The organism is Paenibacillus polymyxa, from assembly GCF_018614975.1.
In the GTDB taxonomy this organism is placed as follows: Bacteria; Bacillota; Bacilli; order Paenibacillales; family Paenibacillaceae; genus Paenibacillus; species Paenibacillus polymyxa_E.
In genome coordinates this window covers 115,344-173,014 of record NZ_JAGGNR010000008.1, presented here as the reverse complement: position 1 = coordinate 173,014, position 57,671 = coordinate 115,344, and the positions used below count along the sequence as shown (strand labels likewise).

At 44.7% G+C, this 57,671-nt stretch carries 39 protein-coding genes (1 of these 39 only partly in view); 26 read left to right on the top strand and 13 right to left on the bottom strand.

Annotation, left to right across the window (positions count from 1 at the left end; genetic code table 11):
- A protein-coding gene (locus J7E78_RS04185) for a polyprenyl synthetase family protein (protein ID WP_215075072.1) crosses the window boundary here: on the top strand, nucleotides 1-56 show its final stretch. The gene continues 2,326 nt to the left of window position 1, outside the view; 56 of the gene's 2,382 nt are visible here — the last part of the coding sequence; its start codon lies off the left edge, out of view; its stop codon occupies nucleotides 54-56.
- Nucleotides 57-325: 269 nt separating this feature from the next.
- Entirely contained in the window at nucleotides 326-2,953 is a 2,628-nt protein-coding gene (locus tag J7E78_RS04180) for a PAS domain S-box protein (protein ID WP_215075071.1), read from the top strand.
- A gap of 129 nt (nucleotides 2,954-3,082) precedes the next feature.
- On the opposite strand, the gene J7E78_RS04175 is transcribed toward J7E78_RS04180, so the two are convergent.
- On the bottom strand, nucleotides 3,083-4,849 hold the full coding sequence (locus tag J7E78_RS04175) for an ABC transporter substrate-binding protein (protein ID WP_215075070.1): 1,767 nt from the start codon (nucleotides 4,847-4,849) through the stop codon (nucleotides 3,083-3,085).
- Nucleotides 4,850-5,177: 328 nt separating this feature from the next.
- On the opposite strand from J7E78_RS04175, the gene J7E78_RS04170 reads away from it, so the two are divergent.
- The 3 genes from J7E78_RS04170 (at nucleotide 5,178) to J7E78_RS04160 (ending at nucleotide 10,542) form a co-directional block, all read left to right on the top strand.
- Nucleotides 5,178-6,413 carry an MDR family MFS transporter gene (locus J7E78_RS04170; RefSeq protein ID WP_215075069.1) on the top strand — a complete coding sequence of 412 codons (1,236 nt, stop codon included), beginning with the start codon at nucleotides 5,178-5,180 and terminating at the stop codon, nucleotides 6,411-6,413.
- 617 nt (nucleotides 6,414-7,030) lie between these two features.
- Nucleotides 7,031-8,776, top strand: a complete 1,746-nt coding sequence (locus J7E78_RS04165; RefSeq protein WP_215075068.1) for an ABC transporter ATP-binding protein — start codon at nucleotides 7,031-7,033, stop codon at nucleotides 8,774-8,776.
- On the top strand, nucleotides 8,773-10,542 hold the full coding sequence (locus J7E78_RS04160; RefSeq protein ID WP_215075067.1) for an ABC transporter ATP-binding protein: 1,770 nt from the start codon (nucleotides 8,773-8,775) through the stop codon (nucleotides 10,540-10,542). The genes J7E78_RS04165 and J7E78_RS04160 overlap by 4 nt, the downstream gene beginning before the upstream one ends.
- A gap of 116 nt (nucleotides 10,543-10,658) precedes the next feature.
- On the opposite strand, the gene cyoE is transcribed toward J7E78_RS04160, so the two are convergent.
- Entirely contained in the window at nucleotides 10,659-11,588 is a 930-nt protein-coding gene (gene cyoE, locus J7E78_RS04155; protein ID WP_215075066.1) for a heme o synthase, read from the bottom strand.
- A 460-nt stretch (nucleotides 11,589-12,048) separates the two neighbouring features.
- Between cyoE and J7E78_RS04150 the strand changes: the two genes are divergently transcribed.
- Together J7E78_RS04150 and J7E78_RS04145 are read left to right on the top strand one after the other, a co-directional pair.
- A complete protein-coding gene (locus J7E78_RS04150; RefSeq protein WP_215075537.1) occupies nucleotides 12,049-12,969 on the top strand; it encodes an NAD(P)/FAD-dependent oxidoreductase in 921 nt (306 codons plus the stop codon).
- A gap of 299 nt (nucleotides 12,970-13,268) precedes the next feature.
- Complete coding sequence (locus J7E78_RS04145) at nucleotides 13,269-16,508, top strand: bifunctional cytochrome P450/NADPH--P450 reductase (protein ID WP_215075065.1); 3,240 nt, start codon at nucleotides 13,269-13,271, stop codon at nucleotides 16,506-16,508.
- A 188-nt stretch (nucleotides 16,509-16,696) separates the two neighbouring features.
- Here the strand turns inward: J7E78_RS04145 and J7E78_RS04140 are convergent, their stop codons facing one another.
- The gene (locus J7E78_RS04140; protein ID WP_311516920.1) at nucleotides 16,697-18,148 is read right to left on the bottom strand and encodes a right-handed parallel beta-helix repeat-containing protein; all 1,452 of its coding nucleotides are present in this window, start codon (nucleotides 18,146-18,148) and stop codon (nucleotides 16,697-16,699) included.
- Between the two features lie 253 nt (nucleotides 18,149-18,401).
- Between J7E78_RS04140 and J7E78_RS04135 the strand changes: the two genes are divergently transcribed.
- From J7E78_RS04135 to J7E78_RS04120, 4 genes are all read left to right on the top strand, one after another.
- Nucleotides 18,402-18,989 (top strand): TetR/AcrR family transcriptional regulator, encoded by a 588-nt coding sequence (locus J7E78_RS04135; RefSeq protein WP_074094904.1) that lies wholly within the window; start codon nucleotides 18,402-18,404, stop codon nucleotides 18,987-18,989.
- A gap of 68 nt (nucleotides 18,990-19,057) precedes the next feature.
- Nucleotides 19,058-20,539 carry a DHA2 family efflux MFS transporter permease subunit gene (locus tag J7E78_RS04130; RefSeq protein WP_215075536.1) on the top strand — a complete coding sequence of 494 codons (1,482 nt, stop codon included), beginning with the start codon at nucleotides 19,058-19,060 and terminating at the stop codon, nucleotides 20,537-20,539.
- A 287-nt stretch (nucleotides 20,540-20,826) separates the two neighbouring features.
- Nucleotides 20,827-21,654: a lipase family protein gene (locus J7E78_RS04125; RefSeq protein WP_215075063.1), complete on the top strand. Its 828-nt coding sequence runs from the start codon at nucleotides 20,827-20,829 to the stop codon at nucleotides 21,652-21,654.
- Nucleotides 21,655-21,690: 36 nt separating this feature from the next.
- Nucleotides 21,691-22,536, top strand: coding sequence for a lipase family protein (locus J7E78_RS04120; protein WP_215075062.1), 846 nt, complete (start codon nucleotides 21,691-21,693; stop codon nucleotides 22,534-22,536).
- Between the two features lie 166 nt (nucleotides 22,537-22,702).
- Here the strand turns inward: J7E78_RS04120 and J7E78_RS04115 are convergent, their stop codons facing one another.
- Nucleotides 22,703-23,680, bottom strand: a complete 978-nt coding sequence (locus J7E78_RS04115; protein WP_215075061.1) for an alpha/beta fold hydrolase — start codon at nucleotides 23,678-23,680, stop codon at nucleotides 22,703-22,705.
- 199 nt (nucleotides 23,681-23,879) lie between these two features.
- Between J7E78_RS04115 and J7E78_RS04110 the strand changes: the two genes are divergently transcribed.
- The gene (locus J7E78_RS04110; RefSeq protein ID WP_215075060.1) at nucleotides 23,880-24,857 is read left to right on the top strand and encodes an MBL fold metallo-hydrolase; all 978 of its coding nucleotides are present in this window, start codon (nucleotides 23,880-23,882) and stop codon (nucleotides 24,855-24,857) included.
- Nucleotides 24,858-24,910: 53 nt separating this feature from the next.
- Here J7E78_RS04110 and J7E78_RS04105 read toward each other — a convergent pair whose 3' ends face one another.
- On the bottom strand, nucleotides 24,911-25,492 hold the full coding sequence (locus tag J7E78_RS04105; protein ID WP_215075059.1) for a LysE family transporter: 582 nt from the start codon (nucleotides 25,490-25,492) through the stop codon (nucleotides 24,911-24,913).
- Between the two features lie 129 nt (nucleotides 25,493-25,621).
- Here J7E78_RS04105 and J7E78_RS04100 point away from each other — a divergent pair, with 129 nt between their 5' ends.
- On the top strand, nucleotides 25,622-26,176 hold the full coding sequence (locus J7E78_RS04100; protein ID WP_215075058.1) for a helix-turn-helix domain-containing protein: 555 nt from the start codon (nucleotides 25,622-25,624) through the stop codon (nucleotides 26,174-26,176).
- A gap of 135 nt (nucleotides 26,177-26,311) precedes the next feature.
- On the opposite strand, the gene J7E78_RS04095 is transcribed toward J7E78_RS04100, so the two are convergent.
- On the bottom strand, nucleotides 26,312-28,729 hold the full coding sequence (locus tag J7E78_RS04095; RefSeq protein ID WP_215075057.1) for a family 43 glycosylhydrolase: 2,418 nt from the start codon (nucleotides 28,727-28,729) through the stop codon (nucleotides 26,312-26,314).
- A 385-nt stretch (nucleotides 28,730-29,114) separates the two neighbouring features.
- Here J7E78_RS04095 and J7E78_RS04090 point away from each other — a divergent pair, with 385 nt between their 5' ends.
- Nucleotides 29,115-32,852, top strand: coding sequence for an alpha-L-arabinofuranosidase C-terminal domain-containing protein (locus J7E78_RS04090; RefSeq protein ID WP_215075056.1), 3,738 nt, complete (start codon nucleotides 29,115-29,117; stop codon nucleotides 32,850-32,852).
- 77 nt (nucleotides 32,853-32,929) lie between these two features.
- On the opposite strand, the gene J7E78_RS04085 is transcribed toward J7E78_RS04090, so the two are convergent.
- From J7E78_RS04085 to J7E78_RS04070, 4 genes are all read right to left on the bottom strand, one after another.
- Entirely contained in the window at nucleotides 32,930-34,327 is a 1,398-nt protein-coding gene (locus J7E78_RS04085) for a TrkH family potassium uptake protein (RefSeq protein ID WP_215075535.1), read from the bottom strand.
- Nucleotides 34,311-34,973 carry a potassium channel family protein gene (locus tag J7E78_RS04080; protein WP_215075055.1) on the bottom strand — a complete coding sequence of 221 codons (663 nt, stop codon included), beginning with the start codon at nucleotides 34,971-34,973 and terminating at the stop codon, nucleotides 34,311-34,313. The genes J7E78_RS04085 and J7E78_RS04080 overlap by 17 nt, the downstream gene beginning before the upstream one ends.
- Nucleotides 34,974-35,259: 286 nt before the next feature.
- The gene (locus tag J7E78_RS04075; protein ID WP_215075054.1) at nucleotides 35,260-35,520 is read right to left on the bottom strand and encodes a hypothetical protein; all 261 of its coding nucleotides are present in this window, start codon (nucleotides 35,518-35,520) and stop codon (nucleotides 35,260-35,262) included.
- 96 nt (nucleotides 35,521-35,616) lie between these two features.
- Complete coding sequence (locus J7E78_RS04070; protein ID WP_215075053.1) at nucleotides 35,617-35,745, bottom strand: DUF4023 family protein; 129 nt, start codon at nucleotides 35,743-35,745, stop codon at nucleotides 35,617-35,619.
- Nucleotides 35,746-35,951: 206 nt separating this feature from the next.
- Between J7E78_RS04070 and J7E78_RS04065 the strand changes: the two genes are divergently transcribed.
- Together J7E78_RS04065 and J7E78_RS04060 are read left to right on the top strand one after the other, a co-directional pair.
- The gene (locus J7E78_RS04065) at nucleotides 35,952-36,704 is read left to right on the top strand and encodes a TrmB family transcriptional regulator (protein WP_215075052.1); all 753 of its coding nucleotides are present in this window, start codon (nucleotides 35,952-35,954) and stop codon (nucleotides 36,702-36,704) included.
- A gap of 126 nt (nucleotides 36,705-36,830) precedes the next feature.
- On the top strand, nucleotides 36,831-37,994 hold the full coding sequence (locus J7E78_RS04060; protein ID WP_215075051.1) for an MFS transporter: 1,164 nt from the start codon (nucleotides 36,831-36,833) through the stop codon (nucleotides 37,992-37,994).
- 208 nt (nucleotides 37,995-38,202) lie between these two features.
- Here J7E78_RS04060 and J7E78_RS04055 read toward each other — a convergent pair whose 3' ends face one another.
- Nucleotides 38,203-39,636, bottom strand: coding sequence for a glycoside hydrolase family 1 protein (locus tag J7E78_RS04055; protein ID WP_215075050.1), 1,434 nt, complete (start codon nucleotides 39,634-39,636; stop codon nucleotides 38,203-38,205).
- 161 nt (nucleotides 39,637-39,797) lie between these two features.
- Between J7E78_RS04055 and J7E78_RS04050 the strand changes: the two genes are divergently transcribed.
- From J7E78_RS04050 to J7E78_RS04015, 8 genes are all read left to right on the top strand, one after another.
- The gene (locus J7E78_RS04050; RefSeq protein WP_215075049.1) at nucleotides 39,798-40,766 is read left to right on the top strand and encodes a LacI family DNA-binding transcriptional regulator; all 969 of its coding nucleotides are present in this window, start codon (nucleotides 39,798-39,800) and stop codon (nucleotides 40,764-40,766) included.
- Between the two features lie 205 nt (nucleotides 40,767-40,971).
- Nucleotides 40,972-41,265: a DUF3817 domain-containing protein gene (locus tag J7E78_RS04045; RefSeq protein ID WP_036608336.1), complete on the top strand. Its 294-nt coding sequence runs from the start codon at nucleotides 40,972-40,974 to the stop codon at nucleotides 41,263-41,265.
- A gap of 77 nt (nucleotides 41,266-41,342) precedes the next feature.
- Complete coding sequence (locus J7E78_RS04040) at nucleotides 41,343-41,687, top strand: thioredoxin family protein (RefSeq protein WP_215075048.1); 345 nt, start codon at nucleotides 41,343-41,345, stop codon at nucleotides 41,685-41,687.
- A gap of 180 nt (nucleotides 41,688-41,867) precedes the next feature.
- A complete protein-coding gene (locus tag J7E78_RS04035) occupies nucleotides 41,868-42,890 on the top strand; it encodes a LacI family DNA-binding transcriptional regulator (RefSeq protein WP_215075047.1) in 1,023 nt (340 codons plus the stop codon).
- Nucleotides 42,891-43,007: 117 nt separating this feature from the next.
- On the top strand, nucleotides 43,008-43,997 hold the full coding sequence (locus J7E78_RS04030) for an ABC transporter permease (RefSeq protein WP_206099103.1): 990 nt from the start codon (nucleotides 43,008-43,010) through the stop codon (nucleotides 43,995-43,997).
- A 15-nt stretch (nucleotides 43,998-44,012) separates the two neighbouring features.
- Nucleotides 44,013-44,900 carry a carbohydrate ABC transporter permease gene (locus J7E78_RS04025; protein WP_017688674.1) on the top strand — a complete coding sequence of 296 codons (888 nt, stop codon included), beginning with the start codon at nucleotides 44,013-44,015 and terminating at the stop codon, nucleotides 44,898-44,900.
- 37 nt (nucleotides 44,901-44,937) lie between these two features.
- Nucleotides 44,938-46,581 carry a type 2 periplasmic-binding domain-containing protein gene (locus J7E78_RS04020; RefSeq protein WP_215075046.1) on the top strand — a complete coding sequence of 548 codons (1,644 nt, stop codon included), beginning with the start codon at nucleotides 44,938-44,940 and terminating at the stop codon, nucleotides 46,579-46,581.
- Between the two features lie 22 nt (nucleotides 46,582-46,603).
- Nucleotides 46,604-47,956: a glycoside hydrolase family 30 protein gene (locus J7E78_RS04015; protein ID WP_215075045.1), complete on the top strand. Its 1,353-nt coding sequence runs from the start codon at nucleotides 46,604-46,606 to the stop codon at nucleotides 47,954-47,956.
- Between the two features lie 30 nt (nucleotides 47,957-47,986).
- Here J7E78_RS04015 and J7E78_RS04010 read toward each other — a convergent pair whose 3' ends face one another.
- Nucleotides 47,987-48,820: an AraC family transcriptional regulator gene (locus J7E78_RS04010; protein WP_215075044.1), complete on the bottom strand. Its 834-nt coding sequence runs from the start codon at nucleotides 48,818-48,820 to the stop codon at nucleotides 47,987-47,989.
- Between the two features lie 122 nt (nucleotides 48,821-48,942).
- Here J7E78_RS04010 and J7E78_RS04005 point away from each other — a divergent pair, with 122 nt between their 5' ends.
- Nucleotides 48,943-50,403 carry an alpha-L-fucosidase gene (locus tag J7E78_RS04005; RefSeq protein WP_215075043.1) on the top strand — a complete coding sequence of 487 codons (1,461 nt, stop codon included), beginning with the start codon at nucleotides 48,943-48,945 and terminating at the stop codon, nucleotides 50,401-50,403.
- Nucleotides 50,404-50,552: 149 nt separating this feature from the next.
- On the opposite strand, the gene J7E78_RS04000 is transcribed toward J7E78_RS04005, so the two are convergent.
- Nucleotides 50,553-51,542, bottom strand: a complete 990-nt coding sequence (locus J7E78_RS04000) for a helveticin J family class III bacteriocin (RefSeq protein WP_215075042.1) — start codon at nucleotides 51,540-51,542, stop codon at nucleotides 50,553-50,555.
- A 718-nt stretch (nucleotides 51,543-52,260) separates the two neighbouring features.
- Here J7E78_RS04000 and J7E78_RS03995 point away from each other — a divergent pair.
- Nucleotides 52,261-57,507 carry a S8 family serine peptidase gene (locus J7E78_RS03995; protein WP_215075041.1) on the top strand — a complete coding sequence of 1,749 codons (5,247 nt, stop codon included), beginning with the start codon at nucleotides 52,261-52,263 and terminating at the stop codon, nucleotides 57,505-57,507.
- Nucleotides 57,508-57,671 lie beyond the last annotated feature (164 nt).

Here is a 57,671-nt window from a genome sequence, read left to right as displayed (position 1 = left end):
AACCTATTCCATTTTTGAGACATTTATTGGATTATCTTGTAGGTCGCGAGCGCTAACATATTTTTCTCGCGATTCCGCGCTGCATATGATTTATAATGATATATAGCAACAAAGGTCGGGTTTCCATATGAATGGATTCCAGGCCTAGTTTGGTTTCAAAGACATAAAACTTTTGAAAAGAACCGTTTCAATGGCTAAAATACTGGTTATTAAGCAGGTATTGTTGTTTCAAAACCGACTTGTCCTTGTAGAACAAACATATTTAGCAAAATTTAAATTTCGACAATCTATAACTTGAGTTTATATGCCAAAAGGAGAGCTTACAATGCAGGTTCAAAAGGTCGACCATCATGAATTGTTTGAGCAGATATATAACCAAGCGCCTATTGGAATTGCACTCGTTGCTCCGACAGGACAATGGATGAAAGTAAACCCTGCTTTTTGTTCTATGCTGGGTTTTACTAGTGAGGAATTAATGGAACTCACCTACCAGGATATTACGCATCCAGATGATTCACTACAAGATGTGATTTATAGTTCCGAGCTATTTGAAGGTAAATCAAAAGAGTATAAATATGAAAAGCGCTACATTAATAAAAATGGCGACATCTTATGGATTTCATTGCATATTTCCTTGGCTCGAAGCGAAATTACGGATGACCCGCTTTACTTCATTTGCCATATTGTTGATATTACTGATCGTAAACTGTCCGAACAAAAGCTCCTGCATAATGAAGAGATGTTCAAACTTATTACAGATCATGCTCAGGAGATCATCTATATTGCTGATCAGGAGGGCGTTTGTCGATTCTGCTCTCCCTCAGTCCAACTTTTATTGGGTTATTCGCCAGAAGAAGTGATTGGTCAAAATAATGATGCATATTTCCACCCACAAGATCTGGAACGGATCTCACAGATGGACTTGACGAAAGGTAATCTGTTGAATATCAGGGTCCGCCATAAAGACGGGGATTACCTTTGGTTTGAAACCACATACAAAGTCTTTGGTGATGCTGAGCATGGACAGCAGATTCTTTCGATTGGACGAGATGTATCCGAGTCAAAAAAACAAAAGGATATCAGTGCTGAGGCTGAACGTATTGCCTTAATTGGTAGTTGGGAATGGGATATGGTCAAAGACCACATTACATTTTCAGACCAGATCTTTGAGATTTTTGAACTTGAACGCACCTGCAAACCATATCGAGTAAGTGATGTTTTTGATGTTATGGGTTCCGAAGATATAGCCTCTTTACAAAAACATATTACAGGGGTAAAACAGGGTGAACCGCTCAATTTTGAATACAAACACATCAGCACTGATGGACATGAGAAGTATCTTCACTTGCGCGGATTGATTACGCTCGATGAGAATCGTCAGCCAATCCAGCTAAACGGAACACTACAGGATATTACTGAACGCAAACGCATCGAATTCAAATTGCAGGAATCTGTGGAGCGATACACCTCACTTAAAAAATATAATCATGACGCCATTATCTCGTTTAACATGGATGGTAATATTATGAATGCCAATCCGGTAGCGGTGAAAATGACGGGCTGTCCCGTGGTTGAAATGATGGGTACAAGCATAAGCAGATTTATCGGAGCCAGTAATCTGGGTCTGATCCTGGGCAGTAATTATGAGATGGCTGAAAAGGAAATCAATGCTGTTCGGCACACGGATGGATCTGAGACAGAAGTCTTGGCTACGCTTGCTCCGATCATTATTAATACATCCAATGTCGGGTTTTACCTGATTGCGAAGGATATTACGGAGCAGAAAAAACTGCTTGTGGCCAAAGAGACAGCGGAGAGAATGAATAAGGCTAAAAGTGAATTTTTGGCGATGATGAGTCATGAAATCCGCACACCTATGAACGGTGTAATTGGGATGACGGATTTGCTCTTGGATACCCCTGGTCTTAGTGGGGAACAAAAGGAATATATCGAAATCATCCAGAAGAGTGGAGATTCCTTACTGGCCATCATTAATGATATTCTTGATTTTTCCAAAATTGAGTCAGGCAAAACCGATCTGGTAGACGATCCTTTTGATCTCGCAGAAATCGTGGCAGAGACCGTGCAACTCGTAAAACCACTGGCTCGTGAAAAGAAGTTGGACGTTCGTATGTGCGTAGATGACGCCATTCCGACTCCGGTGTATGGTGATGCTTACCGTCTTAAACAGGTGCTTACCAATATCATCGGCAACGCGGTCAAATTCACTTCAGAAGGCGGCGTAGAAGTTAAAGTGGGAGTTACGGAGCAGTGCGACAATAACGTGCAGCTTTATTTTCAGGTAAAGGATTCGGGCATTGGCATTCCGGCTGAGAGGAAACAACAATTATTTGAACCATTCTACCAACTGGAAAATTTTATGACCCGCAAACCTCAAGGTACTGGTCTTGGCCTTGCCATTAGCAAGAAATTGGTGGAGCTTATGCATGGAGAGATCTGGATCGAGGAATCGGATGAACCGGGGACAATATTTATATTTACCGCCCAATTTAAATTAAATAACGGTGAAGAGAGCAACAGGTTAGATCAACAGCAAAAGAAAAGCAGAACATCAGCCTTGCGGATTTTAATTGCAGAAGACAATGAGGTGAATCAGCTCGTCCTTAGCAGAATCGTTGAGAAAAAAGGGCACTTCGTGGATCATGTGGCGGACGGTGTTGAGGCAGTCGAGGCGGTCAAACACAATTCATATGATATTGTCTTCATGGATGTGCATATGCCAAGGCTTAATGGATTCGAAGCGACAAAAGTGATCAAAAATTCTTTGCACCCCGAGAGTTGTCCATACATTATTGCGGTAACTGCAAATGCGTTAAGAGGAGATATGGATAAATGCTTGAAGGCAGGCATGGATGCGTATGTCAGCAAACCGATTAAAATCGAATCTATTATGCAAGCATTGGAGACCTATTACATCAAAAATAATCTTTGAGTGCGATAAAAATGGATTCATGAGCAAAAAAGCCGCTAGCTTATCGTAAATAGGCTAGCAGCTTTTTTTTGCTGTTCCATGATTTTGTCCTCCGCCCTGCATCCCACAGATGCGACTAAGGACAAATCCCTAAAGATTTTTGATCCACAATTTGGAGATGTCCAGATAACCGAATTCAGCTGTCTGCATGCCGAAGATGCTCTGATCCAGCTCAGCTTGCTTGTTCATGTGACAGCCATGCAAGATCCAGCAGTGATCACGTAGCATGGATTCGGCTTCATCCAGGAGGACTGTACGCTCTGCCCGATGAAGCTTTGCGAAATGATCCAGTTTGTCATCCAGCAGGGACTGGAAAGCAGGAGACATACACATATGAAAATGATTGGAAAGGTTTTTGAAAAAATGAATCATGCCGTACTGCCAATCTTCCTCCAGGATCTCTTCAGCCAGGATCAATTGTGCGTTCGTGGTTTCCTCTGAATTGAAATAATCCACAACGGCCTGCATGCTGATGTTCAGACCGATGGACTCTGCACGATACTGAATCCACTCCGCAACGTCTGAATCCTTATTATGCTTATACGATAATGTTATCTTCTCACCTTGGTATCCACAGTTACGCAGCAATTCACGAGCATGCTCAAGAGAGACAGCTGACCAGTTCTGGGCTGCACTTCTCCAGGGAAGGAAGCTGCTGGCTGGTGTGATCCGATTCCCACCGAGATCTCTGACAAGCGCGACCGAATCATAGACGATACGCAGGGCTTGTCGAAATAAGGGATGATGATGGATGCCATCCTTGTGAAAATTGAACAGCATGTACTGACAACCCAGCGCCGGATAATTGATGCTGTTGGTCTGATCACAGCCTGTTGCGAGACTCAATCGATCTGTACCCGGTAGCTCATAGTAGCGATCATTCGGACTCAGGTCTGGCACAAACCAGAAGTGGACTTGATCCAGATGTGGCCGGATGCCGAAGTATGTATCAAAAGCGGTAAGCTCCAGCACGTCTTCATTCTGATCAGAGATCTGAAAAGGACCGGTACCAATTAAGGTATTGGCTACATTGTAATCGTAGGGCAGGATGGTCATCCGTATACAACTGAACAGATGCAAGAAGAACCGATTAGGACGATGTAGAACAAACTTGATGCAGTAATCGCCAGCTACTTCCGCGCGTTCGATATCCCGATATAACCAGATGGACGGACTATGCACATCAATTAATCGTTGCAACGTCGCTTGGACATCCCGGGATGTCATGACACGTCCATTGTGGAAACGTACACCTTTTCGGAGATAGAAGGTCCATAAGCGATGGTCCGCGCTGCATTCCCACATGTGAGCTAGTGCTGGCAGGAATGATTCCGTCTTGGCATCATAGGTGATTAACGTATTACAGACCTGGCTTAACAGGTAGGTTTCAAATGCAGTATAAACAAAGGCTGGGTCCAAATCACCTAACTGGCGTGACCTCATGATACGCAGAATATCCTGACCAGAGGCAGTTTCATCTTGGCTGTGAAATCCCATCTGTTGATGGAGGGAGAGCATGAGCTGCTCTCGCAGTGAATCATCCATCTGAATGGTTCCGATGAGTTCTATAGCATCTTTCATTTTGCCTTTAGCCAGAAGTTCTGTAAAGCTCGCTTCCAGCGCTTCATTCATGCTACGCAGCATCGTTAACTCCGAATGATGTCCACGACCACGCCCAGGCTGCCAGTGGATGAAGCCTTGTTCCTCCAATTTTCTAAGAATGAACTTTACATTACGAGGGGTGCAGCACAAAGCTGCGGACAGGCTGTCAATCGTCACAGCTACAGGTTCATGAAGCTTGAAAGACAGTTGTTCGGCCCCGGCGAGCCTTATAAAGTGTGTATGCAGGGTATCCATGGTCAGGACTCCTCTATTAAAGGTGAAAAGTGTGATCATATGTTTACACTTTTACTTCCCCCTTTTATCCTTACAATTATACATTAGTAGAAGTTGTTCAAAAAGTCCGCTTTTGATTACGAAAGATGCCTAAAGGCATCATCAGCATCGAATATGGAATTCAGCCGAAATGTCCGTTGCTCACGTAGTTTTCCTACGCTCCGCTACTCCATTTCTAGCTTAATCCCATCTTCTCGGTACTGAAAACCGAACTTTTTGAACACGAATTAGTAGAAGTTGTTCAAAAAGTTCGCTTTTGAAGCACTTAGAAAGAATAGGAGAAGTTCGCATGAAGCAATATTTAAGGCAAATTCACCCCTTGGCATGGACGATCATTATCGGAACCATGTTTGGACGTCTTGTGACGTCAATGAGTATCCCGTTTCTATCCATCTATCTGACACGTGTACTTGAGGCTACACCGACCCAGACCGGTATTACTGTGGCCGTTAGCTCGCTGGCTGGTGTGATGGTCAGCTTTTATGGAGGGTATATTTCGGACCGGATCGGTCGCAAAATCGTGATGTTAATCTCGGTATTTAGCTGGGCAGGTGTGTTTTTTATCTTTTCAGCAGCAGAGCATCTATGGGTGTTCTTTGTTGCCAATACGTTAAACGGATTATGCCGTGCAGTATTTGAGCCCACCTCCAGAGCACTGTTATCGGATATTACTCCTCCGGAGAACAAATTGCTGGTGTTCAACCTCAGATATGCTGCAATTAATCTCGGTGTAGTCTTTGGGCCAATTATCGGATTTCAGCTGGGATCATCTGAATCGACGTTTCCGTTTGTGATTTCCGGCTTGGTATACATAGCCTATGGACTTGTATTATTTCTGCAATTCAAGCTACAGCATGCCAATCTGCCAGAGCGTCATCAGGCAACCGCACCACGTTTGCGTGAAGCACTCATGACCACCGGTCGCGACCGGGTATTTCTGCCGGTATTGATCGGTACCACATTTTGTGTTTTGGGTTACGGGCACTTTAGTTCTACGTTGGCACAGTACTTGGCGAGAAGCTCGATCTTTGAGAATGGAAGCCAGATGTTCTCGTACATGCTTTCCCTGAACGCCGTGACGGTATTGATTATTCAGTATCCTCTTGTGCGCACATTCCGAAACTTTCCACCGCTTGTTCCTCTGATTGTGGGTAACCTGCTGGTCGCAATCAGTCTGATGATGGTCGGAGTCGCTGAAGGTGTACTCATGATGATGATGAGTGTCATACTATTTACCATCGGGGAAGTATTGTTGTTCACCATGATGGATATGCTCATTGACCGGATTGCGAAGCCGGAATGGAAAGGAACGTATTTCGGTACCATCGGATTCAATAATATTGGTAGTGTCATTGCTCCTGTCATGGGAGGGGTGTTGTTAAGTCAATTTGGAGCGGAGAATGGGCTGGCTGTCTTTCTGCCGATTGCGCTGACGACTGCCCTGGGAGTACCTTTTCTTCTGATCGCACATCGACGTCTTGTTGTTAGAGAGAAGCAAACGGAGTCCACATCATTGAGTTTGTAGCAGGAATTGAGAAGATTAATGACATGAATTAAATAACAATTCAGTTAAAATTATCTTGACGAATTTTGATTCAGCGAATACAATAAACAACAAATATGTGAAACGGGTGGGATGATGATTATGTTTATGCCTAGACAGATTTCGAATCGATAACTGAATACGCATGAGCATAGTGACATTAATCCAATTTTTTTGCAATGATCGCGTTGGGACAGTCATGTTTGTGCACCTCTGTCGTGGACGCTCATCATTATTGCGATGCAGAGGAGATACGGGAAATGCTTTGCATTTCATTCGATCTCTTTTGGCTACAAGCTGTAGATGAACATTAGTTCATCTATGGCTTTTTTGCATGCATTCCACTAATCTGTTCACATGGAAAGGAGCGTTTGGAGCGTTATTTTATAAAAAACTAACTGGTTGAAAAGGAGAATGTACAATGGTCAACATATGTTCTACATATCAATTATGGGCGGGAAATCCCGATTTTAATGTCATTATGTATGATTCATCCTAGTGGGGGTAACAGCGATCGAAAGGTTATTCTGTCATCGTAGTTACAATGTAATGTTCTTTAGTTCATTTTAAATAAATAAACCGATAAAGAGGTGGGACCTGTGCCCAAAACAGAGAAACGCTCCATGTCATGGCTGCTGCGTTATCTGAAACCCGTTAAAGGACGGCTGGCCTTTCTTTTAATCATGTTGCTCACATCAACGGGGCTTCAGCTTTTGAATCCACAGATTATTAAACGATTTATCGATACAGCAGCAAGTGGGGGAGTCCTCACCAATCTTGTTCAGCTCGCAGGAATATTTCTGGTTGTCGCCGTGTTTAATCAACTCATCACGGTAGCGGTCAGTTATTTGGGGAACGATGTGGCCTGGCGGGCCACGAATCAACTGCGCGGAGATCTGCTGAAGCACTGTCTGCGTCTTGATATGCGTTTTCATAATGTGAAAACACCTGGAGAGATGATTGAACGTGTGGATGGCGACGTAACGAGTATCTCCAATTTTTTCGCGATGTTTATTGTGCAAGTGATCGGGAGTTTTGTACTGCTGGCCGGAATTCTCGGGTTCATGTTCAGCGTCAATGTGCCCATTGCTTTGGTTATGACCGTGTTCACATTATTATCGATCCTGTTCATGGTCTTCATCCGAAATCTGGGCGTGGACTCTTCCAAAAATGAACGGGCGGCAAGTGCCTCTCTGTTCGGATTAATTGAAGAACGCATTGCCGGGATTGAAGATGTACAAGCGAATGGCCATGTGCCTTATGTGATGAACCGCTTCTATCGCACGATGCGCACCGTATTCCGTAAGGGGAGAAAAGCCTGGCTGCTACGGGTTATTCCGTGGAATACCACCGTAGTTCTGTTTGCACTGGCGGTCACTGCGGTGCTTTTGCTGGGTGTGCATTATTATATGGAAGGTCTAATTAGTATCGGAACATTATTTCTGATCTACCAATATACACAGATGCTGAATGATCCGATTGAGATGCTTGGAGATCAGGTGCAGGAGTTCCAAAAAGCAAAATCAGGCATGCTGCGCTCCAGAGAGCTGTTGTCCATGCAAAGTGTGATTGAAGAGGGTACAGAGGGGGGATTGCCGGAAGGACCTCTTGGATTGGAATTCAGTCAGGTACATTTCAGTTATAACCAGGATAAACCGGTATTGCAGGACATTACTTTTGCCATTAAGCCTGGTGAACGTCTGGGAATCATCGGTCGCACAGGTAGCGGTAAATCGAGTCTTAGTCGTGTTCTTCTCCGCCTGTACAATCTGGATCGGGGGACGATCCGTGTAGGCGGAACGGATATCACAAAGCTTTCGTTACAAGCGCTTTATCGCCGCGTTGGCATGGTGACACAGGATGTGCAATTGTTCGATGGCACGTTGCGTGACAACCTGACCCTGTTCAATGGGGATGTCTCGGATCATATGATCAAAGAGACTACGGACCGACTTGGACTCAGTCAATGGATTGATTCGCAACCTGCAGGGCTCGATACGTATCTGACAGCAGGTGGAGCTTCATTGTCAGCAGGGGAAGCACAGTTATTTGCCTTAACTCGCGTATTTTTGACCGAACCAAGTCTGGTTATTCTGGATGAGCCTTCGTCACGTTTGGATGCTGCGACCGAAGGTATGCTTCAATCTGCGATTGACCAGTTAATGAAACAATGCACAGGAGTCATCATTGCACACCGACTGGCTACGCTGGAAAAAGTAGACCGGATTATGGTGCTTGGAGATGGTAAGGTGCTGGAATTTGGAGCAAGAGAAGAACTTGCCAGTAACCCGGCATCCCATTATGCCAGACTGCTCATTACAGGCCGAGAGAAGGAATTGGCATGACTGTAGCAGGATTTATAGGCCGTTTGTTTCGATTTAGGCCATTCTTGTTTGTAATCAATGGATTGTTATGGTGTATATTTCATTCCTTGCCGCTAGCCATTGGGATCGGGATGCAGTGGTTTTTTGATCGGACAACAGCGGGTTCAAATGACTACATGTGGCTTGCTGTGCCGCTCATCTTTATTGCTTTGGTTCGAATGGCTAGGGTGGGCACATTTTTTGTGGCCTTCTATGCTTGGGTTACGTATCTGTATCATGTTCAGGCGATTTTGCGAACCAACATGCTCGCAGCGATCATGCGCTGGCCGGGGCGTAATCTTCCGGCTTCACCAGGGGAGGCGATGAGTCGCTTTCGGGATGATGTGGATGAAGTCGTCGAGTATGTAGAATCATGGGTGGACTTTTGGGGACGGCTCGTATTTGCTGTTGTGTCCATCGTCATTATGGCGAACATTAATTGGCAGATTACGTTGGTTGCCGTGTTGCCATTGGTGGTCGTGACCTTGCTCAACAACTTGTCCGGGAATCGGGCTCGGAAGTATGCACAGGTTAATCGCGAAGCGACTGGGCGAATTACCAGTTTTATTGCGGAAACGTTTGGAGCTGTTCAAGCCCTGAAACTGGGTCAGGCTGAAGAGAATGTCTCAAAGCGATTTAACCAGCTAAATGAAGATCGTCGTCAGGCTGCACTTCGAGATAATCTGTTCAAGCAGTGGATGAGATCCATGAATCAGCATGTTCTAAGTATCTGTACCGGATTGATTCTACTGATGTGTGCAGCTGAGATGAAAGCAGGAAACTTTACTGTCGGTGATTTTGCCTTATTCACCAGTTATCTGGCCAATATCGGATTTAGCATATCACTGTTTGGTTATATGGTGTTTCAGCATAAAAGGCTTAAGGTTTCCTATGATCGTATGCGTAAGCTATTCCGCCCGGGAGAAGAAGATCAGATCATGGATTCGAGGGAAATCTATCTGTATGAAGATCCGCCGGAGCTTGTAAGTGAACAGAGGGACCCTAAGGAGAAGTTGCAATCTCTTGAGGTGAATAAGCTGACTTATCAATATCCGAATTCTGCAAATGGCATAGAAGAGATCAGTTTTCGGCTGGAACGTGGACAATTTCTTGTTATTACAGGACGGATTGGATCAGGTAAATCAACGCTGGTACGAACACTTCTTGGGCTGTTACCGAAGCAAAAAGGGGACATTCACTGGAATGGAGCAGCTGTTGATCCAGCCACGTTCCTGATGCCGCCTAGAGCCGCGTATACCCCGCAAGTGCCAAGACTGTTTAGTGATACGTTGAAAGAAAATATCGTCCAGGGAAAACCGGGTAACACCGAGCAAGCGCTTGAAAAAGCTATTCGTCTGGCTGTGATGGAGAAGGATATCAAACATCTGGATCAGGGGCTTGAGACCCCGGTTGGTCCGAGAGGAGTCATGCTGTCAGGCGGGCAAATTCAGCGCGCGGCCACAGGACGCATGTTAATGACGGAGGCGGACCTGTTTATCTTTGATGACCTGTCCAGTGCACTGGATGTGGAGACAGAACAACAAGTATGGGAAGGGCTTTTCCAAGAGCCGGATGTCACCTGCATCGCGGTTTCTCACCGCAGGGCAGCACTTTCCAAAGCAGATCATATTATCGTGATGAAAGATGGACGCATTGAAGCCGAGGGAAGCTTGGCCGAATTGCTTGCCACCAATGAAGAGATGCAGCTACTGTGGCAAGGGGAGCAAATCCCCGCCAAGGTTGGATAGCTTTGAAAATTTGGGAAAGATAATAAGAAAGCAAAAAAGCCTTACAGACGACTCCTTGAAAGAGTAAAGTCTGTAAGGCTTTTTATCGTTATAACGAGTAGAAAGATGGAATATTTTTATCTCATCAATTGAGCAATCAAGGAATACGCAATGATGACCAGGAAGATAATAGTGATATGGTTAATGGAGAAGATAAACATCCGTTTGGACCATTTCTCTGTTTCTTTCTTATCAAAGGTAGCCACACTAAGAATGAGCCAAGCCAAGCTGACCAGAAATGCCACAATAGCGACAAATGGACTCATAGGCCAGAATAAAAAGCTGGAGATCAGTAACAGTACCAGATACACATTTGTCTGAATGTATGTCCGTCTGATGCCTTTAACAACGGGGAGCATGGGAACACCAGCAGCTTTGTATTCGTCAAAACGACGAATCGCAATCCCGTAGAAGTGAGGCATTTGCCATAAGAGCATCGTAACGACCAATGCCCAGATCTCGAAATGACCCAGTTCCGGTGAAATGGCTGCCCAACCGATGAGCGGAGGCACAGCACCCGAAAGACTTCCCACTTCCGTGTTGTAGATCGTTGTACGTTTGGTCCACATCGTGTAAGGGAACACGTAAAGCAACAGACCCAAAATACCAAATACAGCAGCGGATGGGGAAGCGATGTACAACATGATGCCCCCGATGATGGTGATTGCAATACCGAGAATTAGCCCCGACTTGGTATCTACGCGTCCCGTAACGGTAGGACGTTTCTTCGTACGTTCCATGATCGCATCAATATCACGATCATACAAGTTGTTAAACACCCCTGCAGCCCCAATAATGAGGGAAGATCCAATAAAGGAAAGGATGATTGGTACAATATTAGCTAAGATTGAAGCATCAAATACATATAAAGCCAAACTTAAACCCGCAAACATGGCGATCAGGTTGGACTTGATGATTCCGATTTTGATCGTATCGAAGAATACTTTCGGAATCGAGCTATACTCCAGGCTGATATTGGTCTGTGAACCATTATTCAATGTTTTCAAGAACTCACTTCCTATATCTATACTTATATATTATGTTGCTATTATACCATTCAATACACTATGTGATTTAATTAACGTTTTAGTATTTAAAATAATGTCATCTGATTGTGAACAATTTAAAAACAAGGTTTTTTTTAATTGTTAAATAATTATTTCTGTGTTACAGGAGAGAATCGAAAAATTAAGGTAGAACAGTGATTTATAGTTGTTCTGTCATTGTAGTGTAAGTGTAAATAATCTTTTATTCAACTCACACAGGCCTGGATGAAGAAAGTAGTTAAAGATATATGTTGCAAAATGCTTAGGTTTTGTTTATTGTAGATATAAGATATCTTTAATAGTTATGTTTGAGTGTCTTCTTGTAAATCTCCGAATTACTTTCTTAAGAGAAAGCGGAGGTTATTTTTAAAGTTTAATTAGAGATATTAAATGTCTGGAAAGGGTGAATAATGTGAGTAATATGAATCAACTCTTGGATGTACTTATTATTGGTGGAGGACCAGCGGGGCTTAATGCAGCACTTGTACTCGGCAGGGCCCGCAAGAACGTGGTGGTCATTGATGATGAGACACCGCGAAACTGGGTCACAAGGGAGACTCATGGGTTTGTGACGAGAGATGGGGCCAGTCCTCGGGAATTCCGGAAAGCAGCCAAAGAACAGATTGCAGCGTATCCTTCAGTTCAATTTGCATCCGATACGGCAACAGCGATAACAGGTAGCGATGGCGATTTTGTAGTCAAGACTACTCAGGGGGCAAGTTATCGCACGAAAAAGATTCTATTTGCGGTAGGTAAGAAAGATCTGCCCTTGGATATTAACGGATTAACAGAGGTTTACGGCAAAAGTGCGTTTGTGTGTCCGTATTGTGATGGATGGGAGTTAAGAGACCAATCGCTGGTCATCATCGTAAGTGGAGATAAGGCATTGCATATGGCAAAAGTCATATCCGGCTGGACAGAACGTTATACGATCTGTACGAATGGATCAGATTCATTAACTGATGAGCAGCGCGAAGAGTTGAAGCAGCATAACGTTAATGTATTTGATGAACCGATTCAATCCATTAACTCGGAAGAAGGAATGGTGAAGCAAGTTGTACTGAATGACGGTACAGCGATTCCATGCACAGGAGTGTTCTTCCAACCGAAACTGTTTACCGGATCAGAACTGCCAAAGGCCATCGGTTGTGAAATTACAGAGTCTGGAACGGTTATCGTTGATGCTTCCGGCAAAACATCTGTAGCGGGTGTATTCAGTGCTGGTGATGCAGCATCCGAGATGTATCAGGCAATCACGGCTGCGTCTCTGGGGGCGTTGTCTGCGGTAAGCATGAATAATGAATTGAATTTCGAGAAGTGGGATGAGCCAAGTCATCATTAGAATACATTAAAAAACGTCATAGAATCAAAGAGTCATTGGTTCATACAGTAGGGGATTGCATATGCAATCCTCTATTTGTTGTTTTTCAACCTAAACGTTGAACGGTTCAATTGAAAGTAATTCAGCCTTAAGAAAATTTGATATTAAATCAATTGTGGTTTATGGTATTATCAAATGATATATAAATCTATCATTTATAAAAACATCAAAGGAGAGATCACTTATGAATGAAAGCAGAACAGCCATCATACGGCTAACGAGTACCTTGCTCCACGGCGTACAGATAAGAGGTGATCATCATGAGTGATGCAACATACATTCCACAGCCCAAAATGTATGGACCACTTGGCAATCTGCCTTTGATTGATAAAGATAAACCAACGTTGTCGCTAGGCGTTCTGGCTGAACAGCATGGACCAATATATCGACTTACGGTTCCCGGTTATTCCGGTTTAATCGTATCTGGGCCAGATCTTGTCGCTGAGTTATGTGATGTGTCCCGTTTTGACAAATATGTATACAATGAACTCGAAAACGTACGTGCCTTTGGCGGCGATGGTTTATTTACAAGCAGAACATCAGAGCCCAACTGGAAAAAGGCCCATAACATTCTGCTTCCCACCTTCAGCAAACAGGCCATGAAAGGTTATCATCCCATGATGGTGGATATTGCCGAACAGTTGATCAGTAAGTGGGCACGCCTCAATTCCAACGATACGATTGATGTTGCAGATGATATGACACGCCTTACGTTGGATACCATTGGACTATGTGGATTCAATTATCGGTTTAACAGTTTTTACAGACAGGACCACAGTCCTTTTATTGAAAGTATGGTTCGGGCATTAAATGAAGCGATGCAGAAGAGTTCACGTTTGAAAATTCAGAATCTGCTTATGGTGAAAACCAAACGACAGTTCCAGGAGGATATACAGACGATGTTCTCTCTGGTAGATCAGATTATAGAGGAACGTAAAGCGAGTTCAGAACCTGGAGAGGTCGACTTGCTCGCACGTATGCTGAATGGCAAAGATCCGGAGACTGGTGAAATGCTGGATGATGAGAACATCCGGTATCAGATTATTACGTTTCTCATTGCCGGACATGAAACCACGAGTGGTCTATTATCTTTTGCTCTTTACTTTCTACTGAAAAATCCGGATTCGCTTCAAAAGGCGTATGACGAGGTGGATCAGATATTGGTCAGTGACTCACCACAGTACGAGGAAATTCTTCAGCTTCCATACATTCGCATGATTCTTAGTGAATCGTTACGTCTATGGCCAACAGCCCCAGGATTTGATGTATATGCTAAAGAAGACACCTTCATAGGTGGCAAATATCCCTTAAAGAAAGGGGAAAGTTGCAGTATTCTTCTGCCTCAGCTACACCGTAATAGAGAGGCATGGGGAGAGGATGCGGAGCTTTTCCGTCCGGAGCGATTTGAAGATACGACGAAAGTGCCTCATCATGCGTATAAGCCTTTTGGTAATGGGGAGAGAGCATGTATCGGCATGCAGTTTGCTTTATATGAAGCAACACTTGTGCTTGGCATGGTCCTTAAACATTTTGAGCTGATCGATTATAGCAACTATGAGTTGGATGTTAAACAGACACTGACATTGAAGCCGGGAGACTTCCGAATCCAGGTGAAACCTCGCGCTGCTTCGCAAACGATGAATAAATCTACCGTATCTGCGAAAGAGAAACCTGCTCCTGTTGTTCATAAAAATATAGCAGGTGACAGCCAGAGGGGAGAAATCCTGGCTGTTGAAGCAAATGCTAACCCTTCGCTCCTGGTGTTATATGGTTCCAATCTGGGAACGGCAGAGGGCATTGCCCGAGAGCTTGCGGAGAAAGGGCGTTCGTATGGAATCCCAAGTGCAGCAGCTTCTCTGAATGAGTGGGTTGGCCGGTTACCCCGACAGGGTGTGGTTCTCGTCGTCACTGCTTCATATAACGGCAAACCACCGCAAAATGCTAAGGCATTTGTAGACTGGTTGAAGGAAGCAGAGTCAGAGGAAGCACGGGATGTGAACTATGCCGTTCTGGGCTGTGGAGATCGGAGTTGGTCCGGGACGTATCAGAGTATTCCGCGATTGATAGATGAGAAGCTTGAAGAGTTCGGAGGTAAAAGACTGTTATCCCGTGGTGAAGCCGATGCCGGCGGAGATATGGAGAAGCAAGTAGAAGCGTGGCAGCATATGTTGTGGCCTCAGGTGTTGAATGCTTTGGGGATCAATGAGAAAATGGTAAAGGTATCCACACCAAGCGCCAGCAGACTTCAAATGGAGTTTGTCCTCGAGAAAACGGATATGCCACTTGCACGAACTTATGATGCCGGCTATGCCACGGTTGTAGTGAATCAAGAGCTTCAGGCGCTGGGAAGTGGAAGAAGCACGCGTCACATCGAAGTGTTACTGCCTGAAGGCATGAGTTATAGAGAAGGCGACCATCTCGGTGTGTTACCTGGCAACCAGAAGGAGACCGTGGATCGGATACTCAGTCGATTCGGACTAAGTGGGGATGTTCAAATCCAATTAACTTCGGACGTCAGCCACCTTACACACCTTCCACTGAATCGTCCCGTCAAGGTGCATGAGTTGCTGCGTCACTGTGTGGAATTGCAGACGCCTGTTACCCGAACACAATTGCAGGAGTTAGCTAATCATACAGTATGCCCGCCTCATATGCGTGAACTGGAAGGCATGTTGGACGAAAACAGCTACAGGGATTATATTCTTGCCAATCGAATCACCATGCTGGAACTGCTAGAAAAGTATGAGGCGTGTGAGCTGCCATTTGAAACGTTCCTTGAACTGTTACCTTCCCTCAAGCCCAGATATTACTCAATATCCAGCTCACCAAGCCTGAATTCCGAGCAAGCGAGCATAACGGTATCGGTAGTAAGAGAGCCTGCTTGGAGTGGTAAAGGCGAATACCTTGGAGTTGCTTCAACGTACCTGGCCGGTTGTCCAGCGGGCGAACGAATTCTGATGTTTGTACGCACGCCGGAATCCGAATTTTATCTGCCGGAAGAGGCTGACATACCCATGATCATGGTGGGACCGGGGACGGGGGTTGCACCGTTCAGAGGTTTCCTCCAGGCAAGAGCGGTCATGAAACAGAGAGGTTTGCCACTGAGTGAGGCGCATTTGTTCTTTGGGTGCAGGAATGATTCAGATTTCATATATCGTCAGGAGCTTGAGCAATACGAGAGGGAAGGGATCGTTAAGCTACACACTGCTTTTTCTCGTGCGGATGGCAAACCCAAAACGTATGTCCAGCATCTGATGAAGGGGAATTCCGAACAGTTGATTCAGATGCTGATGAACAAAGGAAAACTCTACGTATGCGGGGATGGTAGCCAGATGGCTCCTGCGGTGGAAGAGACTCTGCGGCAAGCGTATCAGGATGTGCAGGGTGCAACGATGCAGCAAGCGAAAGACTGGCTCATTCAGCTTCAGGCCGAAGGACGCTACGTGCAAGACGTGTGGACAGGTAAACGTATGGTTCAACCCTCTCAACTTATCTATTAAAACTTAAAATGAAAGAGTAGTTTAAACTTCAATCAGTAGTTTATCAGAAAGTACACAAGTAATACCTTACGCACAAAAGTAATAATGGAATATTACTACTCATCCAAAAACAGCCGTTCGATCTGGAGTTTCACATCCAAATCGGCGGCTGTTTTGATTAGGCGTTCTGTAAGAACGAGTAATGATTCTTATCTGGAATCCTGAATCGTTGCTGTACTGTTGTTGGCGCTCAGGGCAGAAATCGGATCGAAAGGGGGCCCTGTTATTGTACCTACGAGCAGTGCAATATCCACCGCATTGACCGGACTGCCCCATGAGTTTCCAGAGAAGACCATAACGGCCTGGTCATTAACAAATCCTCTTGTATTATAAACAACATTGCTAATCACTTCTCCAGTTGTATTAGGGTTAAAGTAGGCTGGCTGACGTAAGGAATAAAAAATATTATTTTGTACAAGCAAGCCGGTCATATTACCGATCTGGGTCACGAGACCACGATTGACAACCCAACCTGAAGAAGGGCCAGCTTGAGGAGGACCGAATATCGTATTATTTATTACGGTATGATTGGTTCCGCCTAATTGAATAAATTCAACAGCATAAGGGTTATCACTCGTGATCGTTAATCCGTCTACAGTTACTCCGCTTCCAATGATGGTGAAAGGGATAACAGCAGCTTGTAACAGGATGATTGTACTAGGATAGCCTTTTAGAGTTATTCCTGCTTTATTAATGGTAATGTTTGCAGTGATTGGGTATGTGCCACCAAGAATATGAACTGTTCCTGTTGGAGATACCGCGGTTACACCTTGTTGAATCGTTCCAAAAGGATTGGCCTGTGTTCCGTCCCCACCAACTGCACCTTGCAAAACATATACATCAAAAGGATTAGGCTGGACTGTGCCCGTAGCCCCGGTTGCCCCCGTGGTGCCAGTAACACCTGTCGCTCCAGTTGCTCCAGCGAGGCCAGTTGCTCCAGTGGCACCTGTATTGCCCGTAGCCCCCGTCGCACCTGTAGCTCCGGTAGGGCCCTCTGGACCGCCAGATGGTCCAGTGTCACCCGTGGCACCCGTGGCACCTGTTGTTCCTGTCGCGCCTGTGACTCCGGTAAGTCCAGTGGAGCCGGTAATGCCTGTAGGTCCGGTAGGACCTGTCGCGCCAGTGTCACCCGTGGCACCTGTTGTTCCTGTCGCGCCCGTGACTCCGGTAATTCCAGTGGAGCCGGTAATGCCTGTAGGCCCGGTAGTACCTGTCGTCCCCGTAGCTCCATTAAAATTCTCGCTGCCAAACAATTCGGAATAAACGAGTCGGTGAGCAGCAACCAAAGAGCCGGCACTGTTTTTCCCCCAAAAAGAAACCAAAATGTCCTCAGGGGTTGCTCCTGTAACTGTAATAACGTATTCGAAACTGTTAAGATCGGCAAAATAATTTCGTGTTGCTACTGCACCTGGTAAGATTGTGAATTGCTCACTTACATATAAAGCTCTGGTTGCAATTAATGAATATCCTTGAATGAGTATAGTTGCGGCGTTCACGGCACTCTGGTTTTCAATTTTGATTGAAACAGTCTGGGTTGCTCTTACCCCATTGACGGGACTATTATCAATAGGGCCAGTTAGCAGGATTGCCAAGTTTCTCACTCCTTTTCTCAAAAATCGAAATTAAGTGTAATTCACACTGATGTATGTGTATTCGAAGACAGGGAAAAGTTCCCTACTTTCTCAGAAAGAAATGTATAAAAGGTAATAATTTTAAAAAAAGAACATGTTATGATGACTCTCATATGAAAATGCTTTCAAATAAAAAGTGAAATATTATGATTGACAGTGCCGATCTGAGCGGGTTTAATTATATAGACCGATTGTTATAATTATTTGAAGGAAGTGGCTTTCGTTGAGTGAAAAGTCTAATGCTAGAGAGTCCATTGTCAGCACAGCAGCGAGACTGTTTTTTTCACAAGGATATCATGCGACCGGTCTGAATCAGATCATCAAAGAGAGTAGTACGCCGAAAGGGTCGTTGTATCATTATTTCCCGCAAGGCAAGGAAGAACTCGCGCACGAGTGTATTCAAAAAGCCAATGAACAAATCTTGCAGACATTTGAGAAAACATTTGCAGCCCATGACAATACGGGAGACGCCATTCAGAGATTTATTCATGATTTGGCTCATGAAACAGAAGCCGCCGGGTTTACCGGATTTCTGCCATTCAGCTTCTGGGCAGCTGTGGAGACATCGTGTATTAGTCAGCAGTTGCGTATTGCCTGTCAGGGTGTATTTGCAGATTGGCAGGATGTCATTAAGAAACATCTGATTCTGGATGGCGTTGGTGAAGAGAAGGCACGGGAGACGGCACTTCTGATCATTTCTTTGATGGAGGGAGCACTGATTATCAGCCTGACAAATCAGGATAAACAGCCTCTGCTGACGGCTGCTGAATATTTGTCGGTTGTGACGAAGAACGCCAAACAGATTCAATAATTTATACCAAGAGACAGAGAAAAAGAAAGTTCGATACGTTTGAGGAGGATGGGATCGTGGAGGTTTCCATGAAGGCTGATTCTGCACAGAATCAACAAGAAACAACGCAAAACAAGGTATTTCCGATTTTGTTCGCGATGCTGCTGAGCGGCTTTATTGGTCTGTTTGGAGAAACGGCATTAAACGTGGCATTGACGCCACTTATGGCTCTACTGGAAGTAGGTCCTACAACGATTCAATGGTTAACTACAGGTTACTTGCTTGTGTTGGGCATCCTGGTACCGGTATCCGGTATGCTGTTGCAGTGGTTTACCACAAGACAGTTGTTTACAACATCTTTGATTTTCTCGATTGCAGGCACATTTGTTGCTGCACTTGCACCTAGTTTCGAAATTCTGTTGGTGGCACGGGTACTGCAGGCGATAGGTACAGCGCTATTGTTGCCACTGATGTTTAACACCATATTGGTTATTTTCCCGATTGAAAAACGTGGAGCGGCCATGGGATTGATTGGTTTGGTTATCATGTTTGCACCAGCAAGCGGTCCGAGTATCTCCGGTCTGATTCTGGCTAATCTGAGCTGGCATTGGATCTTCTGGATCTCCTTGCCGTTCTTCATGATCTCACTGGTATGCGGCTTGATGTTCTTGCCGAATATTTCGAAATTGACCAAGCCCAAAATTGACGTACTGTCCATTATCCTTTCTACCCTTGGTTTTGGTGGTATCGTATACGGCTTCAGTAGCGCAGGGGGACACGGGGAAACTGGCGGAGGCTGGACGAGTCCGGTCGTTGTTGCCACTCTCGTTATTGGTGTGTTGTCCTTGCTGTTATTCAGTATCCGTCAGTTGAGAATGAAACAGCCAATGATGGATTTGCGAGCGTTCAAATATCCGATGTTTACGATTGGCTTGATCCTGATATTCATCTGTATGATGATGATGCTGTCATCCATGCTGATCCTGCCAATGTATCTGCAACAAGGTATGGCCGTTTCAGCGTTAACTGCCGGACTGGTTTTATTGCCGGGAAGTTTGCTGAATGGTTTACTGTCTCCGGTTATGGGTCGACTGTTTGACAAGTTCGGGCCGAAGTGGCTTGTAATTATTGGTCTGGCTATCGTAACGATTGTACTCTTCATGTACACTGGAATTACACCTACAACAACACTGGCCAAAATCATTACGCTGCATGTGTTCATGATGGTTGGAATCTCGATGATTATGATGCCTGCACAGACGAATGGTCTGAACCAATTGCCACGTGAGTATTATCCTCACGGTACTGCCATCATGAATACGTTGCAACAGGTATCCGGAGCGATCGGTACGGCTGTTGCGGTAAGTATATTAAGCGCAGGACAATCCAGTTTCTTGAGTGGTGTGGCGAATCCGGAAAGTCCAGAAAATCAACTGGCAGGTTTCACGTCAGGTGTACAGAATGCGTTTGTATTTGCATTAGTTCTGTCGATTATTGGGCTGATTACTTCACTCTTCGTGAAACGGGTCAAAGTAGGATCAACGCCAGGACAACAAGGTCCTATGCATTAATTGACATAAGATACCTGGTATCAAATAAGAACGATGTGTTCCCTAATTAAGGGGACGCATCGTTTTTTCATATTTAATCATCCTGAGGCTCTGCTGTTCTGTAACACATGTTATGCTGATATACTCGCATTTCGCCAGTCTGTGACATCATCAAGGTATGAGTTTCATATTAATAATCAAGGAACAGCTCCTAGCACAAATGTTTAAATACTGTCGATACGTCACGGATTGTTCAAGCAGAGGAAGTAAACGAAGAATAAGCTCTCATGGGGAAAGGAGTTGTACAGATGAGTATAACTTATAAAACAACTGTTTTTAACATTAAAACAGCCATATTCCTCGCCGCAATGAGCTATCAGACGTACTCGTTATTTTTTGAGGGAAAGCTGGTCTTACCGAAAGGATTTAAGCTCCGCTCTACGATTCGCGCTTCTGCCGACGTCGAGAATCCTACGGAGCTTGTATTCGGATTTATTGCCGAGTCAAGGGATCAAATCGTTGTTGCGTTTAGAGGGTACGCTTCGTATCCGTCAGACCTTCTTGCCTCGTATGATATCTTTCTGATTCCGTATCCTTTCGTCCGAAACGGAGGGAAAACCTCGCGTGGCTTTACATGCTTGTATCGATCTACCCGAAACAACTTGATCCGTGAATTAAAAAAGCTCTCGACAGCTAAAAGGCTGTATATTACCGGCCACAACTACGGCGGAGCTTTGGCTACGCTGGCCGCTTTGGATGTTGCGGTAAACACCGGGTTTAAACATCCGGTCGTCTATACGTTTGGCAGTCCGCGTATCGGAGATCCCAGCTTCGTTTCCCGATTTAACAGTACAGTTAAACACAGTGCGCGAGTTGTCAACATTCATGACACTTTCCCGACGTTCCCGGCCCGCAGGTATCCTCCTCCCTTTACAAAGAGAGGAATTACTTATCAGCATGTAAAAACGAAGGTACCTATCTCTTTTCAACTGAACAATGTGTCGCGCAACGACTCGATTGCTTGCTATTTTAACAAGCTCAGCCAAAAGAATCCCGAATTTGCCAAAGCGCTATGCCACAATAATCCGGGCTTCTGTCCCGATACCGGCATGTGCTTTCCGTTTCAGGGATGTTAGAGTTCGAAGCCTTGAATATAAGGAGGGGCTGTATTTATGGAAAATCCAACCATGTACAGCAGCAAAGACGCGATATTGCTTGCGGCCATGATCAATCAGGCGTACCGACTTTTTGAGAACGAAAAGGTTGTTCTGCCGCAAGGCTATACTCTTCGATTCAACATTCTCGCGCTTGCTGGTGTCGAGGAGCCGGAACAAGAAGTATTTGGCTTCATCGCGGAGTCGAAAGACAATGTTGTAATCATTTATAGAGGAACCCGAACCTTTAAGGACAATGAGTCGGACCAGGACCTTTTTCAAATGCCGTATCCTTTTGTCAGAAATGTTGGAAAGACTCATCGCGGATTTACATGTATTTACCAATCAGCACGAGAAAAATTGTTCGAGGAATTGAACAAGCTTTCTATGAACAAAAGACTGTTTGTTGCAGGGCACAGCTTGGGAGGGGCTTTAGCCGTATTGACTGCTTTGGATATTGCAGTGAACAACAGGTTTAAACATCCGATCGTGTATACATATGGCAGTCCACGTGTCGCAGACCCGGAATTTGCGTCCTCTTTCAACCAAACGGTAAAAAACAGTTTTCGTATAGTGAATGTGCACGACATCATTCCGACTTTGCCAGCTAAGACCTATCCGCCTCCACTTACCAAAAACGGACTATTTTATCGTCATGTGAATACAAAGATTCCGCTCTCGTTCCAGCTGAACAGTTTACCCGTTCGCAATCATGAGATTGTATGCTATTTCAAATTCCTCAGCCGGCAGAATCCTGGTTATACCGAGGCGTTATGCATGGATAACCCGGGGTTTTGTCCTGATACGGGATTATGTGTTCCATTTATTGGGGGATGCAGTGAACAGGAAGGAGACGAAGAATAGAGGCTACATAGATGATCCTAACATACAACAAGCTTACAGCGTTCTCAGGTCACAACGGCTATGATTGGCGTTAGCATAACTCTCATACTAAAAACCCCAAAGACTCTCCACGGTCTTTGGGGTTTCTTTCATGATATAGAGGAGTCTTAACTTGTTTGAATGTAAGCTACTTCTTCACTAAAGCCAATATTTCATCGGCTACCAGATCCGGGTGATACTGATGAATATAATGCTCGGTATCCTTAACGGTTACATGTTTGGACTGTTCCGACCAGGACGTAAATTCTAATTGTGATTTATCCCATTCGGGTTCACTTGCACCAAGGTAATCAGCCGTCAGTATGGTGAGCGGAAACGGTAAGGTTTGTTTGTGATCTACAACCACTTTGGCATTTTCAGCTATTTCACGTAATTCATCCAACGTGTTCGCATTGCCATAGTTGTGCAACAATGCAGTTGTATCCAATTTTTTCAGATCGTCGGGTACAAGTTTCAGTTCATTACGATTGGCATTGGAAGTTTCGACAACCAAGTCAGATTGCATGGACAGGCGGAACAGTCCAGTTTGGATACGGAATTTATTCGCAAAACCACCAATTGTATCTGCCAAAGAGTCATCGTCATTCGAATAATATTCGGGGCTTCCGCCATCAATCATGACGATACCTTTGACGAGATCCGGGTATTTTTGTGCGAAACGGATGGTCTCCAGCGAGCCGAGTGAATGTCCAACTAATACATAAGGTGGCTTCTGTCCAGATACCTGCAACAACTCGTGTAATTCTTCAGCTACGGTATCGACATCACGTTTCTTATCGGTCTGATCACTGTATCCATAGCCAAATCGGTCATATACAGCGAATTTTGTGTTGGGAGTAAGCTTTTCATATAATGGATAATAATCTACATAGGGATTAGCGGTCCCCCAGCCGGAGGCGAGCACGACTGTTACATCGCCTTCTCCGCCAGTATATAGATGCATATTGTCTCCATGTACTTTGTAGAGCTTTCCAGGAGGTACGAGCATTTTTGCATCCTGCCTTAAACCCACTTGTTGGTAGATCACGCCAGTACCCAGAAGCAAAATAACTACCGCCAGGTCGAATATCAAAAACTTAACTAATCTTTTACGCCATTTCTTCATGTTTTCTCACATACTCTCCATGTATTTTCTCTATCATATATGCCCAATCTTATACGAGAGAAAACAGACTCTTAATTCTATCTTAATTAACCGAAAATTGAATATCAACGGCCAATGAATTAATATATAGCTACGATATGAATATTTCTCATCCAAATATTGAACCTAGATTGATTATATAGAACAGAAGGTATGTATAATGACAAAATACGAAAATCAGCTCCCGACATCAGCTGGAATGAACTTCAAGTCCTTGATCAGTATATTGCGAGATTCCATGCGTGGAGGTGTAGAGCGGAGGCCATCGGGCACGATGCCGATGGAGATATGTGAACCTGCTGAATCATTCAGTGCATCTGATAATCCACAGGTTACATGGTTCGGACATTCGGCTTTTTTGCTTGAAACTGAAGGGCACAGATTACTCTTTGATCCGATGCTGGGTAATCGTCCATCCCCCGTATCCTGGGCGGGTACCAAACGTTACAGCACGAATCTACCAATTCAACCGGAGGATTTCCCAACGCTAGATGCAATCATTATATCGCATGACCATTATGATCATCTGGACTATGACTCCATCCGCAGATTGAAGGATAAAACAAAGCGATTTATCGTGCCACTTGGCGTCCGTCGTCGACTGATTCAACTGGGTGTGCCTTCGGAACAGATTACTGAGCATAACTGGTGGGATGAGTTATCGTTCAAAGGTCTAACATTGGCTTGCACGCCAGCAAGACATTTCTCGGGCAGAGGATTATTCGACCGTAATTCTACCTTATGGTGTTCGTGGGTCATCGCTGGACAACATACAAAGGTGTTCTTTAGTGGAGATAGCGGATATGGTCCTCATTTCAAGGAGATTGGCAGTAAATACGGTCCATTTGACCTCACCTTGATGGAATGTGGGCAATATGACGAGCGGTGGTCCAACATTCACATGATGCCGGAAGAAACGGTGCAAGCGCATTTGGATGTAGGGGGTAAGTTGCTTATCCCGATTCATTGGGCCGCATTTACGCTGGCCTATCATGCCTGGAATGAACCAGTCGAACGAATTACGAAGGCTGCACATGCTTTGAACGTTAAGATTGCAACTCCCAAAATCGGCGAGAGGGTTGTACTTCATACGGAGGATTACCCTACACATCCTTGGTGGAGACCGGAATTAGGATGAAAAAATAAAAGCGTTCAGCTCATCAATTGAGTGGACGCTTTTTCTATTGCATTTTACATCAGAATGGATAGTGCACTGTAAATTAACAACATACCCATGACGATATTAACAGGACGCTCGTATCTTAATAGAAAGCTCTGGAATAACATGCCACCGAACGCCCAGGTCATGTTGGCACTAATGCCGATGAAGGTGAGCAGTAAGGAAAACACAATTAATTGAACATGGGACTGCCCAAGAGGCAGAACAAAAACGGAAATGGCCGTAAGTCCATACAGGATGACTTTGGGATTAATGAATTGCAGAGTGAACCCAAATAGAAATGAATAATGAGTGACCTTGTTTTCTTGCGAATCTGCAGGTTTACTTCGCATGATTTTGAGCGCCAGATAGAGCATGTACACACATCCTAACACGTTTAATACGGGTGTGATCCTGGGAATATATTGATGAAGAATAAGGTTGAAATAACTGGACAGAAACATGATTAGCAGGCAGCCGGCTGCAACTCCACTAATAAATGGAAGGGTCTTGCGGAAACCCTGATTTCTGGCATGCGTCATGGAAATGATGTTGTTGGGTCCGGGTGTAAATGAAGCGATGATTGCATATGTCACTAAAGGTATAATGTTCATGGTTCCTCCACGTTTTCTTGGTTGTGTGATATAATGACTTAAAATGTACGTTATAGCGTATGGTCTTTATTATTGTACAACACGTACGTTATATAGCACAACATAATTATAAAATGAGGAGGATGGATTTTGAAAAACATTAATCGTATTCTTGCTCAGAACCTGAAACAGCTTAGGGAACAAAGAAAACTTAGTCTGGACAAGGTCGCCGAAATGTCTGGCATTAGCAAGACCATGCTTGGTCAGATTGAACGTGGTGAATCCAATCCATCCATTGCAACCGTATGGAAGATTGCTAATGGCCTGAAAACCTCCTTCACTGCTTTGATTCACGAGCCAAAGTCAGATACGACCGTTGTAACGGGGGATGATATTCAAGTATTGATGGAAGACGGGGGCAGGGTTCGAATATATCCGCATTTTCCTTTTGAAGAAGGACGTCGCTTTGAAATGTACATGATGGAGATGGATGTGGAATCTTCTTTAAGTGCTGAACCACACATCGAAGGAACGGAAGAATTTATTACTGTCTTTGAAGGGGAAGTTAGGATTCGGGTGGGGACGGAAGAATATACGTTGAACCAAGGGGAGTCGATCCGTTTCCGAGCAGACAAGCCCCATGCCTATATTAATCCGGGAGCTTCGGCTATCAAGTTAAGCATGGTTATTCATTATTCGAAGTGAAAATAAAGCAGCCTGCTGTAATGAACTGCAACTCCCTTGTTAGTCATGTCTAACAAAGGGTTCAGTTCAAAACATTGGCTGCTTTATTGATGTGTGCACTATGGAGCCCAACCGCTTGCGATAGGGGACTCTGAGTTAAGGCTTTTCTTTGGCCTGACGCTGGATTTCCTTGGCTGTTAATGCTTTATCATACACTCTTACATTATCCAAGCTGCCTTTGTAGAACGGATCATCCGTATAACGACTCTTGCCCAGATAAGCTTCTGTCACTTGCAGATCCTTCGGGTTAAAAGTAATCTCAGAGCTGCTTGCAACCGATGTGCCATTTACATATAGAGTCCCTACATCACCCTGAAGGGTTACAGCCACATGAACCCACTTTTTGGAAGGTAGTGGAGCTGCAGCAATCAGGCTCTGATCCCGACCCTCATTATGAATGGTGAATTGTAATGCTCCATTATGCTGGGATGGAGTAAGGAACATGTGTCTGGTCAAGCCATTTCCAAAGTCGAAAATACGCTGCCAGGACCCGTCACCGTCCCAATTGACCCAGGCGCTAAACGTGAAATCTGTTGTATCTGTAATGAGACCAGGTAACTGAATGTAACTGTCGATACCGTTAAATGTAGCAGCCTGATTTTTGCCACCAGCAGCAGAACTGACCACGTTAAAGGCTTGTCCGTGATATCCGTTTTTACTGTAATCCTGTGCGACTTTGGCAAGTTTCTTGTGTTCAAAAGTATACTCCCCGAGCAATGGGCTTACCGCTTGCTGTGGAATGATAACGTTAAACGTTTTGGAGCTTACAGCAGTTCCTTTACGAATGGTGGCGGTTAATTTCACTTTGGCATCCCCCTTACCAGCGCGTGGTCGCTGTACTACCCCTGTAGCGGACAGAGCCGAAGTATTGGAGCTTTTCCACGTAATGTCTGCATCACTTGTTCCCTTGGTTGGCAGAGATAGATTGAAGAACACATGATCCGTATTGCTAATGCTCAGATCCTCTTTCACCGCATCTACAATGTTCTGATCACTCCGTTCAACACCTTGACTTCCCCAGACGGCTATCCCGGAGGAGGAGAGAGCGCTAAAGGTCAGAACCGTACTTTGAGATTCCGAATTCCATTCATGTGTGAAAACGCCTTTGTACACAACGTTATTCGCTGTGATCTGAACCTTGTTGTCTGCACCAAGACTCCATGTCCCTGTCACGGCACCATGAATCTGCCCATCTGCTGTGAACTGAACCGTCTGGGATGGCTTGATGTCTGCTGTGATGTCCTTACCATGATTCACCCATTGGTACTTACCAGCGATATCCTGAGTTGTCAGTTGCGTGGTGTTCTCTTCCAAGGCCGCATAACGATACGGAGAAACAACAGGCCACCCATCCGCATTCATATGCATCTCATGTACGCGAACTTCATGTTCTTCACCACGCCCCGGAAAACGGGAATGGAAGATGAGATATTGTTTGCCGGTCTCCTCATCAACGTAAGCAGAGTTATGTCCTGGTGATACATAGCCGGTCCCCACACCTGTACCCGGATCGCCGAGCTGTCTCTCGAACAGGAAGTTTCCCATTAATTTGACTCCAAAAGGCTCAATCGAACGATCGTCAAACAATGGTTTATCCTTGTCCGCCTTCACGTTGATCATATCGTTTCCTTCGGCATCGAGGAAAGGCCCATCCGGTGTTTGGGAGCGAGCTACACGTATGTTATATCCTCCGTCAGCACCCAGTCCGCCGTAAGACAGGTACAGATAATAATAATCGGTTTCGGGACTGTAGAGCATATAAGGGGCTTCAATACGACTATGGTTGCCTCCGGTCAGTTTCTTGCCATAACCTTGATTCGGCAGCGGTTTGCCAGTTGTCGCATCCATCTCCAAAATGAAAATTCCTCCGGAATACGAGCCATACACCATCCATAACTTGCCGTTTTTATCATAAAAGACATCAGGATCGACCACATTGGGATGAATCGTTGCATCGTAAATGGTGCCATCCTCACTGATCTGATCCCACATGCCGGATTTCAATAGAATACCCTGATCCTTATAAGGGCCTTCAATATGGTCTGCGACAGCAATGCCAAGCGCTGATCGCGGAGAGTCCCCTTTACAAGCATTGTAGTACATATGAAATTTGCCGTCCGCGAGCTGAATGACATCTGCCGCCCATAACGTATCCGTCTGCGCCCATTCCAACGCTTCAGCGAATTCCTTGGTTACATTGGGGACAACAGGGTTGTTATCCGTAACACCCGATGCGACGAGATCCCAGTTCAAAAAGTCTTTGGATTTAGCTACTTGCAGATGTGAACCAAAAATATAAAACGTATCATCCACCTTAATGACAGATGGGTCATGAACGGAAACATTTTTGAATGATGGAGCAGGATTTGCGATAGGTGTGGTGGAAGTCTGCGAGTTACCCACGGTTGCCCCTGAACCATTTGCGAACACCGAGACCGGTGCCAAAGTTGTTGCAGTAAGTAATGTGGTGCTTAGTACAGAAATATTAAGTACGCGTACCCAATAACGTTTCATACGTTTCCCCTTTCCTATTTCCCGGAATGAAAAATTAACCGATACTTGGCAACACATGATATAAGGTTCGGCAGACCTCCTTTGACTGACTTAATATATCAAGCGCTTTCATTTGTTATATTATCAATTGATTTATATGTTTGTAAACCATAAATGTAATGCTAATAAGACTAAAATGAATAAATAAAGAGAGACGGGAAGAGCTGATAAGGGTCATTACATTCAAATAAACCAGTCATCTTTCTCAAATTTAGGATTGAAATGGGGAACTATGATGCGATATTATTACGTTTAAGAAATGTGTTTAACTATTCATCAATCATTTTATATTAATACGAATCAAAAGCGTGAACTGACAATTCCCAACTACATAGGAGGTAAAAACATGAGTACATATCAAAATCAATTAATCGCACAATACACGTTTGAAGATACCGTTCAGATTGGGAAGGACAGCTCCGGTAAGGGACATGATGGTATAGCCAAAGGTGAGATCCTGCCTGGGGTATCGGAAGTAAAAGGTAGATCGGCGGTGACTTTCAACGGGGGAGCGAATGGAACTTCTTATCTGCAATTACCCTCGAATCTGCTTAGGGATGTAAGCGATAACACAGGAATTACGATTGCAACGTGGGTGTTTCTCGGTAAGGGGTCTAATGTGTGGGAGCGCATTTTTGACTTTGGTAAAGGGGAGAAGGGGCCATATTTGTTTCTGACACGTCAGCTCCTGGGTACGTTATATGCTGGTGATAATCTGGTTGTCCACCCAAGTCGAGGAGTTGCAAGTGGAGAATGGATGCATATCGCACTTTCCGTGGCAGGCAGCCAAGGGGGGACGCTCAGCAGTGCGGGTCCAATTGTGTATGTGAACGGGGAGAAGGCGGCAGACGGTTCGATCAGTCAGACGTCGAGCGGCAACTATGCCAAACTGCGCGAATGGTTTGGTTCTTTCACCGATCCTGAGAATTATAGTCAGAATTATATTGGACGTTCCCAGTATGCAGCTGATGCGGATTTTGGAGGTTCGTTATCCGACTTTCGGATCTATCAAGCAGCTCTTACCATGGATGAAGTTATTGAAGTCATGTGTGAATCACTGACAGATGAAGCGATTGTGAAGCTTGCGGCAGACAAGTACTTGTCATTCCCGAACCGAATTATCACCAAAGATGTGTTACTGCCCGCAGATTTGCTGGGTGGTAAAGTGACGGTTCAGTGGAGTTCCAGTAATCCGGAAGTCCTGTCCGAGAACGGAGAGGTTCAGGCAATCACATCGGGGCAAGAGGTTACGCTCTGTGCGCTTCTGAACAGAGGTGCTAGCGAGCTGAGTCAACGCTTTGAGGTCTCTGTTGTGCCGGCGCATCTTCCGCCTTATACGGTCACCATCCATGGAGATCAGAAGGTGGCTGACATTAGCGAAGTCATGTATGGACTTTTTTACGAGGATATTAACAATGCGGCAGATGGCGGAATCTATGCGGAGCTTGTCCAGAATCGATCATTTGAATCTTTTGCATTCGATACGTACTCGCATGACTCTGGAGAATGTGGTTGTTCGACAGGTCGGAATCGTGAACCTTTGTTTGCCTGGTCAGGTGATACGGGGAAAATGCTCGTACAGCATACGGATGGACTGAACGTTCACTTTAACGTGGAAGACCCTGAAGTAAATGCTTATTATGTAACGGTTCAGAATGGGGCAACGATTCGAAATCGCGGATTTTCTGACTCCAATCAGCATTGTGCCATGTCCATCAAGCAGGGTGAATTATATGACTTTACTGTATGGGCAAAAGCAGAATCGGCAGGAACGATCACGGTTCAGTTGCAGGATGGAAGTGAAATTTCCATCAGTGATTCGGTAATGCTACATGTTGAAGGCGGGAACACGTGGAAGAAGTATGGTTTAACTGTGAACGGAGCGGAGACGGCGCTCGGACAACTGGTACTCACTTTTACAGGTGACATCTCGATTGATATGGTGTCCTTGGTCCCTCAGAATGTATGGGGAGCTGATCCGACAGAAGAGGGAATATCGGCTACACCACATGCCAACTACACAGGTAATCCGAACTATCGATTGAGAAAAGATCTAATTCAGGCACTCGCAGATCTGCATCCGAAGTTCCTGCGTTTTCCGGGAGGATGTATCTCGGAGGGGTCTTTTATCTGGGATAACGTATATGACTGGAAGGATTCTGTGGGTCCGGTTGAGCTCCGCAAAGAGAATTATAATGTTTGGGGTTACATGATGACGATGGGGCTTGGTTATATGGAGTACTTCCAACTGGCGGAAGATCTGAATGCTGCTCCGGTTCCAGTTATGGCTTGTGGTGTGTTATGTCAGGCACGCTCGGATTATGCTCACCCTGCGGGTGGCGCTTTGCGAGATTATTATATCCGGAACTTTACAGACCTGATTGATTTTGCGCTCAGTACAGACATTGAACATAATGAATGGGCAGCAGTACGAAGCCAGATGGGACATCCTGAACCGTTTGATCTTCGTTATCTGGGCGTAGGCAATGAGAACTGGGGAACTGAATTTTTTGCCAACTTTGAAGTATTCAAACGTTCGATAGATGAGTACATGAAACGGAATTATCCTGATCATGAGCTGCATATTATCTCGACGGTTGGTGCTCAGGCGGATGATGATGCTTACCAGGAAGGATGGAAGTTCCTCAGCGGGAATCTGACCGGATCAGCTCAGGTCGCTTTTGCAGATGGCACAGAGGTGACTGAGGAGACGGTAACCTGGTATGAGAATCAGGACAATTACATGGACACCATCGCGGATGAGCACTATTATCGATCCAATGAATATCTGCTGAATAACGTGGATCGGTACAATTACTATGACCGTGCTTATCACGAAGACGGAAGTATCGATTGGAAAGAAACATCCAAAGTATTTGTGGGAGAATATGCGTCCACGGACAAAAACACGCTGGCAGGAGCAGTTGCGGAAGCAGCAATCATGACTGGATTTGAAAATAATGCAGACGTTGTTCGTTTGGCTGCCTATGCGCCATTGTTCAACAAAGTACTAACAGACGGTACCTACCGCTGGACGCCAGACTGCATCTGGTTTGATGATGAAACCGTGTGGTATACACCGAATTATTATGTACAGCAGCTTTTTGCAAAATATGTAGGGGATCAGGTGCTTGAAACTTCATTCTCCACCTATAGCAAAGGCAAACCGCTGAATCTCATTCCGCGTGGCGGTATCGAGATTGCAACAGGTCATGCAGACATCGTGGTGAAGCGAGTCACGGTCACGTCCAATGAGGATGGCACCGTACTGTTAGATGAAGATTTCAGGGAATGTTCGGAGCCTAGTGATGTATGGAATCAAATTCCCGGATCGGAAGGATATACGTTAACTGCAGGAAAAGGGCTCACATTGAACGCACAAGCAAGTGGATTAAATGGATTGTACCTGCTGAATGACGATTGGACCAACTACAAAGTTCACGTTGAGGCTGAAAGAATTTCAGGTGAAGATGGTTTTTACATTGGCGTGGGATTGACGGATATCTCACCCGAGAACAAGGATGTCATCGAGTACGCAATCAGTTACGGCGGGAACGCAACAGGCGTGAAGGTATATAAACAAGGAATCGAGGGGTATACATTGGGAGACTATTCATCCAGTTCGGCAGCAGGTAACTTGAGAGCGGCCAACTATGAACCACTCGAGAATGGGACCAACTATACGATCACGGTTAATTATGGTGGGGATACAGGAAAAAATCTGGTCTGCTCCTATACAGACGGACGTAATGCCAGCAAGGTTCTGGATTACAAGCTGGAAGCCTACAACCGGGAAGTATTCCACTCCGTTACGAAGGACGCAGGGCATGTGTATGTGAAACTGGTGAATGCAGATGGTGTGGATAAATCAACCCGGATTTGCCTTCAGGATCTGAAAGTTGATGCTTCAGCCAGACTGATCACGCTTACGGGAGAAGATCATTTGGTGCATATTCCGAATGTGAATCAGAAGAATGATGAGAAAGTGGTTCCGCAAGAACAGGAGATACAGCTGGATGGTGATTCGGCGATCGTTGGTTTGCCCGCTCATTCGGTAAATGTTCTCATTATGAATCTTTTGTAAGAAAAATATATAAATAAAGCCCCCTTAAGCACACGTCTGTCGTTTGCGATAAGGGGGCATTTTGCTATGGCCGGATGTTAACCAATGAGGACATGATCCTCTGCATAACCGATTTTGGATGTGCGTTTCTTCTGCGCCAATGCAAAAGCCAGAGTTAGTGGTCCCAATCGTCCTGCAAACATCGTAATGGTGACTATAATTTTACCGGCGACACTCAACTCACTTGTCAGACCCATCGATAGTCCTGTGGTGCTAAAAGCCGAAGTGGCTTCAAACAGAACATCCAGAAAATGATTTTCAAGAATGCCTTCCGATATGGATAACAAAATGGAGATTCCAAGTACAAAGGCAAGGGCACTTAAGACAACAGCCAGTGCGCGCATCACGGTTTCTTCTGCAATTTTACGCTCAAAAGCATGAATTTGCCCACCACCCCGAAATGTTTGAATGGTCGCAAGAACAAGGACCACAAACGTATTGATTTTAATTCCTCCACCTGTTCCACCGGAAGAAGCCCCAATGAACATCAGGATAATAATGAAAAATTGGGATGTTGCCAACATACTACCAATGTCAATGGTATTGAACCCAGAGCTTCTAGGAGCAGTACCCTGAAAAAGAGAAGCCCATATGCGTTCACCGAAAGATAAATCAGCGAACGTAGAAGGATTCCAACTCTCGATTAAGAAGATGGTGATGAATCCAAACAAGTATAGAGAAAAACTGCCGATTAATACAATCTTTGAATGCAGGGAGAGCTTTCTCCATGAACGCTTGCGGAATACATCCACAACCACAATGTAACCCAAGCCGCCAATGACAAAGAGCGTAATGACCGTAAGATTAACAACCGGGTCGCCAACAAATGGAGTAAGGCTGTCAGTCCAAAGAGAGAAACCGGCGTTATTGAAGGCAGAGACGGAATGGAATATCGCATAATAGAAAGCTTGTCCCCATCCCAGATCGCTCTGCCAGCGCAATGCAAGAACCAATGTAGCCAGAGCTTCAAAAGCAAAGGCGATAAGCACAATATACATCGATAGCCTAACCAGACCTTGAGCAGAGGATGTATTGGTGGCTTGTTGGATAAGAAGCCTCTGTTTCAAGCCAATCCGTTTCCCCAGAATAATGGCTACCATTACACCTAGTGTCATGAAACCCAATCCGCCAACCTGAATCAAAATCATGATAATGACTTGTCCAAATGTAGAAAAGACAGTCCCTGTATCCAGAACAATCAGCCCGTTTACACATATAGCAGAGGTTGCTGTGAACAAGGCATCAAGTAAACCAATGGATGTCCCGGTACTAGAAGATACCGGAAGTGCAAGTAACAAGGCCCCGATCCAGATGAGAGCAAAGAAGATGATCATGATAAGTTGAGGAGGGCTCATATTATTTTTCAATTTGTTCACAATGGATTCGATTTTGTTCAGAGACGAAGTTCCCGGACCACGTTTATTTCGGCTCATAATCACTCTCCAGATTCCGAATGTCATCGTTACTGCCTATTAACAAGAGCTTATCTCCCGCACGGACTGTGTCTTCTGCCATGGGTGAGATATTCAGGTTATTCCCCGTTTTGATGGCGATAACGGTACATCCATATTCAGCCCGAATGTTGAGTTCTAGCAATGTCTTCTGATTCATACTTACGGGAGCTTTGATCTCGACCAGATTATAATCTGAAGACAATTCAATGGAATCAATGATGTTGTCTGAACTAAGCTGATTACCCAGTCTCGTGGCCATATCACGTTCTGGGTAAACAATCTGATCCGCACCAATCTTGCTAAGCACACTGCCGTGGTTGTCATTTTTAGCCTTAGCTGTTACTTTGGGCACATTAAGCTCTTTCAATAACAGAGTGGTCAGTATGCTTGCTTGCAGATCTTCGCCGATTGCGACAATGGCGTGTGAAAAGTTGCTTGCCCCAAGCTCGATAAGGACTGATTTGTCAGTGCAATCTGCTTGTACCGCATGGGTTGCCACCGTTGAAATCTCCTGAACAAGAGTTTCGCTTTTGTCTACAGCGAGCACTTCATGTCCATTTTTAATGAGTGTGTGTGTCAAGCTTGAACCGAATCGTCCAAGGCCAAGTACCATAAACTGTTTTTTCATAGTATCCCTCATTGTCATCAAAATAAATAATGGTATCCTCTATATCTTAATAGGTAAATATTACTTTACGTACACAGGATTGTAAGGTTTCATATCGTAGTTAGCAAACCTCGGTGGAATATAACCGAAAATCGCTATGTCTATGTATCTCTACAAAAGACTTCATTTTAATGGCTTAAGAATAGAATTGCAACTGATTCATTTCTTTTTGGGGATAAATTGTTTAACTCTAAAAATGAAAAATGGTGCGCTCCCATAAGGAGAGGCACCATTTTTTTTGCTCTGATTATCTGCGTTTCAATAACAGAACCCCACTGATTTCTGAGGTTTTGTGGCGATATACCACTTTGAATCCAATATCATTGTCCAGCAAGCAGTTCAGTGCATTAATCAGTCGTGCACCGGGAACCAGTGTGAATGTACATGGAGACGTATTACCAATTACACGCACACTTTGGATTCTGCGCGCAGAACCGGGAATGAGCGGATTTCTAGACCAATAGATTAATACCAGATCCGGTTGAGGAACAGCATTGACACGAGCCATACTAATCATCTCTTTTCTATTAAAGGTTCTTAATAGTAGATGAAAAGTAGAGGAGTGGAGTGCTAGACGGAAGTCATGCTGCTCAATAAATAGACTCTACTTATTCGTAGAATGCTGTTTCGATGGCAACTTGTCCCCTGGTGTTCCCTTGCCGTTGTTTTTGTTATGACGATCTTTTTCGGCATTTTCATTAACTTTCTTCACAAAATCTTGAGTGCTTTCCATATAAAGTTACAGCTCCTTCCGCAAGTGAAATTTGTATCCCAATTGTTAATATAACCACTGGAAAGTGATTTTATTTTGGGGACATCGCTAAATTTTAATTTAGATTCCACATTCCTAGGTCAGTTGGGACATACTGGACATGGGAAGTTCATGCGTCTAAACTAGATAGACCAGACACACTAAGAAGGGATGCGCAGATCCAAACCATGTTGCAGAAATTCGGATTTACACAATATGAAAGTCAGGTATACGAGGCTATATTCACGCAGGATGAACCTCTTGATGCTACATCGATTGTAAATTACTCCAACGTTCCCAAAGCCAAAATCTATGAAGTACTTAACCGCCTGATCGACAAGGGAACGGTGCTGACAACCATGGATGGGAAGAAGAAACTATATATGGCTGTGGATCTTCAGTCTATTATTCATAAGATCAAGGCTGATTTTGAGAAAGATATTGAGGAATTGAAGAGTTACAAAATCAAACGTACATTCACGGATGAGCATATCTGGACGTTAAAAGACGAGTCGTCGATCGCATCGAATATCGAACAGCTTATCGAGGAAGCAGATTCATCTATTCTTTTTCTGGCCTGGAATGAGCGAATGGAGAAATATCGTGAACTGCTGGAACAGAAGGAAAAGCAAGGAGTGTACGTTGAAGTGCTTGCCGTTGGTGGCATGGAGACATCCTTAAACCGGATGTACTCGTTGATTCCATTGCTTGATGCGCCGGAACCTTCACAGCTGCTTATTGTGGATCATGCGTATCTGCTGTTTGCCGGTGTGGAGCATGATTCATGGCGAGCGATCAAGACGATGTCCAAACCGATTGTTAAAGCGATGACTGATTATTTCTACCATGATGTTGCGCTCACTCAAATTACCAAAAAATACGGTGACCAACTGTTACAGGATGCTGAAATCGAGCGACTGCTCACCAGATTGATCTATTAAAACTATTCTCTTGGAGAATGGTTTTTTTTGTTATATCTTTTTTTGAAATAATCATGAAAATAAGTGTTGAAACATCCAAACTTATAGGTTACTATCGTAGTTGTAACTTTTTGAGGAGGATTCAACATGAATAAGAAAGTATATGTGCTTGCTATCGCAGCATTTGTGGTCGGAACCGTTGAACTGATCTTGGGCGGAATTCTGGACCTGATTGCTACGGATCTTCATCTTTCCCTGGCGAAAGCTGGGTATTTAATCTCTATTTTCTCACTTGTCTATGCGTTGTCTGCACCGATTTTATTAAATATGACGGCCAGATTCGAGCGTAAAAAGGTATATATGTGTACGCTATTTGTTTTCCTGATCAGTAATCTGATATCTGCATTTAGTTCGAGCTTTTATATGCTGATGGCGGGTAGAGCACTCGGAGCCGCAACGGGTTCACTAATTTTTGTACTCTCCCTGACCCTTGCAGCGCGCATTGTAGAACCACAATATAAAGGACGAGCCGTGGGGATTATTACCATGGGAGGCAGTGCATCACTTATTCTGGGTGTACCGCTTGGTATCTTTGTAGGCAACGTGGCAGGCTGGCGTGAGGTGTTTATGTTAATCGCTATTCTCACAGCAGTGGTTATGGTAGCCATCTGGATTGCAATGGACCGTGTACAGCCTATTCCAGCCGTATCTCTGAAGAAACAGCTTATGGCTCTGTGGAATCCAAAAATGTTGGCAATCCATGTTACGACTTTGCTTGTTCTCGCGGGTCATTTGACTTTATATGCGTATTTCACGCCATTCTTGCAAGAAACGCTGGGTGCCAGCGCGACGATGGTCACCTTTATCTATATGATGTTTGGGATCGCGGCTGTCGCAGGTGGAGGCATAGGTGGCATGTTATCCGATCGTCTGCACCCTGCTAAAGCGATAGTCATTGTGCTGATTCCCTTTATCGTGAGTATGGCTGTCATTCCGTTCAGTGTGGGATTGCCTTTGATCGCCTTCTTGCTGCTGTTAAGCATCTGGAGTGCACTGAGCTGGACCGTTACGCCTGTACAGAATAGTCTCATTATCAAAACTTCGCCGGAAACAGCCGAAACGCTAATCAGCACCAACTCAGGTATTGCACATGCAGGTATTGCACTGGGTACCTATATCGGCGGCATGGTGATTGATCACTCATCGATTCTAAACACCGGATGGGTTGGTTCTGTGCTGATTCTGCTTGGTTTGGTGTCTGCCATCTATGCCATTAGCGTTAAGGAAAAAACCGTTCAAGCGGTTGCTTAGGATAAAGAAATTGTAAATTGAACAAAAGCCTGAACCTCTGCAATCCCACAGTCTAATGGGTGTAGAGGTTTTTTTATTGTTGTTACGCTTGAAAATAAAATAAAATCCCCCACACAGAAAACATGCCAAGGTATCGTATAACCGACACTTTTTCATGTGATTTGCTGGGGGATAGACGGATGAATATGTTACATTTGCTTAAAAAACCTTAACGCCGCAAACTTTTCCCGTTACTGCTGATCACTTCTTTGTACCAATGGAAGGATTTCTTGCGGTAACGTTCGAGTGTTCCTGATCCATCATCATGACGATCAACATAGATATAGCCATAACGTTTTTTCAACTGGGCAGAAGATGCACTGACAACATCAATACAACCCCATGATGTATAACCCATAATTTCAACGCCATCTTCAATAGCTTCACCAACTTGAACCAGATGATCATTCAGATACTGGATTCGGTAGTCATCTTCTACTGTTTTCTCGCCGTCAGCACCCGTGATCAACTCATCAACAGCACCAAGACCATTTTCTACAATAAACAGTGGTTTTTGATAACGGTCATAGAACATGTTAAGCACATAACGCAAGCCTTGCGGATCAATCTGCCATCCCCATTCACTTGCTGGCAGATAAGGGTTAGGTACACCCCCAAGCAGGTTACCTTCACCTGCGATTTGTTTCTCCGGGTCTGCTGTCTGACAGATGCTCATGTAATAACTGAAAGAGATAAAGTCTACCGTATTAAGCAACATTTCCTCGTCGCCAGCTTCCATCTGAATCTCAATTCCATTTTCACGGAAGTAACGTTTCATATAACCAGGGTAGCGACCTCTTACGTGTACATCACCGAAGAAATAGTTGCTATGCTCGAATTCCATGACTTTGATCATATCGTCTGGATTCGGTGTCAGCGGGTAGGTAGGCATACTGAGCATCATACAACCAATCTGTGCCGTAGGTATAATCTCATGACAGAGCTTCACAGCGGAAGCACTGGCTACAAACTCATGATGGATCGCTTGATACAGATCTTGCTTGCTTAGCTTATCCTTCGGCGTGTAGATGCCTCCACTCATGAAGGGTGCTTCAAGAATCGAATTGATTTCGTTAAAGGTAAGCCAGTATTTTACTTTGTCCTTATAACGTTTGAATACGGCAGTTACATAACGCTCATAGAATCCAACCATTTTCCGGTTAACCCAACCATCATATTCTTTGGACAAGTGAAGAGGTGTCTCATAGTGGGATAGCGTAACCAGTGGTTCGATCCCGTATTTGTGACACTCGTCAAACAGATCGTCGTAGAATTGCAATCCTTCTTCATTTGGTTCCAGCTCATCCCCTTTTGGGAAAATCCGTGACCAGGCGATGGAAGTACGGAATACCTTGAAGCCCATCTCGGCAAACAGTTTCACATCTTCCTTGTAACGATGATACAGATCGATACCGATCAGTTTCATGTTATCTTCAGTTGGTTCTTCCGTGATTGGCCCCATGATGCCTTTGGGAGCTACATCCTGAGTAGATAATCCTTTGCCGCCTTGATTGTATGCACCTTCAGCCTGGTTGGCTGCAATTGCGCCACCCCACAGGAAATTTTCCGGGAATTGATAGGTACGATTTTGAGAGTTGCTCATGTGTATCGCTCCATTCATCAAATTGATTGTTGCCAGATTAACAATTATATTGCATAAAAAAAGCTTAAACGTTGTAACGGGTTACACGTCAAGTTTTACTTTTGCCCCAGATTTGATGCATACTATTATTCTATAGTTCGTTAGCAAGAAGGGAGTCTCCGATGTCCAAGTTTGATGAAATTATGAAGCGGTCCGGTTACTCAAAAGCGACAGTGTCACGTGTAATTAATCATTCTCCGCATGTTAGTGATGAAGCAAGACAGATCATAACGAATATCATGAAACAGTTGAATTATATTCCCAACCGGAATGCGATATCGCTATCTACAGGGCAAACAAAGCAGATTGGAATTGTGACCTCTACCACAGGTGAGATCATTCTTACATTCATGAATCAATTCATTGATACAGCCATGGATTTTGGGTTTCAGACGATTATCTATACATCCCGTGGAGATCCGGAGATTGAATTGCAGGCGTTCGAAGATCTGCGCAGCAAACGAGTGGATGGGCTAGTTATTATTGCCTGTGTCAATGATCCTCGGAAATTAAAGGTTTACATGGAGTATGGACCCATTGTCTCCTGGCAGCGAATGGGGAATGACGAGATTCCGTCTGTCGCTATGGATCAGGCAGAAGGGTATAAGTTAGCTCTGGAGCATCTGGTATCAAGAGGATACACCCGAATTGCGAATGCATTCGGCAGGGCTGAAAGTCTGAATACCCAGAGTCGCCGTGAAGCCTATGAATCTTTCATGAAGAGCAGAGGGTTGCATGTGTGGACTGAAGCGTATCAATATTCCGTATTCAGCTCCTCCGATGGCGAAGAAGCGATGCGCAGAATGGCAGAGGGGCCAGAGCTTCCGCAGGCTGTATTATGTTCGAATGATTATGCAGCCATTGGCATTCTGAGTGAAGCACGCAGACGAAATATTCAGGTACCTGAACAACTCGCCATTGTAGGGTTTGATAATATCGAGCTTTCCCGTGTCCTCGGGATCACGACCATACACAATCCGATTGCGGAGCAAGCCACCCAGGCTTTCCATCAATTGTGGGCCGTATTGGGTAAAACAGAGCTGAAGACAGAGCAGTTAACATACCAGCTGATTGAGCGTGAGACGACTTGAATTCGTAAGACCTGATGTAGGGATCTGGTTTTATGGATTCAATAATTATTCAAATTTGAAGCATCTTCGAATCGGACACATACGTTATACTGAATATGAGCTTCAGAACGACATATCTGTATAGAGATGTGGCGTGAAGTTTTTGTATCATGTTACAAGTTACATATTTCACAAATGATTAGCGGGAAAGGTGAGAATGGACTTTATGAAGACAGTGACAGGCCGATTCAGAATTGCGGGCATATGGGAGGGCGTATCCTTACTTCTGTTGATTTTTATTGCTATGCCTCTGAAATATTTTGCAGATATCTCTTCCGCTGTAGCCGTAATGGGCATGATTCATGGTATTTTGTTTCCTTTGTACCTTATTGCGCTAGTTCACTTGGCTCTAGTCAAAAAGTGGAAGATAACACGCTGGTTAATGGGTGGACTGGCCGGTCTTTTGCCGTTTGGAACTTTTGTATTTGAATCTTATCTTCGGAAGAGAGATTGGAAATAAAAATCAATATGACTAAATGAAAGCAGGCGACTAATTCGGAGGTTAAGCCATCGAATGACTGAAAGGGCTGAGGTTCTATGAAAGATATTCATGAGTTAACATCCATAGAAATGGTTGAAGAAGTTATTCAACAACATGAATTGGTTTTTTTGTATGTATCTCGTCCAGAGTGCAGTGTATGTCACGCTTTACTTCCCAAGATCAGGGCGTTGCTTGAACCTTATCCATCAATATACCTGGGTCACATTAATGCTAATGAAGTGGAAGAGGTTGCTTCCAAGTTTCTTATTTTTACCGTTCCAACAATGATCATGATTGTGGAACAGAAGGAATATATTCGAGCCGATCGTTTTGTTCGCTTGGAACGTCTGGAAGAGCAACTGCAACAGATTCACTCCATGTATATCCAGGATGAGGAATAGAAAGTTAAAGCTTCATGAACGGCGGCTCATACATGAGCCGTTTTTTTGCGCCCGCAGTGACATATAGCTATGAATAAAGTACATGATGCCTGAACTTGCAAATTAAAGTGTTGCCATGAAAACGGTTTTATGATAATTTAAACATTATAAAAACGTTTTTATAGTAAAGGGACAAAAATTATGGCAAAGATAACGATTAAAGATGTAGCAAGGGAAGCAGGCGTATCCATATCTACTGTCTCCAACGCCTTGAATGGTGTGGATGTCTTGAACCCGGAGACGAAATCACATGTTCTGAAGGTGGCAGAGCGTTTAAATTATGTGCCCAATCTGAACGGAAAGCTGTTGAAGTCCGGTCAAACCAAAATGCTCGGTTTTTTCACCACCAGTGTATCCGGTCCGTATTTCTATAAGCTGGTTGAGTCGATGTCTCGCGAATGTGATCGTCTTGGGTATGGTTTGAATGTATTTGTGACCAAGGATAAACACGTTATTATGAGTAATATTCTGGGTCGGCGGGTGGACGGTGTCATTATTTACGAAGAGCTTCGGATCGATGAGCAAGATATTATCGCCATGGAGAAAGACAAGATCAAGGCTGTTTTTCTGGATCGGGTCTATCAGAGCGATACGATGGGAAGTGTCATTTTTGACTCGTATGTGGCGGCTTATGAAGCAACCAAGTATTTAATTGGGCTGGGGCACAAGAAAATTGCTTATATTTCGGGTGTGGAGACGATGTTTGACAGTGTGCAGCGTAGAGATGGCTATCTGGCTGCCTTGCGTGAATACCAGCTTCCAATCGATGAAGATTACATTATACAAGGGTATTTTGAGGAGGAGAGCACGTATAGTGCGATAAAATCTTTTCTTCATTTACACCCCGGCAAGCGGCCTGATGCATTTCTTGCAGGGAATGACTTGAGTGCAATTGGCTGTATGCATGCGTTGAAATCTGAGGGTTTTGAAGTGCCTCAAGATGTTAGTGTCGTGGGTTTTGACGATATTGATATTGCACAGTATTTTTCTCCACCGCTTACAACGGTAAGAAATCAAATTGCAAGACAGGGTATCCTGGCAATCAATCAACTGGTGGGTATGATCAAGGAGAAGGAACAAGGGGCTGCACAGAAATTGGCGGGTGAGCTGGTGGTGAGAGGTTCAAGCCATGTGAAGATCGACCGGAAAGACTACCGTACATAAGTTGACTCAGCTTCTTCTCCGGTCTTTTTTACATAAATATAAACAAAGAGTTTTTTATGTTGAAAAATAAAAACGTTTTTATGAACATGCATGCATGATGGAGGGGAGTAAAAGAACGTGGATAAATTAGCCGTAGAGACATCAACCGGTAAAAATGCGATCAGTCCCAATGGAAAGAAGCCCATCGGACAACGGATTAAAGAATTCATAGTCGATTATCGGAGACAATGGGAGATTCAATCGATGATTATCCCGGGCATTATCTTTATGATTATTTTCTGTTACATCCCGATTTATGGTTTGACAATTGCCTTCAAAAATTACACGGTCATTGATACGCTGGCCACCGCTCCTTGGGTAGGGCTGGATAATTTCAGAATCATTTTATCAGACAAATACTTCTGGGATGCAGTCGTGAATACGCTGGGGATCAGTTTTTTGAAATTAGGTATCGGGTTCGTCATTCCTATTATTCTGGCGATCATGATCTATGAGTTAAACAGCGGACGATTCAAGAAGTTTGTGCAAACGGTTTCATATTTACCTCACTTCTTGTCCTGGATTGTACTTGGGGGAATGCTGATCACCTGGTTTTCAACAACGGGGTTATTTAATCAGTTGTTACTTAGCCTGGGAGTGATCTCGCAACCGCAGAACATCTTGCTGGATGCAGGCAAGTACTGGTGGATTGCTACTTTATCGGATATTTGGAAAGAGGCAGGCTGGGGAACGATTCTGTATCTGGCGATCATGGCAAAGATTGATCCAACGTATTATGAAGCTGCCAAAATTGATGGTGCAAGCCGTCTCAGACAGATCTGGAACATTACATTGCCTAATATGAGATCAATTATCAGCCTAAATCTGATTCTAACTGTAAGCGGTTTATTAGGATCGAATCTGGATCAGACGCTGGTTCTCATGAACTCTCAGAACCGCGACAAAGCGGAAGTCATCAATTCATACGTGTATCGTATGGGGATGTCTCAGGGTGACTTTTCATATGCAACGGCCGTTGGCTTGGGTGTCTCAATCATCTCTGTCATTCTACTCGTCACGGCAAACAAAATCACAAGCAAATTAAACGATAATCAATCTGTGTTGTAGAAGGAGGCATCCCGCGTGAATGGAAAGGTGGCAAAAGAAGATCTCGATAGTCGGATCTTTGATACGTTAAATATGATTTTGCTAATCATCTGTACGATCGTTATTCTGGTTCCGCTCTGGAATGTCATTATCTCTTCCTTTAGCTCAGGCAAAGCGTTAGCGGAAGGTGGGTTCATCTTCTGGTCACCGGAATTCTCGCTGGAGAATTACAGAGCTGTATTCAATGATCAGGGCATCTGGCAGGCCTTCTTCATATCAGTTTCCAAAACAACGATCGGCGTTGTTACACATGTGTTCTTCTGTGCCATGGTTGGTTACGGTCTGAGCAAAAAGTACATAAGAGGCCGTAAATTATACGTTGCCATGGGTGTTATTACAATGTTCTTCTCTGGCGGCATGATCCCGACATACCTGTTAATCAAATCACTTGGATTATTAAACAGCTTCTGGGTGTACATTATCCCGGCGTTATTCAGCTTCTATGATGTCGTAATTCTGATGAATTTCTTCCGAAATGTCCCGGATTCGCTGGAAGAATCGGCCAAGATTGATGGTGCAGGGGATTGGCATATTTTCCTGAAAATTTTCATTCCACTCTCCATGCCTGCCATGGCTACAATTGCACTATTTAATGGAGTAGGGCAATGGAACGACTTCATGACAACCAAGTTATACATTACGGATCAGTCACTGTATCCACTTCAGATGATGCTCTATGAGATTATCGTTCAGTCCCAGACCCAATCCATGCAAAATGTTGGAGGTTCGGCTGTGATTGAAACAACCACCAAAGGTGTGCAGTTGGCCACCATTGTCATTACGACACTACCTATTGTGCTGATCTATCCCATCGTTCAGAGATACTTTATCTCGGGAATGATGCTGGGTGCAGTCAAGGAATAAGAGGACCAAATACCCCATTTTGAGGAGGAACAAAAATATGTTGAAGTTGAACAAGGCATCAGGAAAAAAAGGGATTAAATTGTTCTCGTCATTGCTTGCAGCAGTGATTATGATAACAGGTTGCAGCGGTGGATCTGGGGGCTCCAGTGAAGGGAACTGGGTATCCATTGAAGATCGTTATACGGTTGACCCGGAAAAGCCGGCTTGGCAGTTGGATAAAAAGGAAGAGGCTACAGACTTGACGTGGTACGTCAATGCTGACTGGTGGAACACTGATTTTGGCAAGGACATTGTTACCAAGAAAATCAAAGAGGATCTGAACATTAATATTAAATTCATCACGGGTGATGATACCAAGTTAAACACCTTTTTCGCCGGTGGAGATATGCCTGACTTGCTGACCGTGTTTGACTCCAATTCTCCTGTAGTACAAAAAGCTGCAACCTGGGCTATGCCGCTGAACGATCTGGCGGATAAATATGATCCTTACTTCAATAAAGTTGCGGCTTCCGACACATTGAACTGGTTCCAATTGGCGGATGGCAAAACGTATGGTTATCCAAACTATTCCAATACGCAAGAGGATTATGATAGCGGTAACATTCCTGCCAAAACGGCATTTATCATTCGTAAAGATGTGTACGAAGCTTTGGGTAGCCCGGTCATTGGAACGCCAGAAGAATTCCAGAGTGTGATGAAACGAATTAAGCAAGAGTTCCCTGCGCTGATTCCGTTTGGATTCAACTCCATTGGTGAAGGAACAGGTTCACTCGGGGATACGTTGCAAGATTTCATCGGTGTTCCGTTGGAGACTGAATCGGGAGAATTCTACGATCGCAATCTGGATGAAGATTACCTCACGTGGTTGAAAACATTGAACACCGTGTACAGAGACGGCAACATCAGTGATGACAGTTTTGCCGATGATGGTACCGCTTTTGAGGAAAAAGTAAAGTCCGGTAAATATGCGACCATGCTGCTTGACGGTACACCTCAACAGGGAGGAAACTTGCAGATCTACATGAGTGCCAATCCAGGCAAAGAATATGTTGCTATCGATGGACCGCAGAGCACCAAAGGCAATGCACCAACATTGAATCAATCCGGGATAACCGGGTGGATGATCAATTTCATTTCTAAGGATTGTAAAGATCCGGCCAAGGCTATTCAGATATTCACATACTTGCTGAGTGAAGAAGGACAGACGCTTATGAATTACGGGATCGAAGGGGAGACCTTCCAAACCAAAGCCGATGGTAGTGTAGAATTATTGCCAGCAGTGAAAGACATGCAACTGAATAACGCAGATCAATTCAAAAAGGATTATCGGATGGGTGAATTTATGTTCTTCGGTCATGACCGTCACAAAGCACTCAGTGCAGATGCTTTTCCGGAAGCGATTAAACAGATGCAGGAGTGGGGTAAAGGCAAGCTGAAACCTCACTTTATTCTGGAGAATATTAGCCCGAATCAAGGTACACCTGAAGCTCGTGCGTTGTCAGCAATCAATACGAAGTGGAATACAACGCTGGTCAGTATGGTACGGTCCAAGGATGATACCTCGTATGACAATGCACTGGCTTCTTACAAGTCATTTTTAGGTGAGAATCGTTGGGAAGAGATTGTGAAGGTACGCAGTGAAAAGATGAAACTGAACAAAGAGAAACTAGGCATTCAATGATAAAAATACAAAGGAGAATCCTATGACTACATTCAAAATGTACAAATCTACGGGAGAAGATGAATTATTCGTATCCGTGTCCTCGGATCAATTGCAACCTCCAGCACCTAATCTGGAGACAACGACGATCCATCTGGATGATCAGCTAACGTATCAGGAGATGGACGGATTTGGTGCTTCTTTTACCGATTCATCTGCCTATTTGATCAACCAAATCTTGAATGATGAGCAACGTGATGAGGTCATGACCCGACTGTTCCATCCGGAGAAAGGGATCGGGCTGTCGGTCATCCGTAATCCGATGGGCGCTTCGGACTATGCGAGAACGGTATACAGTTATAACGATATGCCAGAACAGCAGACCGACCCAGAATTAACCCAATTCAGCATTACGCATGATGAAGGGGACGTTATTCCTTTAACGCAAAAGGCGTTGGCATTGAATCCTGAACTGAAGCTGTTTGCTTCACCATGGAGTGCACCCGGCTGGATGAAAACGAGCGGATCAATGATCACCGGACAGTTGAAGGCTGAATGGTATCCCGTTTATGCTAAATATTTCGTGAAATACATTCAAGCGTATGGCAAGCATGGATTACCGATCCATGCCATCACACCACAGAATGAGGCGCTTTATGAACCAGGGCACTATCCCGGTATGTTAATGCCAGCCGAAGCGCAAGCAGATTTTATTAAAAATTATCTCAAACCAGCCTTTGTCAATAATAATATTTCTACCAAAATTCTCTGTTACGATCACAACTGGGATCAACCGGACTATCCACTGACCGTACTGGAACAAGCGGGAGAGGGAGTTGACGGAGTGGCCTGGCACTGGTACGGGGGCGATGCTTCTGCTCAAACGAAGGTTTATGAAGCTTTTGCAGGCAAAGAAGTACATTTCACTGAAGGTTCGGGTGGAGAGTGGATTCCGCCATTTGAGCAAGCCTTCTCGAATGTGATACGAACGGGAATTCAGATTCTTCGTAATTACAGCAAGTCTTTTGTACTTTGGAATATGGCACTTGATGAGAACAACGGGCCAACCGTTCCTGGATTTGGCCGCAGTACGTGTCGTGGGATCGTCCAGGTGAATCAGCAGACGAAAGAGCTTACGTATACACTTGATTATTATGCTCTGGCTCATTTTAGTGCTGTGATCCGTCCGAAGGCTGTTCGGATTGAATCAACATCCAGTGATGATGGAATTTGTTCTGTGGCTTTTAAAAATGCCGATGGTTCCGTAGCTTTAGTCCTCTTTAATGATGGAGAAGAGACGGCGAATGTGCAGACCAAGCTGCGAAATGAAGAGTTGTTATGTTTTCAAATGGAGAGCAAAAGTGCCACATCCATTTTAATTCATCCCAATAAGTAAACATACGTGAGCATCATCAGGGCTCACGTCTTACGTTGTCAGTACCGTTTTTTGTTTGCGGTACTCCGTAGGTGTGAGCCCTGTATGCTTTTTGAACTGTCTGGAGAAATAGTACAAATCACTGAAACCGAGATGCTCGGCGATGGCCGTTATTGTGTTCGGGGTGCAGGCAAGCAGTTCCTTGGCTTTATCGATTTTTTTGCCAGTAATATAGAGGATCGGAGGAACACCGATCTGTTGCTTGAAGAATCGAATGAAATAATTTGGATGCATGTAGGCGATCTGGGCCAGATCCTGAACCGAAATATTCTCTTCGATGTTGGAATCAATGTAAGCCAGAATGGTGGACAGTTTCTCCATGACAGGAACGTTAATAAAAGAGATCTGATCCAGGTCCAGATTCATTAGATAGTGGGATAGTAACTCGGTCAGTTTGCTTTTGGCCATCATATGGGCATAGACTTCATCGGATTTTGCATATGTAAGGATACTGCTGAAGATTGCTTGAATCAGCTCAGGTTGATCTATCGTACAGATGTGTGGGAATTTCAGAATTTGAAACAAATTGATTCCCCCAACCTTCGCGCTGAAGTGACACCAATATTTGAGAAAAGGACGGTCACTAATGGTAGAGTAGGACTGTTTGATCCCCTCTGGCATTAAAATAAGCTGATTAGGCGCAGGATAATACTCCTCATTCCCAATCTTGAGCCAACCTTCACCTTCGCATATGAAATAAAACTTGCTGTAATCGGGCGTGTAATCCAGATCCTTCCAATCCATATCGCACCGATTGTAATTGACCATGAATAATTCGACATGGAGATTAGACAGGTAGTTCGTAAGCAACGTTTGGTGATTCATACTTTTCATCTCCATACAAGGTTATTATTGTCCATCTAAAAGTTAGTGTTCTGCATGTCTATCCCTCGGCCGTAGCACTACAATACAACTACAGACGATAACAGAAGGGATGAGAACATCTCATGGACAAAAACGAATATTTGCAACAGATTAAAGCAACGATTGAGAATGGTAAATTCAAGGACAACTGGAGTTCGCTTAGCGCCTTTCAAGTTCCTGAATGGTACCCAAAAGCGAAATTCGGCATATTCATTCACTGGGGGCTATATTCTGTACCGGCCTATGATAGCGAATGGTATTCGCGAAATATGTACATACAAGGCACCAAAGCTTATGAACATCACCTTGCGGTGTATGGACCTCATAAGGACTTTGGATATAAAGACTTCATTCCGATGTTTCGTGCAGAGAAGTTTGATGCAGACGAATGGGCAACGTTATTCAAACAGGCAGGAGCCAGATATGTTATGCCCGTGGCTGAGCACCATGATGGTTTTCAGATGTACAAAAGCTCTATCTCTCACTATAACACATATGAAATGGGCCCCAAACGGGATCTTCTGGGTGAGATGAAGGCTGCGTACGAGAAGCAGGGGCTGACCTTATGTGTGTCGTCTCACCGCGCCGAGCACTGGTTCTTCATGTCTCACGGGAAGGAATTTGATTCAGATATTAAGGAACCCCTAGAGCGTGGGGATTTCTACTGGCCTGCCATGCCTGAACCCAAGGATCACTTCGACTTGTATGACTCACCCCCAACCGAGGAGTATCTGGAGGACTGGTTGATTCGATGCTGTGAACTGGTCGATCAATATCAGCCAAAGGTCTTTTATTTCGATTGGTGGATTCAAACGGTTGCGTTCAAACCCTATCTTAAGAAATTTGCTGCCTATTATTATAACAAAGGCGAAGAATGGGGTGTGCCTGTAGCTATCAATTATAAACATGAGGCCTATATGTTTGGAAGTGCTGTTCCGGATGTGGAGCGGGGACAGTTCGCTGAGCTTAAGCCCTATTTTTGGCAAACGGATACAGCTGTCGCTAAAAACTCATGGTGTTATACGGAAAATAATAACTATAAAACGGCTGAGGAGATCATTCGGGATCTCGTCGATATTGTAAGCAAAAACGGGAATTTACTGCTGAATATTGGACCCAAAGCAGACGGCAGCATACCGGAAGAAGATCGCGACATTTTGCTGAGCATTGGCGAGTGGCTGGAAGTGAATGGGGAAGCGATCTATGACACGTCATTCTGGCGTACGTTTGGCGAAGGTCCAACAGAGGTGAAGGAAGGGCAATTCACGGACGGGGATACGAAGATATTTACAAGTGAAGATATACGGTTTACTTTAAAAGAAAGCAGTCTGTATGCCACGGTTCTTGCCTATCCAGATAACGGGGTGGTAAAGATTAAATCGCTGAAGAAAGATTCTCATCATTTTCAAGGCGTTATTAAGAACATCGAAGTTTTGGGTTTCGAGGATAAACCGGAATGGATAAGGACAGAAGATGCTCTGACCATTACAACAACAAAAGTGCAAAGCAAATCACCTGTCGTTTTCAGGATAGAACTGGACTAAGGGATAGATAGACTGGGTTCCTTTCGTGAAGAATAGTCGGATGGAGGAACCAGGTTGATTTTTACTACAGTTGATATGAAAAGGGCGCATCCAGGAGTATTATTACTCACCGGATAGCGCTCTTTGGGTTGCTTCAAGTTCTGAGAGTGTTAGAAAGTGCTGTCGGGAACGTAGAATATTTTTTGCCCGTTCGCTTTGTTTCCCGGATCGGAAACGATGGTGAAGTATACGTTGCCGTTCTTCGTCTGAACGCCCTCGATTTCATGCTTGCCGACATTGGTTATTTTTGCAAGGGATTGGTATGCTCCTGAGCTTGAAATTTTGGCAATCTGAGGCGTTTCCCCTTCGCCCCCGCCCGATGTATATATTTGCGTTTTGCCCAGCAGGTCTCCCCCCTGGAAAGATCCGTTGGGTCTGATAATGGCATTGCCCGACTGTGTGAAGCTGGTAACAGCAGCCTTCACCGCAGCTGCGCTGTCCATTCGAACCTGCTTGTTATGATCCAGAAGCTTGTTCAATGCGACCGTATCATAAATGGACCAGGTGACGGTTTTCTCCTTCGTTTGTATACGAAAAACGGTGTAGTTGCTGTTGCCACCGCCATCCACACGATAGGTTTCACCCAGTTTCGAACCGGTTTTGTTGGCATAATTCATATAGATGAACCGATGGAGGTCGGTATAATCCACGGTTTTGCCTGCCACATATTGCAGTCGGGCTACCTGGAGTGACCAATTCTCTGGTTTGGAAGGATCGGCTTTTGAGCTGAAATAAAAATAATTGGACCCATTGTACGTATACATATCCAGCGTTTGGCAATGACCGCTGTTTGTGATGGTCATGTGATCCGCGTATACAGCGTCGCTGCCCTTTATAAGTAATCTGGAGAGATGACATGTCCCACCCACACGCTGAGTAACATACACGTATTTATCTGCGATGTAAGCCTTTTGCACCACACGGTTATGCTTGAGCCCTTTAAGATTGTAGGCCAGTTTTGCCGATGCGTTTACGGTCTTTCCGGGAGAAGCGGCCATTGCAGGCAGGACAGACAATCCAAATAACAGCATAGCAAGAACAACGGATGTGAGTATTTTCCATTTCCTTTTCGTAAAATGCAAGGATTGATTGTTAAGCATAGGGATACCTCCTGCAAAAAGATAATATTATTTGATTTTCAAATGCCTCTGAAAACTGCATCTAATATAATACCATAATTTCCATATTAGAGTAAACTCAACTGGATTTTTTGGAGATAGCAACCACAAACTGAAAGAGGGGTAATGGTTATAAAGAACTACTTTAACCTTTTGGAATTACTAATTGTTCGCAATTGTGAAAAGAAAGAGAAACAACATGAAGCGACATGAGACACATAAAAGCATTAAATAGACTTATTTTCTATATTTTTCAATAAAGTGCTTGTATATATCGAATAATGATTTTATACTATATCAATAAAATACAATTAAATTCCTAATCGACTATTATATGTAATTATAATGGTTATCTACTCACTCGAATCATGATCGAAAGTCATATCCACCACTCCTAAGCAAGCGTTCTGCTAACGCTCCAGATTACCCTTCCACATGAATGCTTATAGACATTCACTCTCGTTGCATTACTCTAACACCCAAATCTCCTAAACTTCCAAGTGAAAAATCATAGACTGATCTGTTTTCTCTTCTGACTCATATTGTTCCCTAACCCAACCTGTCAAGGAGGTGAGGCTTTATGTGAAATACAGAGCATCAAATTCATTCGTATTAAAGGTTATTTAACCGTTTTATTCTGCTGAGAAAGGCATATGTACCAGATTAAATTAAAAAAACCGGGTAAAAGGAGTGGAAAAGTTTGATAAAGATTAATCGGTTACGCAAGCCCATCTCCATGGGGCTCTCGCTTCTCCTTGCATTTTCGATCATTCATCCGGTTTCAGCTGAAAATTCCACATCATCCAAATTGGATATGAAATCTGGACTCGCCAAAGTTTCGGAATCCAAAGTAAACGCCAAGTTGACCAAAGAATTTGAGGGTAGTGAATATGTTACCTATCTGGTAAAAATGAAGGAACAGGTGGATACAGCAGAAGTCTCCAAACAGGCCCTTGAAAAGGCGACCATCGCCAAACAAACGGCTTCAGCCACAAAGCTGTCCGTTCGGAATTCGGTCGTCAGCTCTCTGCGAGAAACGGCCTCACGTACACAATATCCATTGGAAACTTATCTGGAAAAGGAAGTTGACCTGGGCAAGGTCAAAGAATATAAAAGCTATTTTATCGTCAATTCACTGGCAGTGACGAGTACGAAAGAAGTCATGGAACAGATTGCGCTGCTGCCTGAGGTAGAGAAGATTCTGCCGAATGAGACACGATACTTACAGAAAGCCGAAGTGAGTAAAGAAGCGGCGAGTGCGACTCCAGCCAAAGAGGGTGTCCAAACGCCAGATAAAGACTCTGCAGTCGGTGTTAAAGACAAGGAACCTGCTGCCAAGGACAAGCTTGTGACAGAGAACGTGGAGTGGAACCTGGATTACATCAATGCACCAGCTGTGTGGGATCGGGGCATCGATGGAACAGGTATTGTCGTTGCCAATCTGGACAGCGGTGTGGACTATACCCACCCGGCGCTTCGCAGCAAATGGCGGGGACTGGATGCTTCGGGCAATATCGTTGATCCCGAACTGAGCTGGTATGACCCGCACAGTAATGCTTCTCTTCCTGCGGACGGAGACGGGCATGGTACGCACACGATGGGTACCATGGTTGGCTCCGAAGCAGATGGGACCAACCAGATCGGGGTTGCTCCCGGTGCGAAATGGATCGGTGTGCGGATATTCAATCCGGAAACAACAGATGCCATTATTCTGGATGGCGGACAGTGGTTGATCGCTCCGGTGGATGCGGAAGGCAATCTGCATCCTGAACTTGCACCGGATGTCGTGAACAATTCATGGGGCGGAGGCCCGGGACTTGATGAATGGTTCCGACCTATGGTTCAAGCCTGGCGGGATGCTCAGATTTTTCCAGAGTTCTCTGCGGGTAATGTAACCTTGACGAATCCGGGTGGTCCCGGCTCTGTTGCGAACCCTGCCAATTATCCCGAAAGCTTCGCAACAGGAGCCACAGATATCAATGGTAATCTGGGTTCCTTCTCGCTGCTGGGTCCATCTCCATATGATGAGATCAAACCGGAAGTATCTGCCCCTGGGGTAAATATCCGTTCAGCAGTTCCGGGCGGTGTATATGAGGGAGGCTGGAACGGAACATCCATGGCAGGTCCACATACGACTGCGCTTGCGGCACTTTTGCTCCAGGCCAACCATTCCCTTACGGTGGATCAGCTGGAGCAGATCATTATGGATACTGCGACGCCGATGACAAACGGCACATATCCAACCTCGCCAAACAACGGTTACGGTCACGGCATTATTAATGCCCTCGACGCTGTGGGTTCTGTACTCGAAGGAATCGGTACAGTATCGGGAAGAGTGGTTACAGCCGGAGATGATCTGGAAGAGCCAATACTGTCACATACCCCTGTCAATTCCGCCTTTTCAGGCATCGATATCCCATTAACCGCTCATGTGACAGATAACGTCGCGGTTGTCTCCGTTGAGGCTTTTGCCAAAACGACAGGCACTAACCAGTATGTTTATCTGCCAATGGATCGGATTGCCGGAGATAACAAAGATGGGACGTATACAGCGACAATCCCTGCTTTTCTTATTGAACCACAAGGCGTGGAGTATTATATTCGCGTGAATGATTACGGTAACAACGGATTTGAAAGTCAGGTATACAAAGTGGCTGTGTCCAATGGTGTTCAGCCAGGATATCTTCAGGATTTTGAAGAAGATCAGCTGGGCTTCACGACTGGTGGGACCGGAAGTACCTGGGTATGGGGAGCACCAAGCAGTGGTCCTGGAGGTGCATACTCCGGTGACAAGGTAATTGCAACTAATCTGCAAGGGACTTATGTAGCGAATAGCAATGCATATCTGCTTGCGCCACCAATTGATCTTACCGAGAGTCCAGAAGGGGCATTGTTATCCTTCAAGCACTGGTATGATCTGGAGAATAACATCGACTTTGGCAAGGTATACATCGCTTCCGAGGATAGCGATTATGTGTTCCAAGAACTGTTAAGTTTCACAGGTACAGGTGGCAATTGGAAGACACAATATGTGGATCTTCGCGAATACGCGGGACAGCAGGTGTTCATCAAGTTCAATCTGACGAGTGATAATTCAGTGCAAAAGGCTGGCTGGTACATGGATGATTTCGCTGTAGAAGCCTTGGATGAGATTGCTCCAGCGGCACCTGCCGGATTAACTGCGACGACCGATATTCTGGGCAATGTAGCCTTGAGCTGGACTGGACCGAGCGATGAGGATCTCGAATCCTATATCGTATATCGTTCCACAACCGCAGGTGCAGGTTATGAATCCATTGGAACTGCAACAGGAACAACGTTTACAGATACAGCTACGGTGACAGATTCGACGTATTACTATACCGTTGCCGCACTTGATTATAGTGGCAATGAAAGCGACAAATCGAATGAGGTCTCCATTACAGTAGAGGTGCCTCAGGATATCTACATCGATCATTTCGATGGCAGTGATAATAATGGCTGGACTCATTCGGGAACCAAAGATGAGTGGGAGCGCGGTATTCCGGTAACGGGACCTGCCAGCGCGGTTTCTCCACCGAATGTCTGGGCGACTGATCTCGACAATACGTACGAGAGTGGCTCCAACTATTCACTCGTATCTCCGGTCATTGATTTGACGGATGTATCCGAAGGAACACTTACGTTTAATCATTGGTACGAGATTGAGAGTGGATACGATTACGGATATGTGGAAGTCACCAAGGATGGTGGAACTACATGGTCAGAACTGGGCAAATTCTCACATAGTACAAACGGTAAACAATGGACACCCGTATTTTATGACCTGGATGCACTTACCGGCAATGAAGTACAATTCCGGTTCCGTCTGACCTCAGACAACAGTGTTGTGAAGACAGGCTGGTTCATTGATGATTTCCGTGTACTGGGTGTTGCTGCGGAGACAGTCACGGAGGACAGTGCGGTTGTGCTTAACAGTGACAAACCTAAACCGTCTTATGATAATCCATGGTACAAAATTTCGCGGACAGACAAAGCGGAGTTTAACAAAACGAAACAGCAACAACCGGAAGTTGAAAAACCGGAAACAGGTTCGGTTAATCCACAAAGCCTGCCTGCAAGTGCAACGGTTACCGTACTGGAAACCGGACGTTCGGTGAAGACAGATCCAGCTACAGGCAAGTATAACTTCACACACGTAGCAGGTGATTACACGTTAAAAGCTGAAGCATATGGATATTATCCTCGAACTCAGCAGGTAACGATCACGGATGGCAATGGTGCCAAAGCCAACTTTAATCTGGAAGCAATCCCGCATGGACAGATTGAAGGTGTAGTAACCGATGAGCGGACAGGACAACCACTGGCTGATGCTTCCGTTCTCGTGGTGGAAGATGCCAATGTAGGTGAAGTTCACACAGGTTCAGATGGTAGCTTCAATATTCAGGTATTGGAAGGAAGTTATACCCTGTCCATCAGGGCTACTGATTATTACAGTAAAACCGTTACTGTAACTGTACCTGGTAATGGTACGGCAGAGGCGAATGTTGCCTTGAAACCATTCATCGGTTTTCCAGGGGAAATTGCTTATGATGATGGAACAGCAGAGAATGCACGAGCTTTTAACGCTGCGGATAATGCTTGGGCGGTTCGAATGACACCTGAGCTGGAGACAGCACAACTGACGGGTGCATCGTTCCGATTCTGGAACACAGAATGGCCTGTACCTGGAGGTACAGCGTTCCAATATGCCGTCTATGATGCATCGGGTGCGGGTGGAGCTCCGGGACGACAACTGGCTGGACCATTTGACGGTACTGCACTTCGTAACGATCAATGGACAACTGTTGAATTCCCGGAACCGGTCATTGTAACGGGTGATTTCTATATCGTGTATGTACAGAGTATAGCTGGAACTAGCGCTCCGGGTCTCGCTACCGATGAGAATGGTACGAATGCTGGTCGAAGCTGGCAGCGTGTAAGCGGAGCATGGAGTACTTCACCGATAGAAGAAGGCAACTACATGATTCGTGCAGTCGTGAGATATCCGGTAAATGCACCTGTGCTCACAGTACCTGCAAACACGTATACGAATCAATCGACCTTCACTGTGTCGGGAACGTCTCCGGCATCCGGCGCACAGATCAAGATCTACAACGGCAAGGATCTGGCTGGCACCACAACGGTGGCAAATGGGAAGTTCTCATACGGGGTGAAACTCCGTTCTGGGATTAATGCGATTACCGCCGAGGCAGTGGTGGACGGCAAAACAACTGACCGCTCACTCCCCGTCGTCCTTATTCTGGATCAGACCAAACCGGAGTTAACGATTCTTACACCAGCTCAAGGAGATCGCATCAATGCAGAAGTTGTTCACGTAACGGGTAATGTCGTGGAACAATTCCTCGATAAGGTAACCGTTAACGGACAAACTGTACAAGTGGGCAAAGACAGAAGCTTCAGTCACCGTGTATTGGTCAATGAAGGCGAGAACACAATTACCATTACAGCAACCGATATCGCTGGTAACAAAACAACCGTAACCCGCACCGTCTATGTGGAAACGGCGTTGCCAGAACTTACGAATATTACGCCGGCTGAGGATGTTCGAATCACATCAGGGGAGAGTGTTACCGTTTCATTTGACAGTAAACCTGGTCTGCAAGCATCTTTCCGTATTCAGTTACCTTTGAATCTGAATGCCCAAGGGGCAGGAGAGATTCCAATGGTAGAGACTGAACCTGGTCGTTATACGGGTACGTATACAACACCTTCATCCCTTGTTCTTGAGGGTGGAGTCATTGTGATTCGTGCTCAGGATGCAGCAGGCAACAAAGTAGAGGCGGAAGCAGATGGACGATTGTTCGTCAGCGCAGCACAAGAACAATCCGTTCCAGAACCAGATTCGAGCCCTGAAGAGACTGAAACAGAAGTAGGTCCACCGTCCACTGAGAGTCTGCAACCTTAATTATGCAAAGTATGATATGGATGATTAATACGTATTGACTATCTAAGCAAGAAGCCGATAAGCCAAGGGATCAGGGCTTGTCGGCTTTTTGTTATATCTCGATTTACATCTGACGCCTAAGATTACTTGACTATGGTTATTTACGCCAAATAAATTTAATAATG

Excerpts from the sequence above, each read along its gene's own strand:
- J7E78_RS04040 (WP_215075048.1), top strand. The coding sequence starts at position 41,343 with ATGAAAGATATTCATGAGTTAACATCCATAGAAATGGTTGAAGAAGTT.
- J7E78_RS04120 (WP_215075062.1), top strand. The coding sequence starts at position 21,691 with ATGGAAAATCCAACCATGTACAGCAGCAAAGACGCGATATTGCTTGCG.
- J7E78_RS04170 (WP_215075069.1), top strand. The coding sequence starts at position 5,178 with ATGAAGCAATATTTAAGGCAAATTCACCCCTTGGCATGGACGATCATT.
- J7E78_RS04065 (WP_215075052.1), top strand. The coding sequence starts at position 35,952 with ATGTTGCAGAAATTCGGATTTACACAATATGAAAGTCAGGTATACGAG.
- J7E78_RS04050 (WP_215075049.1), top strand. The coding sequence starts at position 39,798 with ATGTCCAAGTTTGATGAAATTATGAAGCGGTCCGGTTACTCAAAAGCG.
- J7E78_RS04115 (WP_215075061.1), bottom strand. The coding sequence starts at position 23,680 with ATGAAGAAATGGCGTAAAAGATTAGTTAAGTTTTTGATATTCGACCTG.
- J7E78_RS04125 (WP_215075063.1), top strand. The coding sequence starts at position 20,827 with ATGAGTATAACTTATAAAACAACTGTTTTTAACATTAAAACAGCCATA.
- J7E78_RS04015 (WP_215075045.1), top strand. The coding sequence starts at position 46,604 with ATGACTACATTCAAAATGTACAAATCTACGGGAGAAGATGAATTATTC.
- J7E78_RS04175 (WP_215075070.1), bottom strand. The coding sequence starts at position 4,849 with ATGGATACCCTGCATACACACTTTATAAGGCTCGCCGGGGCCGAACAA.
- J7E78_RS04145 (WP_215075065.1), top strand. The coding sequence starts at position 13,269 with ATGAGTGATGCAACATACATTCCACAGCCCAAAATGTATGGACCACTT.
- J7E78_RS04035 (WP_215075047.1), top strand. The coding sequence starts at position 41,868 with ATGGCAAAGATAACGATTAAAGATGTAGCAAGGGAAGCAGGCGTATCC.
- J7E78_RS04045 (WP_036608336.1), top strand. The coding sequence starts at position 40,972 with ATGAAGACAGTGACAGGCCGATTCAGAATTGCGGGCATATGGGAGGGC.
- J7E78_RS04000 (WP_215075042.1), bottom strand. The coding sequence starts at position 51,542 with ATGCTTAACAATCAATCCTTGCATTTTACGAAAAGGAAATGGAAAATA.
- J7E78_RS04095 (WP_215075057.1), bottom strand. The coding sequence starts at position 28,729 with ATGAAACGTTATTGGGTACGCGTACTTAATATTTCTGTACTAAGCACC.
- J7E78_RS04080 (WP_215075055.1), bottom strand. The coding sequence starts at position 34,973 with ATGAAAAAACAGTTTATGGTACTTGGCCTTGGACGATTCGGTTCAAGC.
- J7E78_RS04055 (WP_215075050.1), bottom strand. The coding sequence starts at position 39,636 with ATGAGCAACTCTCAAAATCGTACCTATCAATTCCCGGAAAATTTCCTG.
- J7E78_RS04090 (WP_215075056.1), top strand. The coding sequence starts at position 29,115 with ATGAGTACATATCAAAATCAATTAATCGCACAATACACGTTTGAAGAT.
- J7E78_RS04020 (WP_215075046.1), top strand. The coding sequence starts at position 44,938 with ATGTTGAAGTTGAACAAGGCATCAGGAAAAAAAGGGATTAAATTGTTC.
- J7E78_RS04070 (WP_215075053.1), bottom strand. The coding sequence starts at position 35,745 with ATGGAAAGCACTCAAGATTTTGTGAAGAAAGTTAATGAAAATGCCGAA.
- J7E78_RS04150 (WP_215075537.1), top strand. The coding sequence starts at position 12,049 with ATGAATCAACTCTTGGATGTACTTATTATTGGTGGAGGACCAGCGGGG.
- J7E78_RS04075 (WP_215075054.1), bottom strand. The coding sequence starts at position 35,520 with ATGGCTCGTGTCAATGCTGTTCCTCAACCGGATCTGGTATTAATCTAT.
- J7E78_RS04110 (WP_215075060.1), top strand. The coding sequence starts at position 23,880 with ATGACAAAATACGAAAATCAGCTCCCGACATCAGCTGGAATGAACTTC.
- J7E78_RS04060 (WP_215075051.1), top strand. The coding sequence starts at position 36,831 with ATGAATAAGAAAGTATATGTGCTTGCTATCGCAGCATTTGTGGTCGGA.
- J7E78_RS04005 (WP_215075043.1), top strand. The coding sequence starts at position 48,943 with ATGGACAAAAACGAATATTTGCAACAGATTAAAGCAACGATTGAGAAT.
- J7E78_RS04010 (WP_215075044.1), bottom strand. The coding sequence starts at position 48,820 with ATGAATCACCAAACGTTGCTTACGAACTACCTGTCTAATCTCCATGTC.
- J7E78_RS04160 (WP_215075067.1), top strand. The coding sequence starts at position 8,773 with ATGACTGTAGCAGGATTTATAGGCCGTTTGTTTCGATTTAGGCCATTC.
- J7E78_RS04130 (WP_215075536.1), top strand. The coding sequence starts at position 19,058 with ATGAAGGCTGATTCTGCACAGAATCAACAAGAAACAACGCAAAACAAG.
- J7E78_RS04105 (WP_215075059.1), bottom strand. The coding sequence starts at position 25,492 with ATGAACATTATACCTTTAGTGACATATGCAATCATCGCTTCATTTACA.
- J7E78_RS04180 (WP_215075071.1), top strand. The coding sequence starts at position 326 with ATGCAGGTTCAAAAGGTCGACCATCATGAATTGTTTGAGCAGATATAT.